This is a genomic window from Mesorhizobium sp. M1312, from assembly GCF_040318115.1.
Classification (GTDB): Bacteria; Pseudomonadota; Alphaproteobacteria; order Rhizobiales; family Rhizobiaceae; genus Mesorhizobium.
The window spans coordinates 1-54,805 of record NZ_JAMYLQ010000033.1; the positions used below are offsets into that span (position 1 = coordinate 1).

Sequence of the window (54,805 nt, forward strand, 5' to 3'; positions counted from 1 at the left end):
ATCCATTACACCCAAGGCTGCCTCCAAAAGCAGTCTTGAATCATGCTACGGTCAAAAAGGGAATCCTAAGAGTCCACACCACCTAGGGGTGTTGCCTGTCATCCTGTGGTTCTGGTCAGGCCGAATCGAGGCTTTCTACGCCTTGCGCTTCAGCACCGGGCCTTCCGTTTCGGCACCGGCTTTGCGGGCCGCCTGTTCGAGCATCGAGGCGTCTTCGCCGAAAGTGCGGGTGGCGCGCGCGGCTGCCTCGATCAGCGGATTTTTCATGCGCTGGAGAAAGGCCGCGTCGACGCGCGTGCTCGGGCCGGACAACGTCAACGCGCCGAGCAAGGTAGGCCCCGGCCCGAACACCGGTGCCGAGACGCCCGCAGTCTCGGGGTCGCGATCGCCGACCGACAAACAATAATAGGTTTTGCGGATCGTTTCGTAAGGCTCGCCCTGTTGAGCGGAAAACGCCGCAAGCACGCGGCCGCCCGAGCCGGCCAGCAAGGGCAGCACGTCGCCTTCCCGTATGGTGTAGCGGATGGGATGCTTGGACTCGACACGGTAGAGGCAGGTGCGCACGTCGCCCGAGCGGACATAGAAAGCGACGCTTTCCCAACTTCGCTCGGCCAGATCGCGCATGATCGGCAGCAGGATGTCGATCGCCACGACCGAACGCTGGTATAGGGCACCCAGCCGGAAGGTGGCAGGGCCGACACGGTAGCGGCCGTCGTCGAGACGCTCCAGCAACTGCCCGCGCAACAACGAGTTCGCCAGCCTCAGGATCGTGCTCTTGTAGAGGCCGGTCCGCGCCGCGATTTCGGCCAGGCTGAGCGACCGGTCGGAGGTAGCGAAAGCATCGAGGATGGCGATCGCACGGTCGAGCGCGGCAACGCCGTTGGTCGACGCAGGCTTGGATTGTGTTACGGTCATCTGCTTGACCACGTCGCTCCGTTCCCAGTTGGACAGAAGGGTCGATCGGAACAACTATGCCGCGTGCAGACAGTTCTGTCCAGTAGAATGCTGTTCCTGTTGACAGAACGAGACAAAGGCTGCATGAATTTTTATCGAGCGGGTCTGAATTCAGGCTACGTTGCTGGCAGGCACCGGAGGAGGTGTCGTGATTGGAGGAATCCCATGCTGAACAGACGCAGATTTTTAATGAGCACCGCCGCTGCCGGCGCCGCCGGTTTCGCAGCGTTGCATCTCTCGCCGGCTTTTGCGCAGGATGCGCCGCAGATCCAGATCTTCGTGCCGGCAGCGCCCGGCGGCGGCTGGGACCAGACGGCGCGCACGATGGACCAGGTGCTGCGCAGTGAGAAGCTGATCTCCGGGTCGCAGATCACCAATGTCGGCGGCGCTGGCGGCACAGTCGGCCTGCCGCAATTCATCAGCCAGTGGAACGGCAAGGGCAATTCGCTGATGGTTGCCGGCATGGTCATGGTTGGCGCCATTATCGCCAACAAATCGGCCAATAATCTCACCGAAGTCACGCCGATCGCCCGCCTCACCGGCGAATTCGAGGCGCTTGTGGTGCCGGCGGCCTCGCCGTTCAAGACCGCAGCGGATTTCGTCGCCGCCCTCAAAGCTGACCCGACCAAGGTTCCGGTGGCTGGCGGTTCGGCCGGCGGCTCGGACCACATATTGTTCGGCCTTATCGCGAAGACGGCCGGTGTTCCGGCAGCCAACCTCTCCTACGTGCCGTTCGCCGGTGGCGGCGAGGCGCTGTCGGCGCTTCTCGGCAACCAGGTCGCAGCCGGCATCTCCGGCTATGGCGAGTTCTCCGAACAGGTGAAGGCCGGTGCACTTCGGCTGCTCGCCATTTCCGCGGACAAGCGCCAGGAAGGCATCGACGCACCGACGCTGAAGGAAGCCGGCATCGATGTCGAACTGTTCAACTGGCGCGGCGTTTTCGCACCGCCGGGCGTTTCCGACGCCGACAAGACGGCGATGGTCACGCTGGTCGAGACCATGGCCAAAAGCGATGCCTGGGCCACCGAATGCAAAAACCGCAACTGGACGCAAATCCTGCTCACCGGCGACGACTATGCGAAATTTCTCGCCGAGGACACGGCCCGGATCGCAGCCATCCTCAAGGACCTCGGCCTTGCCTGATGTCCTCGGAGAGGGCGGTCTGCACTGCCTCTTTCCGATGTTCGCCAGTCGCATGGACATACGATCCAGCGCGAGTGAAACTGCGGTGAGGTCGGCTGTGGGAGACCGGCTATCCAGGGAGGACGATCATGAGCACCAGCGACCCGCAGGCGGCGCGGCCGCGCCTTGCCGTGCCCGAATTGCTGATCGGCATCGGGCTTCTCGCTTGCGCCGGCGCGGTAGCCTGGCAGACGTTGTCGATTCCGGTGTCGCCGCTCTACTCCAAGGTCGGCCCGACCGTCTTTCCCTACATCACCATGGTCGGCATGACGGTCCTGTCCCTGTTGCTGATCGTCGCCGCCCTGCGGGGCGGCTGGCAACCGGAAGAAGAAAAGGAAACGCCGACCGACTGGAAGGCGATGGGCATCGTCGCCGTCGGACTGGTCGCGAACCTTGTGCTGATCCAGCCGCTTGGCTTCACCGCAGCCTCGGTGATCATGTTCGTTCTCATCTGCCACGGGTTCGGCAGCAGACATCCGCTGCGAGACGTGCTGCTCGGCCTGATCCTGGCGCTTGCCGCCTATTTCGGCTTCGCCAGGGCGCTCGGCGTCAATATCGGCGCCGGCTTCATCGAGAACCAGCTGAACACGGGTCTCGATGCGATTATCCGTATGTTGAGAGGCTGAAGCCATGGAAACGCTCAGCCATCTCGCCCACGGATTTTCGGTCGCTTTTACGCCGGTCAATCTCATGTGGTGCCTGCTCGGCACGACACTGGGGACCGCGATCGGCGTGCTGCCCGGCCTCGGACCGGCGCTGACCATCGCCCTGCTTTTGCCGATCACCTATCAGGTGGCGCCGGAAGCATCCTTCATCCTGTTTGCCGGTATCTATTACGGCGCCATGTATGGCGGTTCGACGACATCGATCCTGCTAAACACGCCGGGCGAAAGTGCGACCATCGTCACTGCGCTGGAGGGCAACAGGATGGCCCGTTCCGGCCGCGGCGGCGCGGCACTTGCCACCTCGGCGATCGGCTCCTTCGTCGCCGGCACACTCGGCACGCTGGGCGTCGCTTTCCTGGCTCCGGTCGTGGTCAAATTCGCGCTGTCTTTCGGCCCGGCCGAATATTTTTCGCTGATGGTGCTGGCCTTCATTACGGTTTCGGCGGTGCTCGGCTCGTCGTCGGTGCGTGGCCTGACCAGCCTGTTCATCGGCTTCGTCATCGGCATGATCGGCGTCGACCTGCAGACCGGGCAGCCGCGCTTCACCTTCGGCATGAGCCAATTGCTCGACGGCGTCGACGTGATCGTCGTCGCCGTCGGCCTCTTTGCGGTCGGCGAGACGTTCTACATGGCCTCGCGCCGCTATGCCGGCAAGGACGAGATCGTGCCGCTGAAGGGCTCGCTGTACATGACGGCGGCCGAATGGGCACGCTCGTGGAAGGCTTGGCTGCGCGGCGCCCTGCTCGGCTTCCCGATCGGCGCCCTGCCGGCCGGCGGCGCCGAAATCCCGACCTTCCTGTCCTATGCGATCGAGAAGAAGCTCTCCAAACACAAGGAGGAGTTCGGCACGGTCGGCGCTATCGAAGGCGTTGCCGGACCGGAAGCCGCCAACAACGCATCGGCCGCCGGCGTGCTGGTGCCGATGCTGACGCTTGGCCTGCCGACCTCGGCGACGGCCGCGATCATGCTGTCGGCCTTCCAGAGCTATGGCATCAATCCCGGGCCGATGCTGTTCATGACGCAGGCCAATCTGGTCTGGGGGCTGATCGCCAGCCTGTTTATCGCCAATATCATCCTCGTTATCCTCAACCTGCCGCTGATCGGGTTGTGGGTGCGGCTGCTGAAAATCCCGGCGCCGCAGCTCTATGCCGGCATCCTGGTGTTCGCCACGGTCGGCACCTACGGTATTTCGCAATCGCCGACCGACCTCGTGATCCTCTATCTGCTCGGCGGGGGCGGATTCCTGATGCGGCGCTTCGATTTCCCGACGGCGCCGGTCATCATCGGCATGATCCTCTGGCCGCTTGCCGAAACGCAGTTCCGCCGGGCGATGACCATCTCGAACGGCGACTGGTCGGTGTTCTACAAGCATCCGCTGTCGCTGACGCTGCTGACGCTGGCGTTCATCGGGTTGATTGGGCCGCATATCTACGCTTTCATAGAACGCCGGCGCACGCGAGGACCGGAACACGTGCCGGGCGATGCCTGACCTTGTCTGGAACATCATGACCGATCTGCTGTCCGGTATCCGCATCCTCGACCTAACCAATGTCCTGGCTGGCCCTTATTGCGCCTATCAGCTGGCGCTGCTCGGGGCCGACGTGATCAAGGTCGAGGCGCCGCAGGGCGGCGATCTGGCGCGCCAGCTCGGCGGCTCGCCGGAACTCAACAGTGCCGGAATGGGCGCTTCGTTCCTGGCGCAGAACGCCGGCAAACGATCGGTGGTGCTCGATCTCAAGAAAGAGGCCGATCGCGAACGCTTCCTCGATCTGGTCGCCTCCGCCGACGCGCTGGTCGAGAATTTCCGCCCTGGCGTGATGGACCGGCTGGGGCTTGGCTATAAGAGGCTGAAAGAGGTCCGCCCCAGCCTCGTCTATTGCGCGATTTCTGGTTTTGGACAGACCGGGCCGATGCGCGACAATCCGGCCTACGACCAGATCATCCAGGGCCTGTCCGGCATCATGAGCATCACCGGCACGCCGGAGACGGCGCCGCTGCGTGTCGGCTATCCCGTCGCCGACACGCTGGGCGGGCTAGTCGGGGCGTTCGCGATCGCCGCCGCACTTGTGAAGCAGAAAACGACAGGCGAGGGCGCCTTCCTCGACGTGTCGATGCTCGAATGCACGCTTTCCGCGCTGGGCTGGCCGGTCTCCAACTATCTGACGGCTGACGTCGTGCCGCAGCCGATGGGCAATGAGAACATGACGGCTGCACCTTCCGGTACGTTTCGCACCGGCGACGGTCTGCTCAACATCGCCGCCAATAAGCAGGAGCAGTTCGTTACGCTCTGCCGGCTGATCGGACTGCCGGAGCTGGCGTCGGACCCGCGCTTTGCCGAGCGTGAGACGCGCAAGCGCAATCGCATCGCCTTGAAGGCACTGATCGAGGATGCCCTGGCGAACAGCTCGGCCGCGGCCTGGGAGGAGACGCTCAATCGCGCAGGCGTGCCGGCGGGCAGGGTGCTGACGATCCCGCAGGTGCTGGCCGAGCAGCAAGTGATCGAGCGCCACATGACCACCCGTTTCGATAGCATGCCGAACATCGACCGACCGCTGACCGTCGTGCGCGGCGGGTTCATAGTCGATGGTGCAGCGCCGTTGCCGACCAAGCCGCCGCCGGCGCTGGGCGAGCATATGGACGAGGTGTTTGCCAGTCTGACGCCGCGCGTCAAGAAAAAGGCGCAGGCATGAGCGACGCGAGAACATGAGCAACGTTGGGAAAAAAACCGGCCGCGAGCGCGGCGAGGAATGGTGGCAGACCGATGTCATCGAAATGCGCCCTGGCGTGATCCGGCTGCGCGGCTATGAGATCCAGGACCTGATCGGCCGCGTCAGCTTTCCGGCGATGATATGGCTGATGCTGCGCGGCGAACTGCCAGGTGAGGAGCAGGCGGCGCTGCTCGGCATCGCGCTCGGTGCCGCCGTCGACCACGGGCCGCAGGCGCCCTCGATCGCCATTGCCCGCATGGCGGCCACCTGCGGCGTCGGCATCAACAGCGCCATGGCTTCAGCCATCAATGTGCTCGGCGACGTGCATGGCGGCGCCGGCGAGCAGGCGCTTGCCTTCTACGGCGACATCGCCGCGGCACTGGACGCAGGCGTGACGCTTGCCGATGCCGTCGCGTCGCGCCTCGATCGCTTCTTCGCCGAGGAGAAATCCTATGTGCCGGGGCTCGGCCATCGCTTCCACCCCGTCGATCCGCGGGCGCCGCGCCTCATCGAGCTGACCCGCGATTTTGCCGCGCGCGGCATCGTCGGCGGACGTTTCGCCGACATCGCCGAGGCTGTTGAGGCCGAGATGGCGCGGCGTAAGGGCAAGAAGATCCCGCTCAACATCGACGGCGCCACCGCCGTCATCTATGGCGAGCTCGGCTTCCCGCCACCGCTGACACGCGGCCTTTTCGTGCTCTCGCGCTCGGTCGGCATATTGGCGCATGCGTGGGAGCAGTCGCAACAGAGCGACCGCAACAAGGGACCACTGCCGCGCGAATGGTTGTGGGCCTATACGGGCACGCCGGTGCGGCCTTTCCCTCAGGGAGACGGTGACTCCAAATGAGGACTTGGTTCAGGTTCGCCAGCGGGCGCTGGTTGGGGAACGGTTAAGTTCTTCAGCAGCGTTGAAAGATCGGGCTCGTCGATAAGCACTGCTGCGTCTGCCGGCGCCAGCCATGCCCGCTGCCGTCTTTTGGCTTCCTGCCAGTTGGCCAGCTCCTCCGTTACCGCCAGCAGGTAGACGGTAACGTCGACGCGGACGAAGCGGTTAGTCAGCCGCTTCCAGTAGGAATAGGTGCCGGCCGGCTGCTTCAGCGTCTTGCCGAGGACGCCGGCTTCCTCCTGCGCTTCGATGGTGGCTGCCTTGCGCCCACTCTTGCCCTTCATCGGCCAGCCCTTGGGCACGATAAAGCGCCTTGTCGATATCGAGGTGACCAGCATCACCTCGACGTCGCCGCGCTCACCCAGCCGAAAAGGAATCGCCGCGACCTGACGGATCCGCCCGCCCTTCCTCGCTTTGCGTACGGCCTTCTTGGTGGCTGCCATTCCCGACGATCCAATCAGGGCAGTGCCCAAGCACAAAGGCACGTTGCGAAATCAAAACCGCCTTGATGCTACTTCAAGCACATCTGCGTTCAAGCATATAGGTCGGCTAATAAATGAAAAGCGCCGGCTTTCTCAGCGGCAGGTGCTGATGAAGCGGCTGCCCGACCGCCGCAACTGGCAAGTAGGCCTCATCTGCTGCACATCAGGCCGTTGCGGCGCGACCTCGCGATCCTGGGCACGGAACTGCTGTTGCTGCTGCTGATACTGCTGCCGCCGCAATCTGTTCTCCAGCATCTGCAATTCGCCTTGAAGGACCAGCGCGTTGCGGTTGGCGGGAGTGACAATCTGCGCGGAGACAGCCGCGTCCGACAGCATCGCTGTTGCCAGCATTGCCGAGATGACGATCGTTAATAGGCGAAGCGGCGACATCCATTCATTCCCGCACGAAACAGAACCCTCCAATCAATATAGGGCGTTTGTCTGGTGACGCCATGATTAAAGCCTTGCCGATGCGGAATTGGCGGGTTGAGTTGCCGAACTCAAAGCCCGTCGACCCATGTGTGCTGGGCAAGGGGAAAAATCTCGAGATCAACGATAAGAAACTGGCGCGCATCCTGCAGTTCAGCATCTGCCAGGCCGTCGGTTGCCCGTGGCATTCAACGCGAAAATCACGCCGCTGCTCAAGGCCGCCACCATTTTGAAAATGCGGTTGCGATCGATACAGGCCAGCCGATCAGCTTTCCCATCTCATTGACCGGCTTCAGCGGCGCGCTCCTGAACCGCGGAACTCTCGGCCGATTGAGCGTTGTCCACCAGGATTATATTCAGTCCACTTCGCGCAGACGATATCCGACGCCGGTTTCGGTCGTGATGTAACGCGGCTGGTCGGGCGTTTTCTCGATCTTTTGCCTGAGCTGCCGCACATAGACCCTGAGATACTGCACGTCGGTCGAATCGCCCCAGACCTGCTTCAAAAGAAACCGGTGGGTGAGAACCTTGCCCGCGTGCTGCACGAGGATGCGCAGAATGTCGTACTCCTTCGGCGAGAGCTTTATCTCCCTGCCCTCGATCGTGACGATGCGCTTTACCAGATCGACCGCGAGATCGCCGGTGTGGAAGACCGGCTTCTCCCCTTGCTGCTGGAACTTGTGGCGGAGCGCCACGCGGATGCGCGCGACAAGCTCGTTCATGCCGAACGGCTTGGTGACATAGTCGTCGGCGCCGAGTTCAAGTGCCGAGACGATGCCGGCCTCGTCGGTGCGGCTGGAAAGGATGACCACGGGAACATCCAGGCCGTCGTCGCGCCATTTACGCAGCAAATCGTGGCCGCCCATGCCGGGCAGGCCGAGATCGAGCAGGATCAGGTCCGGCTTTTCCGTCTCCATCAATTCGATCGCCGTCTTGGCGTTCGGCGCCTCGCTGATCGCATAGCCCTGGCTGCCAAGGCCGACGCGGAGCAGCTTCCGGATCGGCGGTTCGTCATCGACTACCAATATCCTGACGTCCAGGTTCGTCATGGCAAGTCATCCATGTCGGGGTCGTCCACATGTTGGACTTCCGGCACCGGCATCTTGATCGTGAAAATCGCACCCGAGCGGTCGGTCCTGTTGGCCGCTGAAATCGTCCCGCCCATCGCCTCGATGAAGCCGCGGCAGATCGAGAGCCCGAGCCCGGTGCCGGCACGGACCTGGTCGCCCTTGCGCACCCGGTGGAACGTGTCGAAAATGCGCTCCAGATCCGCTGGCGGAATGCCCGGCCCCTCATCCATGATCTGCAGGATGACGGAACCATTGTCGGCCCAGCCCTGCAGGCGGATCGTCGAACCTGGCAGCGCATATTTAGCGGCATTGTCGAGGAGGTTGAACAGCGCTTGCTCGAACAGGACGGGGTCGAGCCTCAACATCGGCAGATCCGTGGGAATGTCCATTTCGGTCTTGTGTTCGCCGATGATTTTCCTGGCCCGATGCAAGGCGGTGCCGACAATGTCGCCGACATAGTGGAATGCGTAGTTCGGCTCCATCGCACCGGATTCGATCTTGGTCATGTCCAGCAGATTGGCGATGAAGCGGTTCAGTCGCTCCGATTCGTCAAGCACGGTCGACAGCAGCTCCGCCCGATCCGCTTCGGGAAGCGCTGGCGCAAATTCCCGCAAGGTGCCGGCGGCGCCCATTATGGCGGCAAGCGGCGTTTTCAGGTCATGGGAAATCGAGGTCAGCAGCGCCGAGCGCAGGCGGTCCGCCTCGGCCTCGAGCTTGGCCCGGTCGACGTCGGCAACAAGCTGGATGCGCTCGATGGCGACTGCCGCTTGATCGGCGAGCGCGTCGAGGAGGCGCTTCTGTTCGGGAGTCAGCAACGGGCCTTGCTTGTCGTTGTCGAGGCCGACGACGCCGACGGCGGTGCGCCCCGTCCGCAACGGCAGATACAGGCGTCTTGCTCCGGGCAGCGTGTCGGCGCCGCGGCCGCGGGGCGATCATGCTCCCAAGCCCAACGGGCGGCCGCGATGTCGGCCTCGGCCAGCGTGTCATCGGGTGGGTAGCCGGCCTTGACGGTGATCGAGCCGTTTTCCGGCAGCAGCAGCACCACGCGCAGCTTCAGCATCGAGGCAATCTGGAAGGCAGTCGCCCAGAGCACGTCGTCAAGCGTGCCAGCGCCGGCGAGCTTCTTCGAGAAGAGATAGATATCTTCCGTGGCGCGTGCCCGCGAGCGGGCAGCGACCGCCTGTCGCTGCACGCGCACTGTCAGATTGCTGGCAATGAACGCGACAACCAGGAAGACAGCCAGCGCAACGATGCTCTCCGGATCTTGGATCGTCAGCGTGTAACGTGGTTCCAGGAAGAAAAAGTTGAAGGCAATGGCGCTGATGAGACAGGCATACAAAGCCGGCCAGAGACCGCCGGTCACCGCCGAAGTAAGAACCCCGATGAGAAAGATGATCGCCAGATTGCGGACGTCGAGAAACTGGTGGAGAAGGACGGCGAAGGCGAGCGAGCCAACAACATAGGCCGTGGCCTTGAGATAGGGCCAGATCTCGAATTGCCACTGCTCGTCCGCCGCCTTGACGGTCCTCGACGTCGCCTCTGCGTTGCGTTCGTTTCCCGAAATGACATGGACGCTGATGTCGCCGGCATTGCGGATGAGATCATAAGTGAGCGAGCCTTCGATCAATTCCCGCCAGCGCGATCGGGTCGGCCTGCCGATCACGATATGGGTGAAGTTGTTTGCGGTCGCATGGCGAACGATGTCCTGCGCGACGTTCTGACCTGGAATGGTCGTCACCTCGGCGCCGAGCTGCTCGGCAAGGCGCAGCAGAGTCGCTAGCCGATCCTTGTCCTCCTCGGACATCCCGGCTGAACGAGGGGTATCGACATGAAGCGCCGTCCAGGGGGCGCGGAGCCGGTCGGCCAATCTCCGCGCGTAGCGGACACGGGCCGCCCCGCCCGGACGCGCATCGACGCAGACGAGAACCCTTTCCCCCGCCGCCCAGGGCCCGGGTATGGCGTGGGCCTGCATGTGGATCAGCAACTGCTCGTCGACGCGCTGGGCGGTGCGGCGGAGCGCCAGTTCCCTGAGCGCCGTCAGATTGCCCGGCGAGAAATAGTTCTCGATGGCGCGCTGGGCGGTGCTGGGGATATAGACCTTGCCTTCCTCGAGCCGCTTGATCAGGTCGTCGGGAGTGAGATCGATGATCTCGATGTCGTCGGCCTGGTCGATGATGGAGTCTGGAACCGTCTCGCGCACCCTGACGCGCGTGATCTGCGCCACGACATCGTTCAGGCTTTCGACATGCTGGATGTTGAGCGTCGTGTAGACGTCGATACCGTGCGTCAGGATTTCCTGAACGTCGAGATAGCGCTTGGGATGGCGGCTGCCCGGCGCGTTGGTATGGGCAAGCTCGTCGACGAGGACCAGCGCCGGACGCCGGGCAAGGATGGCATCGAGGTCCATTTCCTCGAGGATGCGCCCCTTGTAGTCGACCTGGCGGCGGGGGATCAGCTCATAGCCGTCGACCAGCACCTGGGTTTCCTTGCGGCCGTACGTCTCGACGACGCCGATCACCACGTCCACCCCGTCGGCCAATCTTGCACGGCCCGACATCAGCATTTCATAGGTCTTGCCGACACCGGGTGCCGCGCCCAGGAAAATCCGCAGACGACCGCGCGCCTCCCGCTCCGCATGATCAAGCAGCGCGTCGGGTGAGGGTCTGGTTTCGTTGCGGCTGTCGTCCGGCATCAGAATCGATCATGAATGGCGCCGGGGATGGTGTCGATCCCCGCCATTCATTGCTTGATGGCCTCGTCCATTGCCAGGTTGAGCGCCAGCACATTGACCACCGGCTCTCCCATGAAGCCAAGCTCGCGGTCCTCGACATGGCTGTCGACGAGGGATTTAACCCTGGCTTCATCAACGCCCCTGGCTCTGGCTACCCTGGCGACCTGGAAATAGGCAGCTTCGGGGCTGATATGCGGATCGAGGCCGCTGCCTGAAGTCGTGACCAGATCGATCGGCACCGGCTGGTCCGGATTTTCCGCTTTCAGCTTGTCGGCATCGCCCTTGATGCGGTCGATCAGCTTGGGGTTGGTCGGCCCGAGATTCGAACCGCTCGAAGCGGCGGCGTTGTAGCCGTCGCCGGCAGCCGAGGGGCGGCCATGGAAATAGCGCTCGCTAGCAAAAGCCTGGCCGATCAGTTCGGAGCCGACGATCTTGCCGTCCTTCTCGATCAGGCTGCCATTGGCCTGGTTGGGAAACAGGGCTTGGGCAATGCCGGTCATGCCGAGCGGATAGATCAGGCCGGTGAGGATGGTGAAGAATACGATCATAGTGATCGCGGGTCTGATTTGCTTGAGCATGGACTTAATTCCTTTATGCGAGGCCAAGCGCGGTGACGGCCATGTCGATCGCCTTGATGCCGACGAAGGGGGCAATGATGCCGCCGAGGCCGTAGACAAGAAGGTTGCGGCTGAGCAGCGCGCCCGCGCCGATCGCGCGATATTTGACGCCTCTCAGCGACAGCGGGATCAGCGCGATGATGATCAGCGCGTTGAAGATGATGGCCGAGAGAATGGCGCTCTGCGGCGTTGCCAGATGCATGATATTGAGCGCCTGCAGTGGACCTGATGTCTGCCCCGGCGCGATGTAGAAGACGGCGAATATGGCCGGGATGATGGCGAAGTACTTGGCCACGTCGTTGGCGATGGAGAAGGTCGTCAGCGAGCCGCGCGTCATCAGCAGCGCCTTGCCGATTTCTACGATCTCGATCAGCTTGGTCGGATCGCTGTCGAGGTCGACCATATTGCCGGCTTCGCGTGCGGCGACCGTGCCGGTATTCATGGCAACGCCGACATCGGCTTGCGCAAGGGCGGGCGCATCATTGGTGCCGTCGCCGCACATGGCGACGAGCTTGCCGTTGGCCTGTTCGTCGCGGATGAGCTTCAGCTTGTCCTCGGGCGTCGCCTGGGCAAGGAAATCGTCGACGCCGGCCTCCGCCGCGATCGCCGCCGCCGTCATCGGATTGTCGCCGGTGATCATCACCGTGCGGATTCCCATTTTGCGCAGTTCAGCGAAGCGTTCCCTGATGCCGCCTTTGACGATGTCCTTGAGTTGGACGACGCCGAGCAAGCGTCCGTCGCGCTCGACCGCCAGCGGCGTGCCGCCGGATTTGGCGACGTCGTCGGCGATCGCCTGCAGATCGCGGACGGTGTCGCTGCTGGGGCGCGTACCATGCGTGGCGACGGTCGAACGATTGACGTGCGCGAGCACCGAATCGACCGCGCCCTTGCGCACCGAAGAGCCATCGATGTCGACGCCGCTCATGCGGGTTTGCGCGGTGAAAGGCACGAAAGCGGCATGCAATGTTGCCATGTCGCGGGCACGGATGGCGTATTTCTCCTTCGCCAGCACGACGATCGAGCGGCCTTCCGGCGTTTCATCGGCAAGCGAGGCAAGCTGCGCCGCGTCGGCCAGCTCCTGCTCGGTGACGCCCTTGACCGGGCGGAATGCCGTCGCCTGGCGATTGCCGAGCGTGATCGTGCCGGTCTTGTCGAGCAGCAGCGTGTCGACGTCGCCAGCCGCCTCGACGGCGCGGCCCGACATCGCCAGCACGTTGAACCGCACCAGGCGATCCATGCCGGCGATGCCGATGGCCGAAAGCAACGCCCCGATCGTCGTCGGGATCAAGGTGACGAACAGGGCGACCAGGACGGTCACCGAGATGTAGCCGCCCGAATAGGCGGCGAAACTCGGGATCGTCGCCGTAGCCAGCACGAAGATCAGCGTCATGCCGACGAGCAGGATGTTGAGCGCGATCTCGTTGGGCGTCTTCTGGCGCTCGGCGCCTTCGACCAGCGAGATCATGCGGTCGAGGAACGTATGGCCGGAGGCCGCGGTGATGCGCACGCGGATCCAGTCGGACAAAACCTGCGTGCCGCCGGTCACCGCCGAACGGTCGCCGCCGGATTCACGGAGCACCGGAGCCGATTCGCCGGTGATCGCCGCCTCATTGACCGAAGCGACGCCTTCGATCACCTCGCCGTCCGAGGGAATGATGTCGCCAGCCTCGACGAGCACCACATCGCCGACCTTCAGGCTGGTGCCGGGCACCAGCCTGAACTTGGTGCGGTCGTCGCCGCTCAACAGCTTGGCCTCGGCCTCGGTGCGCGCCTTGCGCAGCGAATCGGCCTGCGCCTTGCCTCGGCCTTCGGCGACCGCTTCGGCGAAGTTGGCAAAAAGCACGGTGAACCACAGCCAAATGATGATCTGCAGCGAGAAGCCGAGATCGCCGCCAGCAGTGACAAGATCCTTGACGAACAGGACTGACGTGAGCGCCGAGACGACAGCGACGACGAACATCACCGGATTGCGCATCAAGGTGCGCGGGTTCAGTTTCCTGACGGCCCCGCCGATGGCGGGCAGCAGGATACGGGCATCCATGATAACAGCCGATTTGGACTGGCTCATTTAGTCGCTCCAGTGTCGATGTTGTTGGATGGCACCGATCGATCGGATGCCGAAAGAAGATGCGGAAGCCCGGAGGCCAGCAACCAGATCACGAACATGATTGCTGCAATGCCGAAGAACGTGGACATGGTCGGGAAAGGCGGCGGGATTGCCTCTCCCTCATGATGGGTGCGGGAACGCAGTCTGCGACGTATGGTTTCGAACCAGGACATGACATTGATCTAAGGTGGGGCGGTTTCAGAATGTCTGCCCGCGGATGCCAGCCAGGTGCTCGACGATCGGTCCGACCGCCAGCGCCGGGAAGAAGGTGAGGCCGCCAACGATCAGAATGACGCCGACCAGCAGCCCGACGAACAGCGGCCCGTTGGTCGGGAAGGTGCCGGCGGAGGCGGGCACCGTCTTCTTGGCGACCAGCGAACCGGCGATCGCCAGAGCCGGGATGATGACCAGGAAGCGGCCTATCAACATGCCGATGCCGAGCGTGATGTTGTACCAGGGCGTGTTGCCGGTCAGGCCACCAAAGGCCGAGCCGTTGTTGGCGGCAGCCGAGGTGTAGGCATAGAGAACCTCGGAGAAGCCGTGCGGGCCGGCATTGGCCATCGAAGCGACGCCTGTCGGCAGCACCACCGCGATGGCGGTGAAGATCAGCATCGCCAGCGGCAGGCAGAGAATGGCGAGCATTGCCATCTTGATCTCCTTGGCCTCGATCTTCTTGCCGAGATATTCGGGCGTGCGTCCGACCATCAGTCCGGCGACGAAGACGGCGATCACGATGTACATCAGGATGCCGTAGAGACCGGCGCCGACACCGCCGACAATGACCTCGCCGAGCTGCATGTTGATGATCGGGATCATGCCGCCAAGTGCGGTGAAGCTGTCATGCATGGCGTTGACGGCGCCGCAGGACGCGGCCGTGGTGATGACCGCAAACAGCGCCGACAAAGCGATGCCGAAGCGTGTTTCCTTGCCTTCCATGTTGCCGCCGTCGATGCCCAGCGCATGAACCAGCGGATTGCCTGATGCTTCCGCCCAATAGCAGACGGCGACGCCGGCGATGAACAGGACGCCCATCGCGGTCAAGATCGCCCAACCCTGGCGCTGGTTGCCGTTCATGCGGCCGAAGACGTTGGTCAGCGCCGCACCGATGGCGAAGATCGAAACCATCTGGATCAGGTTCGAGATCGCATCGGGATTTTCGAAAGGATGCGCGGCATTGGCGTTGAAGAAGCCGCCGCCATTGGTGCCGAGCATCTTGATGGCGATCTGCGAGGCTGCTGGCCCGACCGCGATCGTCTGCCGCGGGCCCTCCAATGTTGTGGCGTCGAGATAGGCGCTGAGCGTCTGCGGTATGCCGAGATAGACATAGACCAGCGTCAGCACGATGCAAAGCGGCAACAGCAGGTAAAGGGTGCACCGGGTCATATCGACCCAGAAATTGCCGATCGATTTGCCCGAGGCCTTGGTGAAGCCGCGGATCAGCGCGATTGCGATGGCGATGCCGGTCGCCGCGGACAGGAAGTTCTGCACGGTGAAGCCGGCCATCTGCACGAGATAGGACATCGTGCTTTCGCCGCCGTAGTTCTGCCAGTTGGTGTTGGTCATGAAGCTGGCGGCGGTGTTGAAGGCGAGACCGGGTTCGACGGCGCTCATACCGGCCGGATTGTAAGGCAGGCTGCCTTGCAGCCGCTGCAGGAAGTAAAGCACCAGGAAACCGGCCAGGTTGAAGAACAGCAGGGCCGCCGCATAGGTGGTCCAGTGCTGCTCCTCACGCTCGCTGGTTCCCGAGATGCGATAAAGGCGCCGCTCGACAGGACCCAAAATCGGCGAGAGGAATGTGCGGTCGCCGCTGAAAACGTGATACATGTAGCCGCCGAGCGGCTTCACGAGCAGAACAACGATCCCACAATAGACGAGGATCTGTATCCATCCGTTGAAAGTCATTGAAATAGCTTTCCGTGCCTTCGCCAGTTGCCGTTAGAAACGTTCTGGGCGAACGAGGGCGTACGTTAGGTAGGCGAGAAGGAACAAGGTCACAGCGCCACCAAGGATGTAATCGACAAGCATGTTGCGGTCCGCCTAAAGACTGTCGCAGGCTTTTATGAAGGCGAAGAACAGGGCGAAAGACAAAAACCCTATTCCGAGAACGATGATGTCCATCGGACTTGCTCCTTATTTTGCGTTTTGCACTGCCTTGCCTGCAGCCGGCTGGGTTGAAGGCATGTGGAGACACTCGGTCGCGACGGTAATGGCGACCGAGATGTGTCCTTCCCGACGGAATATGGATCAAAACCCCATAAAGGTTCGAGCCGGGGCAAAGAGGAAAGATATAAAAATCCTATAGGGATTTTGCCGTCGTGATCTCAGCGCACGGCGTTTAAAGACAAGTCGTGCATCGGCGCGAAAGCCACCGAAAATCAACGATCGCGCGTATAGATCACGGCGTAGTCGTCCGCATACGCCCGCTTCCAGCCCAGTTCATCGAAGAATGGAATGCGGCTGTCGTCCGGCGTCAGCAAGGCCCAGTCTATCGCATGCTCCTCGAGCTGCTTTTCGAGGACAGGCTTTCCGCCGCTGCGTCCTGTCTCAGCATCTGTCTTCATAAAGCCGTTGAGAAAGAGCTGATCTGTCCGGCCGTCGATGAATGTCTTGATTCCATGGAAAATCAAGCTGCCGCCGAAGTTGTAGGAATTCAGGACATTGCCTGACAGATGATGGCTTTCGACGAATGCGAGCGCATCCTTCGCCGAAGTCTTCTGGCTCGGCGCGACCGGATAGGCGCTCGTGAGCATTGCGGTTGTAACCACCAGCAAAACGCCTGCCACGCAGCAGATCTGGTAAAATCGCTCTGCGAAAAACCGTTCCAGCCCGTCGCGCCTATCGGACACCCATTTCGCCAGGGAAAGCGCGGGATATTGCTCCGCAATTTCGGCCGCAAGCACGATCGGGACCAGCAGAAAGAACAGGTACATGAAGCGCAGATGGGTGAGATAGATATGCAAGGCAAAGATGATGAACAGCGCCTTCGCCCAGCCGACGCGAAGTCTCGACACAAGCAGCGCGAAAAAGAACAGTAGGATACCCACTTCCTGGAATGGTTGATCCGAGGCGTCGAACGGTTTCCACTCGATAATCAAGGGGACCGCTTCATTGCCATAGGCTACCGTGAAGGTGGCAAGGATGGCCTTGATGCCATAGGGATTGATCAGGCTGACCACCGGGCAGAGCAGTCCGAAGGCAACCCATTTGCCAAGGAGTACGGGGTTGGCCAGGCGGGTTCGCACAAGAAGATCGAGGCCGGCGAAAGCCGCGATGACGAAGCCGATGGTAAAGGTCGCGTGGAGATTGGCCCACAGGACAAGCAGGGCAAGCAGCCACAGAGGCGGCCCCTGCTCATCACGCGCTGCGCGGAAAAGCACTGCGGTCCAGATCACGATGATGGGCAAGGTGAAGATGTGCGGACGCGCGGTGAAGATCGGGGAGATCAAGGCCACCGCGAACAAGGCCAGTCCCACTGCCGCCGTCGGTCTCAACCAGGTGCTGAGATACCATGACAGCAGCGCGCCCGTCAGGGCGATGATTGAGATGATCAGCACCGCCACGCCGTTCCAGCCACTTGCCGTGTAAGCGAGCGCAAGGAGAACCTGTCCAAGCCATTCCTTGGCGATCCACGGCTGGCCGGCGAAAGTATGAGAATAGCTGTCGACAACCGGGAACGTACGATTTGCCAAAAGATCGAGCCCCACCTTGACCTGCCACCAACAGTCGGGGTCCTGCAGGATGGCTTGGGCGTGGGCGGAAAGCGCGAATGCCACGAGAGGCGCGACGAGCAGGCAGAACATCACCCTGGCCCGCTGCGCGTCGTTGACCGACGACGCGGTCGCAACGGTCGCTACGGTCGCCTGAATCCCGTTCATATTATATCCTCCAAGCCGCTCAGCGGCAGATCGATTGGCGGTTTCAGCTTGTCGCTCATCCGAGGGCAGGGCGTCCGCTCAAACGGCAGGCTTGACCGCATGCACGAAATACTGGGCTCCGATAGGCATCCTGGTCAGGAAGCGCTCCAAGGGTCGCAATCTTGCGAGCCCGCGTGGGAAAAAGATCCGGTAGACGACATCGGGTTTGGAGAAGCCGGCCGCAGCCATTCGCTTGCGCACATCGCGGCTGTTGATCAGAATTGCGTTCTCGTCGAAAGCACAGTTTCGTACCGCGTGCGTCGTCAGCGGATTCCAGGGATTGTGCTCGAACAAAAAGAAGCTGCCACCACCGGTCAGCACTCTCTCGATCTCCTTGATCAGGCCGACATGGAGGTCTTCAGGGATGTGATGGAACACGCAGGCGGCGAAGGCGAGGTCGAAACTTGCGTCGTCGTAAGGGATCGTTTCGCCGTCGAAGTGCCTGAAATCGGCCTGATCGGGAAAGCGCTTGCGGGCGATGTCGAGCGACTGCGAGGAGGGGTCGAGCAAGGTGATTTCGCTGTCGGGAAATGCGGCGCGCATAGGCCCCAGCGAATTGCCGACGCCCGCGCCGAAGTCGAGTATCCGCCGCGGCTTCACGCCTGAGCGGGCGAGCCTTGCCGCGACATCGTCGATCTTGTACTGCGCGAAGAAATCCGGGGTTTCGCCGCTCAGCCGGATACTGGCGGCATGCTGCTGCTGATACTCCAGCGCGAACTGGTCAAACTCGGCCTGAAGCACGCGCGGCTCCCTTCACCAGTTCATCGGCCATTTCCTGAAGGCGATGGACGGGCAGTTTCCCGGTGGCAGGATCATGGGCAGCGATCTCGTTTATGAGATAGAGCGGCCGCCGCTTGGTCTCCATATACATGCGCCCGAGATATTCCCCGAAAATCCCAAGGACCAGAAGCTGGACGCTGCCGAGGATCAGGATGATTGCGGCCAGGCTGGTCCAGCCGGGCAATACGCTGCCGGCAAACCATGAGAAGAGCGTGTAGCCGAGCGCAGCAAGCCCGAGAAAGCCGAAGATCATGCCGAGATGTGAGGCGAACCGCAGGGGCACGATGGAGAAGCTCGTCATCGCATCCATTGCCAGAAGCACCATCTTCTTCAACGGGTAATGCGTGGTGCCTGCGAAGCGCTGGTGCCGCTCATAGGCAAAAGCCACCTGCTTCAGGCCGATCCAGCTCACCATGCCGCGAATGAAGCGGTAACGCTCGGGCATCGCATTGAGATGATCGAGCGCGCGGCGGCTCATCAGGCGAAAATCCCCGGAATCGAGCGCCATGTCGACGTCGACCATCTTGCGCAGCAGACGGTAGAACAATGCGGCGGTTGCGCGCTTGAACCAGCCTTCGCCCTGACGCTTCAGCCGCTGGCCATAGACGACGTCGAACCCCTCATCCATCTTTGCCATCATGGCTTTGAGCAATTCCGGCGGGTCCTGGAGGTCGGCATCGAGAATGAGAATGCGCTGGCCGCGGCAAAACTCCAGGCCGGCGCTGAGCGCAATCTGGTGGCCGTAATTTCGGGCGAGGTCTATGCCGACGACGTGGCTGTCCTGTTTGGCGAGTTCGAAAATGGCCTCGCGGGTGCCGTCGGTGGCTCCGTCGATGACCAGCACGATCTCGTAGGAATGCCCCGCTTGTTCACGGCAAACGGCTGTGACGCGCCGGTAAAGCTCGGCGACCCCACCGATTTCATTGTAGCACGGCACGACAACCGACAGCGCGACGGCGCGTCGCGCAGCGATTTTCTCTGTTTGCGCCAAAAGCCCAGCTCCCATGGTTAGAACGGGAATAGGCCGAATTTGTTAGAAAATCGATAAGCCGCTCATGATTACCGGCCCGCGACGCCAGATAAGCGAAGCGTGCGGATGGCCGGGCACGTGCGACGGTGATGCGGGGGATACGAGGGCGGACACTCCGCCACGTCGGCTCAGCCTTCTGCCTTGAAGTTCTTCGCTTCCTTCTCGACCTTGGGGCTGTCCTTGCCGTGCTTGCGCATCAGATCCTTCGCCTGGTTGGGCGAAACGTCGGTGGTCTCGGCCAGGCGCAGGGCCTCCTTGTCGTCCGGTTGGCGTTTCTTCCGATCCGCCATTGTGGTCCGCTTGTCAGCCATCACGACGCCTTTATGCTCGCGGCGATTTCGTGCAGCACCTTGCGATCGGTGCCGTGGCGCTTGATCAAGGTGCGTGCCTGTTCGGGAGTAATGCCGGCTTCCTCGGCGAGATGCCTCACCTCATAGTCTTCCTCGCCGGCAACTTGTGAGCGATCGCGGTTGTCGGTCTTGGTCTTGTCGTCGGGCATGGCAGTTCTCCTCGTTTCGACCTAGAGCATAACGATGGAGATTTCGTGAGGTTCCTTAGTGCATGTCGCCCAAAAGTGCGCAGCGGTTTTGGAACGACGACATGCAAAACAAGAACTAAAAGCGCGTCGCATCGAACCCTTCGGAAGTGATGCGCTTCAATGCCGGCCTTCGCGCACAAACACATGGGCTTCCTTGGCGGCGGCCGTGAACGCCCGCCGCGCACTGCCAACCGCCCGCCGCTGCTCCATCGCGTCCATCATGGCTTTCAAGGCCGCGCGATATTTCGGCCCGCGCTTTTCGTCTGGCCATTTGTCGACCAGAAGCGAGGCCGCCTGGACCGTCCTCGTCACAGAGAGAGGGCGGCCGACCCGTTCGCTCTCGATCGTCACCGGAACATCGAATTGTTCATCACGCATTACCGCCACTCCTTGACTCCAAGGACAGCAACGGCGCACCGGGACTATTCGTTCCGATGACGAATGGCGTGATCCATCCCGATCACAATTCATGGTTACTGAGTGGCTTACGTCGCCGCTCTAGTTCCGACAGTGCGCAAGCCAATTGGGCGCAGGGCGACATGGATTAGCGGGACCGATGGTCGAACACGACCCCCATGGTCCTACCAATTGCAGTCATCACGACAAGTTCGACCAGATGGTCGTCGCTGTCCTCACACGCCGGTGCTGCCCGGCGGATGGCATCTATTGCGGCTCTGGTGGATATGGTGTCGCCGGCGCGGAATTTTGAAAGCGCAGATGAAACAAGTTCCTGGGCCGTCAAGTCAACGACAGGCACTCTCGAAACGATGTTCATTGGCCTCCTCCGCCATGAACCCTGCCCCGCGAGAATGATACGCCGAATGGCGGTTTCCGCCAGCGAAATAGTGGCCCGACCAGACGCCAATCGGCCCACGGACAGTTGCCTTTTGCAGGGCTCAGCGCGACGCTGCCGACTTCGATTTCTCTCGGCTCCTCGCAGCTGGCTTGACCCTTATACGCATCGCTCCACCCTCGGGATGATCGATCTCAAAGGCGTTGGTCTTCCGCACGAGATCGCTCAGCTTGCGAAAGCCGAAGGTTCGGGGATCGAAGTCCGATGCCAGATTGGCGAGCTGATTGCCGACGATGCCGAGCGGCACCCAACCGTCCTCGGTTCCCATCTGTGAAATGACCTTGGTGATGATCGGCGTCGCGGCGCTGGGCGGCTGAGCGTTGGCTGGCGCAGTCGGAAGCAGATTCTCGGTGTATACGAACCGGCGGCACGCCTGCCGGAAACTCTCCGGCGTCTTCTGCTCGCCAAACCCATACACGTCGACCCCATGTTCCCTGATGCGAGCTGCAAGGCGGGTGAAATCGCTATCGGACGACACCAGGCAGAAGCCTTCGAACCGCCCGCTGTGCAGAAGGTCCATCGTGTCGATGACGAGCGTGATATCGGATGCGTTCTTGCCGGTGGTGTAGGCGAATTGGGATAATCGCATGCTTCGACAGCACATCGGCCCAAGCCTTCGAGCGGGTGCTGGAAAAATCGCCATAGATGCGACGAACGCTCGCCTCGCCGATCTTGGCGATTTCCTCGAACAACCCGTCGGCAATCTTGGCCGAGGCATTGTCTGCGTCGATCAGCACTGCAAGCCGTGGAGAACGTGTTTCAGTAGGCGTGAGCCCCTATTTTTTGGCTTCGCACCAAAAGACATATGGTGCAGCGGTAACGTTTTTGTCGAGATTCCACGAACGTCACTACTTCATGCGATACAAGATCATACCGGCGTGATGCAGCACGCCGTCAATGAACGTTCCGTCCGCGGTAAAGCCGGTGTCGTCCCGGTAGTAGATGTGATTTCCTCGGATTTCATAGCGTCCCTGATATGTGCTCGCACGGTTTCCGCGCGTTTCGTCATAGCGACCGTTTGGAAGCAAGTTGTGGCGGTGCGGATGTTGAGGCGGTGATAGCTATTCGAGCCCAAACGAAACCCCGGCCGCTAGGCCGGGGTTTTCCTTGCGTCCCCACCGATCAGAACTTGTAGCTGACGCCGACCCTCACCGCGTGCGTGGTTAGGTCAACCGGCATATCGACATCCGGGAATCCCGGAGCCAAGTTGCCTGAGGCTTCTCCGAAGTCCGTATACCGATACGCCAGTCGCGCGGTCCAATGTTCGTTGAAGGCCCATTCGCCGCCTGCGCCGATTGTCCAGCCGTTGAGCGTATCCGAATAATCCCCGCTGACAGGAAGCGGGAAGGGGCCGCCACCGAAGTTGAAATCGCCAATTGCCCAGCCTCCGGTAACGTAGAGAAGCGCATTGTCGTATGCGTAGCCGAGCCTTGCGCGGATCGAGCCCTGCCAGTTCAATTCGCTGGTTCCAACAGATGTCGCTCCGGTTGTATTTTCGAAGCTGCCATCCACGCTACCGCCTTCGAAATCGCCCTCGACACCGTAGACAAAAGAACCGGATTGCCAATTGTACCCGACATGGACGCCACCAATGAAGCCATCGGGATCGGAATCGTCACTTGGCGCACCGTTGGAGAAGCTGTGATCTGCCTGCCCCCAGAGATAGCCGCCCTGAACACCGATATAAAAGCCGCTCCAGTCGTAGGCAACAGCGACGGGTGCCGCAGCCGGCTCGTAAACAACTGCATCGGCCGCGAAGGCCGGAACCGCAAGCAAGGCCAAGGCCGTACCGCTGAAAAGTAAGGTAGTGGCAAACACGATCTTCTTCATGGAACGATGCCTGTGCTAAAGGAAGTGACCAGAACGGGACTACCATGAAAGTTGTGGTTGAACTGTAACTGCGGCGCAACACATCGAGGCAAATGCACCGTTCGGTTGTGGCGGTGATCCTGGTTCCTTTTTGCGCGCGTGACTCTTGCCGACTTACTGACCGCCGAGGAGTCGCTGTACGTGAGTTGCAGCAGCGCGTGTGCGAAATGCGGCGGGAAGAGGCAGGCGTTATCTGCACTCCAGGCGCGAGCAGTACGGTGACGGGTGCGCCGGGAGACCGGCAAGGAGTAGGTGGTGGAAGTCCACTGCGATGAAGGATTAGCAACCCGCATCGGCCCCGAGCCGTGCGTGTCGGTCGCGAGGCCGGGAACGAAGCGTCGGCAGGGGAACGTATAGGCCAGCCATTGAGCCGCGAAAGGTACAATCGGAGCGCCGACGCCGTCTGTCAGGCGGAAGGCGAGAGGTCGCACGCGCCACTGCGAGTGTGGGACCGGCTCCGCGCGGTCACAGACCTTGGCATGTACGGACGACCCTTGCCCGGGAACCGGGAGGTCTCTCGTTCGGCCCGGATGGCTTCGGCGGCCGGGTCCGCATCATTGTCTGCGTCGATCAGCACTGCAAGCCGTGGAGAACGCGGTTCAGTCGCCAAGGTGGTCCCTTATTTTTGGCTTCGCACCAAATGACAGATGGTGCAGCGGCACCATGCGAAACCTTTTTATCGAGATTCGACGAACGTCACTACTTCTTGCGATACAAGATCATACCTGCGTGATGCAGCACGCCGTCAATGAACGTTCCGTCAGCGGTAAAGCCGGTGTCATCCCAGTAGTCGATGTGGTTTCCTCGGATCTCATAGCGCCCCTGGTATGCGCTCTCACGGTTTCCGCGCGCTTCGTCATAGCGACCGTTTGGAAGCAAGTTGTGGCGGATATAACCATCGGCCGTGACCCACATCCCGACATAGGGGTGGCTTTCTGAAAATTGGGTAACCGTATTTGCTCGACATTCATCTGGGCGAGACCTTTCTGCAGGGGTAAGGCGCCGGCAAGAAGCACGGCAGCGGCAAGTATCGAAATCTGTTTCATGGACAGCTCCTCAGGGGTGTTTTCCGGGAGCGGCGCGCTGCTCGGCGAACAGCTCGGAGAGCGTTTGCGATGCTGCGATCGCGCGGGGGAATCCGGCCGGAACCGTCACCATGTAGATGACTTCCTTCAGCTCTTCCTCGGACACGCCGATATTGAGCGCATAACCAGCATGAATCCTCATGAAGGCAGTCTCGCCCATGGCTGCGAATACCGCGACGGCGGCGAGTTGGCGTGTGCGGTTGTCGAGCCCCGGACGGGACCAGACGTCGCCGAGCGCATAGCCCTGGGTTGCTCCGGCCAGAAACGGAAACTCCCGTCTCATGCGTTCCAGCGCAGGCTGCGGAGCGCCATTGTTCAGGCTCCTGACGACGGCATTGCCGCGTTGCAGTCGCTCTTCCATCGTCTGCGATTTGGCCGTTTGAGGAACCGCGCCGAGCAGCAACGCGACGGCAATCGCGATGTACAAGCCATGAAAACGAAAATCCATTGTTGCCTCCCTACTTGCTGGCTGTCGGTCGGATGACGATCTCGTTCACGTCGACATCGTCCGGCTGGTCGATGGCGAAGCGCACGGCACGGCCGATGGAGTCGGGCTGCAGCGCAATGGCGCGATAGGTCTTCATCGCTTCCGCCGCGACTGGATCGGTGATCGTGCCGGCGAGCTCGCTCTCGACCACGCCGGGATGGATGCACGTCACGCGGATGTTGTCGTGCTCCTGCCGCAAGCCATCGGAGATCGCGCGGACCGCATATTTGGTTGCGCAATAGACAGCGGCTGTCGGCGATACCGAAAGCGCGCCGATGGAGGCGATGTTGATGACATGGCCGGAGCCTCGGGCCGTCATCTCCGGAAGCACCGCTGCGATGCCGTAGAGCACGCCTTTGATGTTGACGTCGACCATCCGGTCCCATTCGTCGACTTTCATCGAGGCCATCAGCGACAACGGCATGACGCCGGCATTGTTGACGATCACGTCCACGCGTCCCCAGGCCTGGCGCGCCGCGTCGGCAAAGGCGGCGACATCGGCGCGGTCTGTCACGTCCAGGCGGCGTGTCATGGCCTCCCCGCCGTTTGCCCTGATCTCTTCTGCGAGTGTGTCCAGCCGATCGGTGCGGCGTGCACCGAGCATGACCTTCGCTCCGGTAGCGCCGAGCTCCCGGCCGAGGGCGGCGCCAATGCCGCTCGAAGCCCCCGTGATGAGCACGACTTTGTTGAGGGACATGTTTCGTCTCCGTCTGGTTGATCTTGCGAACCGCGATGCAGCGGTTGCCACGAAGATGGATCTGTTTCACTGTTGCGATAAGACGACCATTCCTTCCCAACGTGGAAAGCACAGCTAACCAATGCAGTTGGATCTCAACGCGCTCGCCGTCTTCGCCCTCGTCGCCGAGGAGCGGAGCTTTCGCGCGGCTGCGGACCGCATGGGCGTCACCCGCTCGGCGGTGAGTCAGACGATGAAGCGCCTGGAAGAGACGCTCGGTATCGCGCTTGTCCAGCGCACGACGCGAAGCGTCAGCCTGACCGAAGCCGGCGAACGCCTCTACGCCGAGACAGCGCCGGCCATTGCCGATATGCGTGCGGCAATGGAGACCACTGGGGACCTGCGCGGACGTCCGCGCGGGCAGTTGCGGCTTGCCGTCTCGTCGATCGCCGAGCGCTTTCTTTCAGGGCCGTTCCTGGCGACCTTTGCCGAAGCCAATCCGGAGGTTCAGATCGATATCACGGTAACGGATGAGGAATTCGATATCGTCGCCGAGGGATACGATGCCGGCGTCAGGCTCGGCGAGGTGATCGAGCAGGACATGATCGCGGTGTCTGTCGCCGGTGACGAGCGGCAGCTTGCCGTCTGCGCGCCGGCCTATCGCGATCGGTTCGGGGCGCCTTCGCATCCGAGGGAACTCGCCGGCCATCGCTGCATTGGCTGGCGCCGCGCACCGAAGGTCGCGCCCTTTCGTTGGGAATTCGCCGAGAACGGGAACGAGTTCAGCGTCGCCGTTGCGCCGGAGATTACGACCAACGACATGGCGCTGATGATAAAGCTCGCTATCGCCGGTGCCGGCATCACCTTCGGCATGGAGGAGAGCTTTCGTCCGTGGATCGATCGGGGCGAACTGGTGCCAGTTCTCGAGGACTATTGCCCGCGCTTCGCCGGCTTCTACCTCTACTATCCGAGCCGTCGCAACGTCGCGCCGAAGCTGCGCGCCCTTGTCGATCACCTACGGCGTCATGGCTAGCCTCTTTCGCAGTATAGCGACCATGTCGATGTTGCAATTACATTAGCGTGAGCGCATGTTTTTATCAGCCGGCGCAAGCCGGTTAGGCCCGGTGGCTGGCCGGTCACCCCCATAGGCTGCCGGGCCGCCGGCAACGGCTTGGAGGGCATGACACCCGCAATCTCGGAACTCTTTTTCAAGACAGCGATCGTCATTCTTATTTTGGGAATCGCAGCCGGCCTGCAGATGGCAATTTCAGGCAATCACGGTGCTACCTGCTCACGCACACGTCAATCTTCTGAGATGGGTCACAAGTGCATATTCGGGGGGTTCTACGCCCTGAACCCGGCAAAGGCCGCCCGCAGGATCGCGATGGTCCATTATGGCGTCTACAATCTTGGCCTGGTCGTGATGTTACCGGCTCTCTACCTGATACTGCATGGAAATCCGGCCCTTGAGCCGATCGTCGCCACGGAATCAATGATCGTCGCTGTCAGCGTGCTTATCTTTGCCTTCGTGGTTTTCTCCGCCGAAACGGCGCGCTCAGTCTCAGGAATACCTGCGGTTCCACGCTAGACGGCATCGGATGTGCTAAGCCACCAAAAGGCTCAGCGCCTCTGAGAATTTGGTCATCATTGTGCCGGCAATGCCTTCGCGGCGTCGGTCAGGGTTGCCCGATCGTTGCCGTGCTTGCGGGTCAGCTCGCGCACCTGCTTCGGCGTGATGTTATTCTGCAGAGCGAAAAAGTTCACTTCATAATCGTCGTCCGCCGATATCTTGCTACGGTCACGGAAGTCGCGTTTGATTTTGTCGTCTGCCATATCGCACGCCCTTTTTGAATTTCGTTATGTTAACTCTGGCTAATATATGTCGGTGACCTAGACTAGGTTCCATGCGCAGGCGGGCAGGGGCCGGCACCGGCCGACTAGAGTTCATCCCCCCGATGGAGCCCAAGCTGGTGGCCAGGCCGCCTGAGGGTGACAACTGGATCCATGAGATCAAGCTCGACGGCTATCGCGCCCAGATCATCATCAACGGCCCCGAGGATATCCGCGTCTATACCGAAACCGGCAAGGACTGGACGCGTAAATATCTGGGCATCATGGAAGCCGCGACGGAGCTTGAGGTCAAGAACGCCATCATCGACGGCGAGGCGGTCGTCACCGACAAGGCCGGTATGCCCGACTTCAACGCGCTCCGGAACGCCGTCCACAACAATCCCTATGGCATGTACCTCTGCGCATTCGACATTCTGCACCTGAACGGCCATGATCTGCGCGACATCGGCTGCAAGGCGCGCCGCGAAATCCTCCGCGATATCATCAAGCCGTACAGCCGGATTCGGTTCAGCGATGCCATGCCTGGTGACGCGCAGTCTCTCTTTTATCTCGTCGAGCAGGTGGAGCTTGAGGGAATTGTCTCGAAGCGCGCCGACAGCAAATATCGCAGCGGCCCGACCTCGAACTGGCTGAAGACCAAGAGCTTCACGGTCGATGAATTCGAACTGCTGGGCGTCGAACACGAGCCCGGCAAGGCAGCCTTCGCCCTTTTGGCACAGCCCGGCACCGGGAAATATGTCGGTTCCGCCTTCATCAGCCTGGGCCGCGACATGAAGGAGCGGCTGTTGAAGCGGGTTCGGGAGCACGCCGGGCCGCCGCCAGCGGCCATGAAGAAACGGCCGGGGACACAGTGGGTCAGGCCCGGGGTGAAGCTGCGCATCAAGCATCTTCGCGGCGACCACAGCCACATACGCAATGCGTCGCTGCTGGGTTTCGGTGACGACGACTAGAAAGGCCGGCCGGCGCGCAAGTTCGACCGCGACTTTGGCGTTCTCTTTTTGGCGCGAGTTTTTCATCTGTTCGGCCGATGCGCCGGTTCGTTGGAGGGTAGAGATTGAAAATCTGCCTTAGCTCTGGACCGTTCGTGCTGGCGGTCGCCTCTGCAGACTTCGGATGAAGGGCTGGCCTATATTGTTGCGCGCAGGTTCATATCCGATCGCAAGGATTGCTTTTCTTGCCGCGTTGGCCGGCGTTCTCCTGCTCGCCCTTTTTCCGGAGTGGCTCCTGCAGAATTTGGGCGTGACCTTCACGCATCATGGCAAGCTCATCCACGCTGCCGCATTCGCTGTTTTGGCGGCCTTGGGAAGTCTTGGCTGGACGGGACACAAGGCAAAGCTGATTGTTCTCCTCGCATTTTCGGGCCTGGCGATTGAAGTTGTTCAGGGCGCGCAGCTGATAGGGCGCGGTCCGGATGTATTCGACTGGATTGCCGACTGTGCCGGCATGGCCTGCGGGATCACGATCGCAAGCTGGACAAAGTGGCTCGCTGGAGGGCTGCCATAGGTCGCCCGTTAATTACAGGGACAGTGCACCATCTCCTTTCCCCGCCTGCCGCGTTTTCCCGATTTCACGGCTTTTCCGGTTTGCTTGGCAATCCGGTCCAGAAGTGCTTCGCTGCCCATCGGCCGCACAGATGCCGACATCGCGGCGCGGCAAGGCAAGTCGAGCCATGCGTTCAATTTACACACAGCGACGCCGAGAAAACATGGAGAAAAGTGCACTGTCACCGTAATTCCAAATTGGGTTGCTCGGGCCGTTCTGCGACAAAGAGAGTATCGGAGAGAAGCCCAAGCCGCTCGCGATCCGCGGAGGGTATACGATCTGAATTTATTTGGATGACGGTAAAACCCGCATACTCGATACGCTCCTTGATATCGGGTCCGTAGGCTCGCACGTGATCTGATCCGCCGAAGCGCTCGTCGCGCTCGCTCAGTGACATGGATGGCGTCGCTTCGATGGTTTGACGATAAATAAGCGGTACCTGGATCCAGACCTGTCCTCGGGGCTTAAGAGATGACCAAATTTCCCGAAATACATGCCGATCATCGGGTACGTGTTCCATGACGTGACACAAGACGACGATATCGAGATCGCTGGTGCGACTCATGTCCATCAGGTCAATCTTCACGGTATCTGGCCCGTACCGTCCTGGCTCGACATCGCCTTTGATTAGGTTGCCCGCTTGAGAGAGTCTCCTTGAAAGCCCCTTCTCGCTCGGCGCAATCTGGAGAATTCTAAGCTGTCCCGCCGGCAGCTTGATTAGTTTGCGGTCTAGAGCGTGAATCAAAAACCGCTCACGATCCACCGCATGACAAAGCGGGCAAATAAGCGTGTACCGCCCGAAACGGTAAAAAGCCGCTACATCGCGATCGCAGGCATTGCAGTGATGAGCCTTCCTTGTCGGGAGGAGCGTCAGGGTAAGGGCTCTCAGCCAATCTCCGTATGAGTCAAGTTTGCGTGTGACCCGCCGCGCTGTGATACGATCACCGTAGCTGCGAAAAAGAGATACGAGTCGGCTTTCTCGAACATTGTTCCATAATGGTTTCAGAATGTCGCCCTCCAAGGTTTTTTCACCCAAGGAGCGTTAATTTAGCGCCATATGATATGATGTCGAGTCAGCGGAGCAGCAGGTGCTCGCGATGGGTCGCTGGGAATGAAGGGCGCGAATTACGGTGACAGTGCACTTTTTTCTTGTCCCGCCTGCGCGGTTTCCCGATTTCACGGCTTTTCCGGTTTGCTCGGCAATCCGATCCAGAAGTGCTTCGCTGCCCATCGGCCGCGCAGATGCCGACATCGGCGGCGCGGCAAGACAAGTCGAGCCATGCGTTCAATTTACACACGGCGACAGCCGAGCAAACATGGCGAAAAGGCACTGTCACCGCAATTCCTTGGCGACGCATCCCGGTCCAATATGGATCATCATCGCTTGCTCAAACTGGTCTAAGGAGGAGTTCTCTTGCCAAATGGACCACGCGGTTCCGCTCGGGACCCTGGTCCAGCCTTGAGGATGACGCGTCTCGATGGCGAGCGCTCCGTCGGACGTGGCAGTTAGCCTGGTGTGGCCGTCGCGAAATCCAAGCGTCCGACTTTTGTAACCAAGGTCTTCCAGCAATAAAGCAATCGTTGCACCGCAATACCCGGAAGTTGCGAAGAGGATGACGCGGGGGCGAGAGATGCAATCTCCTCTTTCAATGCCTGTAAGTGAGGCTCCGCAATAGCTGGCCATCGATTCGCTGGCAGCGGCCTTGAACCGCCGACTTCGTCCATCTTGGAAATGTTCGTCCAAGCGATACGACGGCGAGACGGATCGATGAGGTCGATCATTTGGCAGAAGGCTGACTTATTTCTCTTTTCAACCATCCACTTGGTAGATGCGGCCCCGCTCGTAGTCTGGTTGGTGTTTGACCCTACGAGCGTGCCTAGTGGTCCCGCGCTCTTTCCGACGTAAAGCAATGCCAAATTGCTTGTCGGATCATATTCAGGGCCGACACCGGTCGCAAACACTCCGGGCGATGCCCAACCTTGCTTAACGGCCACACGGTTGCATTCAGTAAGCTGTTTCCAAGTCGCGTCACTGATAGGCAACTTCCTTGACATGAGAAATCCCCCAGCATTCCGCTATTAAGAGCGCTCCGCCTGAGAGGCAGTCAAGTAGCCGGAAGATTTGCTGCTCCCAGACGTTCTGTTTCAAAACTGGCGAGACGGCATTCGGGTAACCCCACTGTGAATTGACTGGCGGAGAGAGCGGGATTCGAACCCGCGTTACGGTTTCCCGTAAACACACTTTCCAGGCGTGCGCCTTCAACCACTCGGCCACCTCTCCGTCTTAGCATTTTCGCCGCGGCCGGTTTTGCCGCGCGGGTTGGGGAGATGCGTCTCCCTTGGGGGATTGCGGTCCGGAACTCCGCACCGTGGGCGCCGTCAACCAGCGGACACCCTTTCCCCGCACCTGAGCCGTCAAAGCAACAGGCGCGGGGCTCATCTAGTCGATCCGGTGCCGAATGCCAAGACATAACGGCACTCTATTCGCTTTGTCGGATAGGATGCTCTGTCCATGCCACCAGCGCTGCCTTGGTAGCCGATCGCCGCGATCGGCGGCGTCTTAGCCGACTGGCGCCTCAGCAGCGCAAACCGGTGGCGTGGGTTCAACTTCGCGTGTCGCGATTGCGGATAAAGCGCGCAGATCCTATTTATCAGGCCGATACAGACATCTGATAAGCTTCCGGGGAGGTAAGGTCTGGATGTTCCGCTTCGTCTTCCGTCTCGCGGCACTGGTTGCGCTTTCGGTTTCCGTCATCATGGCGGTGATCGACGCGACGCGCTCGGTGGCGGCCTCCGCGCTGGTCATGACCCCGCTCAACACGAGCTGGCTGGCCGTCTCGCCGGATACGCGAAGCGCCTTTGAAAGCTTCGTCCGCGACAAGCTTGGTCCGCTGCTGTGGGACGGCGCCATCGCCTGGGTGCTCAGCCAGCCCGGTTTCGCCGTGTTTGCGGTGATTGCCTTCATTCTCTACTTGATCGGCTACAGGCGGGAGCGGCCGACCGGGCGGTTCGCCTAGGCTTGACGATTTCCAGCGTCCCCAAGCCCAAACAAAGAGAAAGGGAGACCGCACATGTTTCTCAGCGACATGCTGAACAAGAAACTCAATCTGCCGAAGCCTGCCGAGGCGCTGCCGGGCCGCGCCAAGCCTATCCCGACGGCATCCCAGCACTTTGTCTCGAAGCGGCCGCTCAAGGGTCCCTATCCCGAAGGGCTGGAGACGGCGATGTTCGGGCTGGGCTGCTTCTGGGGCGCCGAGCGCCTGTTCTGGCAGCTTGAAGGTGTCTGGATCACGGCCGTCGGCTATGCCGGTGGCGTCACCCCCAACCCGACCTACCAGGAAACCTGCACCGGCCTTACCGGCCATGCCGAAGTCGTGCTCGTCGTTTACGACCCGAAGATCGTGTCCTATGCACAGCTTCTGAAGCCGTTCTGGGAAAGTCATGACCCGACGCAAGGCATGCGCCAGGGCAACGATGTCGGCACCACCTACCGTTCGGCGATCTACACGTTCGGCGATGCGCAGTACCAGGCGGCGATCGCCTCGCGCGACGCTTATGAGGCATCGTTGCGCGGCGCCGGCCGCGGCAAGATCACCACCGAGATCGCGCCGGCGCAGGAATTCTACTTCGCCGAGGAAGGCCACCAGCAATATCTGGCGAAGAATCCCTACGGCTATTGCAATCTGCAGGGCACCGGCGTCACCTGCGCCATCTCGGCTGCCGCCTCCGCTTGAGGCCTTTGGCGGGACGATGATCCGTGGCGCCGGGATGCGGCGCCACGCTTTTCCAAAAGGTCAAAATTCCGCGTGAATTTTGTTTCGGGCCGTGCCAGATTGGCCCAAAGCGGGAGGAAGACACTCCTGTCTGATGTCGCGTGCCTGCCGGAGAACCGGGCAGGCAGGCGGTGCACAACGGAAAAAATAACCGACAGGGTGTGGATCACATGAAACGTATTGTTCTCGGCCTCCTTGCCGCAACTGCGATGGTTCTTCCGGCCTTCGCCGCGGACATTCAGCCAGCACTTCTCTACGATCTCGGCGGCAAGTTCGACAAGTCGTTCAACGAAGCGTCCTATAACGGCGCCGAAAAGTTCAAGGCCGAAACCGGCATCGCCTATGTGGAATTCGAGGTCTCAAACGCGACCCAGCGCGAGCAGGCGCTGCGCCGTTTCGCCGAGGATGGCCGCAATCCGATCGCCATGGCGGGCTTCTCCTGGGCAGATGCGCTGGAGAAGATCGCCGTCGAGTTTCCCGAGACCAAATTCGCCATCATCGACATGGTCGTCGACAAGCCCAACGTCCGCTCCGTCGTTTATAAGGAGCAGGAAGGCTCCTATCTCGTCGGCGTGATGGCGGCGATGGCCTCGAAGACCAAAAAGGTCGGCTTCATCGGCGGCATGGACATTCCGCTGATCCGCCGATTCGGCTGCGGTTATGTCGGTGGCGCCAAGGCGGCCGGCGCGACCGATGTCATCCAGAACATGACCGGCGATACGCCGGCAGCCTGGAACGATCCGGCCAAAGGCGGCGAGATCGCCAAGACGCAGATCGACCAGGGCGCCGACGTGATCTACGCAGCGGCAGGCGGCACCGGTGTCGGCGTGCTGCAGGCAGCGGCCGACGCCAGCAAGCTCGGCATCGGCGTCGATTCCAACCAGAACGGCCTGCAGCCCGGCAAGGTGCTGACCTCCATGGTCAAGCGCGTCGACGTTGCCGTCTACAACACTTTCATGGACGCCAAGAACGACAAGTTCACCGGCGGCATCAACGATCTCGGCCTCAAGGAAGGCGGTGTCGACTACGCGATGGACGACAACAACAAGGCGCTTGTCGACGACGCGATGAAGGCGGCGGTCGAAAAGGCCAAGGCCGACATCATCACCGGTACCATCAAGGTGCACGACTATATGTCGGACAATTCCTGCCCCTATTGATCGCGAGATTGCCGATCTGATCGAAGCCGTCGGGTGAAAATCCGGCGGCTTTGCTTTCTCCGTAGGCTCACCAATGCGGTGGCTTGGTCACAGGTACGTCGGGTGCTGCCTGTTCCTCCAGCGCCAGGAATCGGTCGGTCAGCGCATCGAGCCTGCGCTGCATGCGCTCGATCACCTTCCACTGCTCGGCGATCTGGCCGGACAGTTCCTCGATGGTCTTCTCCTGCTCGGCGGCGCGGATTTCCAGCGTCGTCAGCCGGTCGGCGGGCATGGTCATTTGAAAAACCTCGGGTTCTTGCTGCGCAACTCCCAAGAGATGCGAATTTCGGGATTTCGCCACATTAGAGCGACGTGCGTTGGACGCCCAAACTACCCTCTAACACTATGATCTTCGCATCGCGCTTTCCGAAAATCGAATCCGATTTTCGGGCCGATGCGATGGCGAATGTAAAGGCCGCGGCCACGTTCGAAATTGACAAGCGCGCGGTGATTTGTCGAGAGTGAGCGCTGCTCCGGCCAATTGGCACAGACGGGGCGTCATGCTAGGCGTTTTGACCAAGCGATAAAAAAATAAGAGTGGGACTGGCTGCATGGCGCAAGCCGCAATCGAGCTGATCGGCATCAACAAGAGTTTTGGCGCCGTGCGCGCCAACCGCGACATCAATCTGGAAATCGTGCGCGGCACCATCCACGGCATTGTCGGCGAGAACGGCGCCGGCAAGTCGACGCTGATGTCGATCCTCTATGGCTTCTACCAGGCCGACAGCGGCGAAATCCGCGTCGGCGGCCAGCCGGCGTCGATCAAGTCGCCAAACGACGCCATCGCGCTCGGCATCGGCATGGTGCATCAGCATTTCATGCTGGTCGACAATTTCACGGTGCTGGAAAACGTCATTCTCGGCGCCGAAAGCGATGCGCTGCTGAAGAAGAGCATCGCCAAGGCGCGGTCCGAACTGGAACGGCTCGAGCGCGAATACGGGCTGGAGGTCGATCCCGATGCGATCATCGAAGAGTTGCCGGTCGGCCTGCAGCAGCGTGTCGAAATCCTCAAGGCGCTGTATCGCGGCGCTGAGATCCTGATCCTCGACGAGCCGACAGGCGTGCTGACGCCGGCTGAGGCCGACCATCTGTTCCGCATCCTCAAGCAGCTGAAGGAGCAGGGCAAAACGATAGTGCTGATCACCCACAAGCTGCGCGAGATCATGGCGATCACCGACACGGTCTCGGTCATGCGCCAGGGCACGATGGTGGCGACACGCGAAACCAGGAAGACGACGGTCGAGGAATTGGCCGAGCTGATGGTCGGGCGACGCGTGCTGCTCAGGGTCGAGAAGGGCGAGGCGGAAGCCGGCGGCGTCAAGCTCGCGGTCAAGAACCTGACGGTGAAGGATTCGCGCGGCGTCACCATGATCGACGACGTCTCCTTCGACGTGCGCGCCGGCGAGATCGTCGGCATCGCCGGCGTCGCCGGCAACGGGCAATCCGAAATGCTCGAGTCGATTTCCGGCATCAGGCGCGCCGTCTCGGGCTCCGTCATGCTCGACGGCAAGCCGATCGACCTCACCGGGGCCGCCGATCCCGGCGAGCTGCGCGACCGCGGCCTCGCCCATGTGCCGGAAGACCGTCATCATGTCGGGCTGGTGCTGGCCTTCGAGGAGAACGAGAATTGGATCCTCGGCTATCACGACGATCCCCGCTACCTCTGGGGGCCGTTCCTCAATATCGACGCCATCCGCGACGACGCCCGGGACAAGATCACCAAATACGACATCCGACCGACGGACTGCCGGCTCAAGACCGCGAATTTCTCCGGCGGCAACCAGCAGAAGATCGTGCTGGCGCGGGAAATGGAACAGGATCCTGGCGTGCTGATCGTCGGCCAGCCGACGCGCGGCGTCGATGTCGGCGCCATCGAATTCATCCACAAGCGCCTCATCGCCATGCGCGACCAGGGCAAGGCGGTGCTGGTGGTGTCGGTCGAGCTGGATGAGATCCGCTCGCTCTCCGACCGCATCCTGGTGATGTTTGCCGGCCGCATCGTCGGCGAGCGCGGACCGGAAGCGAGCGAAGGCGAGCTCGGCCTGCTGATGGCCGGTGTCGAGCACCGGGAGGCGGCGGAATGAGCACTCCCTACGCCAAGCTGCCGGCCTGGGCGGATTACGGGCTGATCCCGGTGATCAATCTCGCCGTTGCCTTCGTCGTCGCCGGCTTCGTCGTGCTTCTGGTTGGCGAAAATCCGTTCCGCGCTGCCGTGGTCCTGGTCGAGGGCGCCTTCGGCCGTGGGCAAGGCATTGCGTTCACGCTCTTCTACGCCACCACCTTCATCTTCAGCGGCCTGTCGGTGGCGGTTGCGGCGCATTGCGGCCTGTTCAACATTGGTGGCGAGGGCCAGGGCTATATCGCCGGTCTCGGCATCGGCATCGTCTGCCTGGCCTTCGACAGCGTGCTGCCATGGTGGCTCACCTTCCCGCTGGCGATCATCGCCGCCGCGGCGATGGGTGCGCTGTGGGCGCTGATCCCGGCCTATCTGCAGGCCAAGCGCGGTTCGCACATCGTCATCACCACCATCATGTTCAATTTCATCGCCGCCAGCGTCATGGTCTACGCATTGGTCGGATTCTTGAAGCCGGCCAATTCGATGGCGCCGCAGACACGCACCTTCCTCGACGGCGCGCAACTGCCGAAGCTCAACTGGATCATCGAATTGTTCGGCGCCAAGATCCGCTCGGCGCCGTTCAATATCAGCTTCCTGCTGGCGCTGGCCATGGCCTTTCTGGTGTGGATGCTGATCTGGCGCACCAGGCTCGGTTACGAGATGCGCACCTACGGCCACAGCCCGAAAGCGGCGCGCTATGCCGGCATTTCGGAGACCCGCATCATTATCGTCGCCATGATGATTTCGGGCGCGCTGGCCGGCATGATGGCGCTCAACCCGACGATGGGCGACCAGCACAATGTTGCGCTCGAATTCGTTTCTGGCGCCGGTTTCGTCGGCATCGCCGTGGCGCTGATGGGGCGCCTGCACCCGGTCGGCATCGTGCTGGCGGCAATCCTGTTCGGCATGCTTTACCAGGGCGGCGCCGAGCTCGCCTTCGAGATGCCGGCGATCAGCCGCGACATGATCGTCATCATCCAGGGCCTGGTCATCCTGTTCGCCGGCGCGCTCGAGCATATGTTCCGGCCGTATGTCCAGGCGCTGTTCGCCTCGCTCAGCCCGAGATCTGTCGGCATTGAAGCGATCAAGGGGAAGGGTGCCTGAGATGGATTTATTCAACGCCATCGTCCAGGTTCTGGACTCGACCATCCGCCTGTCGGTGCCCTTGCTGCTCGCTTGCCTCGCCGGCCTCTATTCGGAGCGGGCCGGCATTTTCGACATCGGGCTCGAGGGCAAGATGCTGGTCGGCGCCTTCGCCGGTGCCGCCGCGGCCTCCGTCTTCCATTCCGCCTATATCGGCCTCGGCATGGCCATCCTCATCTCGGTCGCTTTCGCGCTGGTCCACGGCTTTGCCTCGATCACCCATCGCGGCAATCAGATCGTCTCCGGCGTGGCGATCAATTTCATCGCCGCCGGATCGACGATCATGCTCGGTCAGGCCTGGTTCCAGCAAGGCGGGCGTACGCCGGCGCTTGCGCCCGGCGAGCGGTTCGGGGCGATCATCTGGCCCGGCGCGGACGCTGTCAGGGGCGTGCCCATCCTCGGTCCGATATATTCGGAACTCATCTCCGGCCATTCCGTGCTGGTCTATGTCGCGTTCCTCGCCGTGCCGTTCACCTGGTGGGTGCTGTTTCGCACCCGCTTCGGCTTGCGCATGCGCGCGGTCGGCGAGAACCCGGCCGCGGTCGACACCGCCGGCATCTCGGTCGCCTGGCTGCGCTACCGGGCGCTGATCTGCACCGGGGTGCTCACCGGTATTGCCGGCGCCTATCTGTCGATGGTGCAGAATGGCGGCTTCGTGAAGGATATGACCGCCGGCAAGGGTTATATCGCGCTTGCCGCGCTGATCTTCGCCAAGTGGAAGCCGGTCAACGCCATGTTCGCCTGCCTGTTGTTCGGCTTCCTCGACGCGCTGTCGATCCGCCTGCAGGGCACGCCGCTGCCGCTGATCGGCAAAGTGCCGGTGCAGCTCATGCAGGCGCTGCCCTATATCCTCACGGTCATCCTGCTCGCCGGCTTTATCGGCAAGGCGATCCCGCCGCGCGCCGGCGGCGTGCCCTATGTCAAGGAACGCTAAGCATGATCCCGAACCGCAGGTCAGCGTCAGCGAAAAGTGGAAGCCGGTTTTCGGACAAGATCATGCGAGGGAAAAATATGAGCATGATCCCGAAAAGTGGAAGCCGGTTTTCGGACAAGATCATGCGAGGGAAAAACAATGTCGCATGATCTGTTCGAAGCGGCCAAGGCCGCCATGGCCAAGGCCTATGCGCCCTATTCGAAATTCCCGGTCGGGGCGGCACTGCGCACCGAGGACGGCCGCGTCTTTGCCGGCGCCAACATTGAGGTCGCGTCCTACCCGGAAGGCTGGTGCGCCGAAACCACCGCGCTCGGCCACTACATCATGGGCGGCGGCGGCAGGATCACGGAGATCGCGGTGATCGCCGAGCGCATGGCGAAATGCTCGCCCTGTGGCGGCTGCCGGCAGCGGCTGGCCGAATTCTGCCGGCCGGAAACCAAACTCTATCTTTGCGACAATGGTGGCGTGGTCGAGACCGTGACCATGGGCGAGATGCTGCCCTACGGCTTCCAGGGCGACATGTTGAAATGAAGAGCTGGTTGAAATGAAGAGCTGGTTGAAATGAAGAGCTGGTTGAAATGAAGGAAGCGCTTGATCGTCTCGTCGAAAGGCTGGACGGGCTGGCGCCCGCCACCGCGCTGGTGCTGGGTTCGGGACTTGGCGGGCTTGTCGACCAGGTCGAGGATCCTGTCCGCGTTTCCTATGCCGAATTGCCGGGCTTTCCCCGAAGCGGCGTTACCGGCCATGCCGGCGAGGTGGTGGCGGGACATTTTGCCGGCACGCCAGTGCTGATGCTGTCCGGCCGCGCCCACTACTACGAGCACGGCAACGCCGCTGCGATGCGGCCGGCGCTGGAGGTGCTCGCCGGCCTCGGCATCTCGAAACTGATCCTCACCAATGCCGCCGGCTCGGTCGATCCGGACATGGGGCCGGGCTCGGTGATGCTGATCACCGACCACATCAATTTCTCCGGCTCCAACCCGCTGATCGGCGAGCCGAGCGACCGCCGCTTCGTCGGCCTGACCGAAGCCTACGATGCCGGCCTTCGCGCGGCGATCGAGACGGCGGCGAAGGCGACGGCTACCGCCCTGCACAAGGGGGTCTATATGTGGTTTTCCGGGCCGTGCTTCGAGACGCCCGCCGAGATCCGCATGGCGCGCATCATGGGTGCCAACGCGGTCGGTATGTCGACCGTGCCGGAGGTTATTCTCGCCCGTTTCCTCGGCCTGCGCGTCGCCGCCTGTTCGATCATCACCAATCTCGCCGCAGGGATGACCGGGGCGGAGCTTTCGCACCAGGAGACCAAGGACATGGCGCCGGTCGGCGGCGCGCGGCTGGCGACCATTCTCCAGCGTGTGTTCGAAGACGGGCTGCCGGAGCGTAAGGTCCCGGCCTGATGCTTCCCCAGGAAATCATCCGCAGCAAGCGCGACGGCCACAAGCTGTTGACGCAGGAGATCGCCAGCTTCATCGAAGGCGTGACTGCAGGCACCGTCTCGGACGGGCAGGTCGGGGCCTTCGCCATGGCAGTGTTCTTCAACGGCATGAGCCGCGACGAGGCGGTGGCGCTGACGCTGGCGATGCGCGATTCCGGCGACGTGCTCGACTGGTCGGACCTGCCGGGCCCGGTCACCGACAAACATTCGACAGGCGGCGTCGGCGACAATGTCTCGCTGATGGTGGCGCCGATCGTCGCCGCCTGCGGCGCCTATGTGCCGATGATTTCCGGCCGCAGCCTCGGCCATACCGGCGGCACGCTGGACAAGATGGATGCCATCCCCGGCTATATCAGCCAGCCGGATGTTGCGGGCTTCCGCAAGGCGGTGCTCGAAGCCGGCTGCGCCATCATCGGCCAGACCGCCGATCTCGCGCCTGCCGACCGCAGGCTCTATGCGATCCGCGACGTGACGGGAACCGTCGAATCGGTGCCGCTGATCACCGCCTCGATCCTGTCAAAGAAGCTGGCCGCTGGCCTGCAATCGCTGGTGCTCGACGTGAAGGTCGGCAACGGCGCCTTCATGGAAAAATCCCGTGACGCAACAACACTGGCGAACAGCCTGGTCGAAGTCGCCAATGGCGCCGGACTGAAGACCTCAGCACTCGTCACCGGCATGAACGAGCCGCTGGCGTCGGCAGCCGGCAACGCGGTCGAGGTGCGCAATGCCGTCGATTTTCTCACCGGCCGCTTCCGCGACCGGCGACTGGAGGATGTGACGCTGGCACTGGCCGCAGACATGCTGCAGTCGGCCGGGCTGGTCTCGTCCAACCAGGACGGCATGCGGCGCGCCGCCGAGACGCTAGCCGGCGGCGGTGCGGCCGCCGTCTTCGCGCGCATGGTGGCGGCGCTCGGCGGTCCGGCCGACTTCGTCGAGAATCCGGAAAAATACCTGCCGAAGGCGGCGACGGAGTTCGCGGTCAAGGCGACCGAAAACGGCTTCGTCACCGGCATCGCCACCCGGGACATCGGGCTCGCCGTCGTCGGGCTTGGCGGCGGGCGCACACGGCCGGACGACAGGATCGACCATGCGGTCGGCATCACCAGGCTGCTGCCGGTCGGCGCGGAGGTGCGCGCCGGCGAGGCGCTGGCGCTTGTCCATGCCCGCAATGCCGGGGATGCCGAAGCGGCCGCGGCCGCCGTGCTTTCGGCCTATGCGATCGGCGCTTCGAAGCCGCCCGCGGAAAAAACCGTCATCCGGCGGATCCTGCCGCGCGGGTGATCACTGGACGAGCAGCAGCGCGCCGTTTTCGACCTGGTATTTTTCAAGCCGCTGGAGAAAACTCAGGCCGATCAAATTGGTGCGCAGCGCCTTGTCGTCGAGCACTACCGCCTGGACGCCGTCGACCGTGATTTTGCCGATCTGCAGCCGATCGACGGTAACCAGGGCAGCCTTGATCGCCCCGTTCGCGGTGTTTACCTCGTGTTTGAAGTCCGACGCGTTCAGCGAAATGCCGATCCTGCGTGCCGTCGAACTGTTGATGGCGACGAGCGTCGCGCCGGTGTCGATCATGCCGTCGACCTGACGGCCGTTGAGCTTGAACGCCGACGTGAAATGCCCGCGCGCGTCCGCCGTGACCACGACCTTACGGCCGAGCGGCTGCGGTGTCGCCGGTCTGTCGCGAACCGTGGCAAGATTCAGGTCCGTTTGCGTTTCGACCGCCGGCCTGGCCCCGACCGCCGATTTCAGCAGGCCATCGAACATCTGCGGATTCGACTGATAGAGCATCGGGAACGACGCCGATGTTACGGCGAGCACGCCAAGGATGAGAAGATTGCGCAGCATGGACGGGCCTTCATGAAGGCCCATGCTTATAGCGACATGGTGTTTGCCGCTTTAATGGACGCGGAAAGCGGTCGTTTGCGTAAATGATCAGTAAACGAGTGGCACGGTCATTTGGTCCCGTACATACGATCGCCGGCGTCACCGAGGCCGGGCATGATGTAGCCCTTCTCGTTGAGCTGGCGGTCGATGGAAGCGGTGAAGACCGGGACATCGGGATGCGCCTTGGTGAACCGCTCGAGGCCCTCTGGCGAGGCCAGCAGACAGAGGAAGCGGATGTTGGTGGCGCCGCGCCCTTTCAGCTTGTCGATCGCCGCGATCGCCGAATTGGCGGTCGCCAGCATCGGGTCGACGACGATCACCAGCCGGTCGGCGAGATCGCTCGGCGCCTTGAAGAAATACTCGACCGCTTCCAGCGTTTCGTGGTCGCGGTAGAGACCGATATGGGCGACGCGCGCCGCCGGCACCAGGTCGAGCAGGCCTTCGAGCAAGCCGTTGCCGGCGCGCAGCACCGAGGCGAAGACCAGCTTCTTGCCCTCCAGCGTCGGCGCTTCCATCGTCTCGATCGGCGTTTCGATCGTCGTCGTCGTCAGTTCGAGGTTGCGGGTGACCTCGTAGCCGAGCAGCAGCGAAATCTCGCGCAGCAGCCGCCGGAAGCCGGCCGTCGAGGTTTCCTTCTTGCGCATGATGGTCAGCTTGTGCTGGACAAGCGGGTGGTCGACGACAGTGACGCCCTGCATGGTGTTCTCCTAGCTGCGCAGTTAGTGAATGGTGAATAGTGAATAGTGAATAGGTTTGCGAGTCCTTGGTTCAGCGGAAAAACTCGCGGTTGACGGACCGAAGCGCCGGGTGAACCATTCACCATTCACCATTCACCTGCTCTTGACGTCGAGCCGGCCCAGCAGCATTGCCTTGGTCTTCCTGTCAACGAAGGCGGCCTCGATGGCAGTTCTGGTGACGGCGGCGAGCGCCTTGTCGTTCATCGAAAAATGCTCTGCGGCATTGTCGTATTCGCGCTTCAGCGACGTCCAGAAATAGGGCGGATCGTCGGAGTTGAGCGTCACCTTGCAGCCCGCCGCCTGCAGCGCCGGAAAAGGATGATCGGCGAAACTGTCGAAGACCTTCAGCTCGATGTTTGAACTCGGACAGCACTCGAGCACGACGCCTTCGTCGGCGATGCGCCGGACAAGGTCGGGATTCTCGATGGCGCGCACGCCATGGCCGATGCGGGCGGGGCGGATGTGGTCGAGTGCGGCCTCGACGCTCTCCCAGCCCATCAGTTCGCCGGCATGGACGGTGATGCCGAGGCCGGCCTCGCGCGCGATTTCGAAGGCCCTGACATAATCCTCCAGATCGCCCATCCGCTCGTCGCCGGCGACGCCGAAGCCGGTGACCAGCGGATGCCCGCAGCGGGCCGCGAAGCGCGCCGCCTGCTCGATCGATTCGACGCCGGCGTTGCGCACGCCGGTGACGATCATGCGGCCCTCGATGCCGGTCTTGGCCTTGGCGCGCGCCATGCCTTCGCCGAGCGCGTCCGTATAGGCCTTGGGCGACAGGCCGGCCTTGCCGGCGTGGTCCGGCGAGGTGAAGATCTCGGAATAGATGGCGCCGTCGCGGGCGAGGCTGGTCAGGTAATGATCGGCCAGCCGCGCATAGTCTTCTTCCGTGCGGAACAGGTCGGAGGAGAAGTCATAGGCGGCGAGGAAGGAGGTGAAATCGTGCCAGACGAAAGAGCCGTTCTGAATGTAGGGCGAGGTGTCCTTGCCGTATTTCTGCGCCTGGCGGATGACGAGTTCGGGCGCCGCTGCCCCTTCGATATGGCAGTGCAGTTCCGCTTTCAAAGGCATGCAATCATCCCGTCAGGTCTGTCCAGCTCGTCGACATAAGTACGATTCACGACCGAGAAGCGCGGCCGAACACCGCGCCTTAAACAATAGCGTCGGCACCATCGATCGGCTATGGTCCCGCCGGTTTTATGGCGGATCAAAAATAATGTCGGTTGAGAGAACCACGGCCGTTGGCGGCATGGAGACCTCCTATGGTTTCAAGCGTGTAGGGGCGGGCGAGAAGCAGTCCCTGGTCAACGACGTTTTCCACAAGGTGGCGAACCGCTACGATCTGATGAACGACCTGATGTCGGCCGGCCTGCACCGGCTTTGGAAGGACGCCATGGTCACATGGCTCAATCCACCGAAACGACCGGGCTGGAGCGTTCTCGACGTTGCCGGCGGCACCGGCGACATCGCCTTCCGCATCGTCGAGGCGAGCGGCAGGAACGCCCATGCCACGGTTCTCGACATCAACGGCTCGATGCTCGCCGTCGGCCGCGACCGGGCCGAGAAAAAGGGCCTGACGGCAAATACCGATTTCGTCGAAGCCAATGCCGAGGAGCTGCCTTTCACTGGGGCCAGTTTCGACGCCTACACGATCGCTTTCGGCATTCGCAACGTGCCGCGCATCGATGTGGCGCTTGCGGAAGCCTATCGCGTGCTCAAGCCCGGCGGGCGCTTTCTCTGCCTCGAATTTTCGGAGGTCGACATGCCGTTGCTCGACAAGGTCTATGAGGCGTGGTCGTTCAACGCCATCCCCAGGATCGGCAAGGCGGTGACCGGTGACGACGAGCCCTATTCCTATCTGGTCGAATCGATCCGCAAATTTCCCAATCAGCAGAATTTTGCGGCGATGATTTCCCGCGCCGGTTTCGACCGCGCGTCTTTTCGCAATTATTCCGGCGGCATAGCTGCGCTTCATTCGGGCTGGAAGCTTTGAGGCGAGCGCAGTCATGAGCAGTGTCGGCGCTGGTTTCAGGCTCGTGCGGGCCGGCTGGGTTCTGGTCCGCGAAGGCGTCGTCGCGGCGCTGCCGGGCGACGAGCTCTTCGGCCTGCCGAAATTCGGCTGGCGGATGGCGCGGCTGTTCACCCGCCGCCGCGCGCTTGCTTATGAGCGTGGCGACCGGCTGGCCAAGGCCGTCGTCCGGCTCGGCCCATCCTATGTCAAGCTCGGCCAGTTCCTGGCGACCCGGCCCGATGTCGTCGGCAACGACATAGCGCTCGATCTCGCCATGCTGCAGGACAAGATGCAGACATTTCCGCAGGCCGAGGCCATTGCGGCGATAGAGGCCTCGCTCGGGCGCAAGGTCGGCGAACTCTACGCCAGTTTTGGCGAGGCCGTCGCCGCGGCCTCGATCGCCCAGGTCCATATCGCGGAAACCCTGGAGAACGGCGTCGGTTCGCGGGTGGCGGTGAAGGTCATCCGGCCAGGCGTGCGCCGCCGCTTCTTTCGCGATCTCGAAAGCTATTTCCTCGCCGCTCGTCTCCAGGAAAAATACATCCCGTCGTCGCGTCGGCTGCGGCCGGTCGAAGTGACCGAGACGCTGGCGCAGACCACCAAGATCGAAATGGATCTGAGGCTCGAGGCGGCAGCGCTTTCGGAGCTCGGCGAGAACACCAAGGACGATCCCGGCTTTCGCGTCCCGTCCGTCGATTGGGAACGCACCGGCCGCGACGTGCTGACCATGGAATGGGTCGACGGCATCAAGATGAACGATATTGCCGGCCTCGCTGCCGCCGGCCACGATCTGAAGGCGATCGCCGCCAATCTGGTCCAGTCGTTCCTGCGCCATACGCTGCGCGACGGTTTTTTCCATGCCGACATGCATCCCGGAAACCTGTTCGTCGAGCCCGACGGCACCATTGTCGCTGTCGATCTCGGCATTGCCGGCCGGCTCGGCAAGAAGGAGCGCCGTTTTCTCGCCGAAATCCTCTACGGCTTCATCACCCGTGACTATCTGCGCGTCGCCGAAGTGCATTTCGAGGCCGGCTACGTGCCGCGCCGGCATAATGTCGCGGCGTTCGCCCAGGCGATCCGCGCCATCGGCGAGCCGATCCACGGCCAGCCGGCCGAGACCATCTCGATGGCCAAGCTCTTGGCGCTTCTGTTCGAGGTGACCGATCTCTTCGATATGGCGACGCGCTCCGAACTGGTGCTGCTGCAGAAGACTATGGTGGTGGTCGAGGGCGTCGCCCGCACTCTCGACCCGGCCTTCAACATGTGGAAGACCTCCGAACCAGTGGTCGGAGGCTGGATATCAGCCAATCTCGGCCCGCGTGCCCTGCTGGCCGACGCACGCGACGGCGCCAGCGCGCTGCTGGCGCTGGTCCGCCAGGCGCCGGACCTCGCCGCCCGCACCGAGCGGCTGTCGCGCGAGATCGATCTGATGGCCGAACACGGGCTGCGCTTCGATGAAAGGACGGCGCACGCCATCGGCAAGGCCGAGGCGCGCCATACGCGCTCCGGCCGGCTGGCGCTGTGGGTGATGGCGCTGACGCTGGTCTATATCGCCTGGAAGCTGCTCTGAAATGCTAGCAGTGGCAGCAGTGCTGTCATTGCAGCCATGCTTCGAGATCGCTATATTAGGTCGCGGGAGCGCGATCATGGCCCGGATTACTGTCCGCAATGTGGATGAGAGTGTCATGCGGCGACTGCGTGAGCGTGGCGCTGCGCGTGGCGTTTCCATGGAGCAGGAGGCGCGGGACGTGCTCGCCGCATCCGTTGGGCTTCCGACCACCAAGGGTTTCGACTGGTCGGGCATTGCAGCCGAGGACGAAGCCAAGTTCAGACCGACGACACGGGGGCAAGGGTAGTTATGGGCACCCTGACCATTCGCAATCTCGACGACGATCTGAAGCAAAAGCTGCGCGAGCGGGCTGCCAGACATGGCGTGTCAATGGAGCAGGAGGCAAGAAATCTGTTGCTGAAGGACGTGGCAGTCGCCAAAGAACGTGATGGGGATTTTGTTACGGCGGAGGAAATCCTCGAATACGGCCGACGACTGCAACGAGTAGATTTTGATCAGAAGAAATTCACGGATGACCTCTGGTCCTTCATAGAGGAAGAATGACTGTGGTGGTCGACACCTCAGCGATCGTGGCCATCCTGAAGCAGGAGCCCGATGCTCCGGCAATCGCCCAGCGCCTCGCAGGAAATCAACGGATATTGATGAGCGCCGCGACTCTGATGGAATGCGGCACAGTAATTGTCCGACGCTATGGCGCGGCCGGCACGGCCGAGTTGACGGGTCTTCTTGCTAGGCTCAAAGTTACGATCGTCGCGCTCTCCGCCGAACATGCGCAAGCCGGAATTGAAGCCTATGCACTGTATGGCCGAGGTGCTGGCCATCGTGCCAACCTCAACATGGGCGACTGCTTCGCCTACGCTCTGGCCAAAACCCGAAACCTGCCGCTGCTTTTCAAGGGCGACGATTTCATCCATACCGATATCGAACCGGCGCTGAAGCCGGCATGACATCGGACAAGCACTGGTCTTTGGCATGATCCTTTCCGGCAAGCGCATCCTGCTGATCATCGGCGGTGGTATCGCCGCCTATAAGGCGCTCGACCTGATCCGTCGGCTGCGCGAGCGGGGCGCCGCCGTGCGTGTCGTCATGACCGCCGCGGCGCAGGAATTCGTGACCACGCTATCGGTTGGAGCGCTGTCGGCCGACCACGTCTTCACCGATTTGTTCGATCGCAATGACGAGCACGATGTCGGCCATATCCGCCTGTCGCGCGAGGCCGACCTTGCGGTCGTGGCGCCGGCCACCGCCGATCTGATGGCGAAGCTTGCCAACGGCCACGCCAACGACCTCGCCTCCACTGTGCTTCTCGCCACCGACAAGCGGGTTTTGATGGCACCGGCCATGAACCCAAAAATGTGGTCGCATCCGGCGACCCGGCGCAACCGCGCGACGTTGCAGAAGGACGGCATCGCATTCATTGGCCCGGCGAAGGGCGAGATGGCCGAGAACAACGAGGCGGGCGAAGGCCGCATGGCCGAGCCGCTGGAAATCGTCGCCGCTATCGAGGCGCTGCTCGATATCAGGCCGAAGCCGCTGGCAGGCAGAAAGATCATCGTCACCTCAGGGCCGACGCATGAGCCGATCGACCCGGTGCGATACATCGCCAACCGTTCGTCCGGCAAGCAGGGCCATGCCATCGCGGCGGCGCTGGCCAGGCTGGGCGCCGATGTGCGCCTCGTCTCCGGTCCGGTCGGCATTGCTGATCCGGCCGGCGTGACCACGCTGCATGTCGAAACCGCAAACGAGATGAAGGACGCGGTCGAACAGCTGCTGCCGGCGGACGCGGCCGTGTTCGTCGCGGCGGTCGCCGACTGGCGCAGCGAAACTTCGGCCGGCGAGAAGATCAAGAAGGTGGCGGGCGAGGGGCCGCCGGCGCTGCAGATGATCGAAAACCCTGATATTCTTGCCGGTGTCGGTCACCACAAGAAGCGGCCCAGCCTGGTCGTCGGCTTTGCCGCCGAGACGCAGGATCTCGTCCGGAACGCCGAGGCCAAGCTTGCGAAGAAGGGCGCCGATTTCATCGTCGCCAACGACGTGTCCCAGGAGGGTGGGGTGATGGGCGGTGACCGCAACCGGGTGCGGATCGTCTCGAAGACCGGTGTCGACGAATGGCCCGAGATGAGCAAGGACGAGGTGGCGACGCGGCTTGCAACACTGATCGCCGAGCAGCTTAAGACGATTACTGTCTAGCCCGTCGCTTCCTGTGGCCGGGCTGCCGGTCCCGAGATCCTGAGGGCGGCGAGGCATCCCAGAATCCCCAGTGGCACGAAGGCGAGGAACAGCCAGGTGGCGACGTTCGCCGCCGCCTCACGGTTCAGGCCTTCGGAAAAACCGCTGGCGTTGGCGACGATGCCGGTCAGTGCTGCACCGACCGCATAGCCGATGCGCTGCATCGTCGGCACAGCGGCAGAGGCGATCGTCTGCTCGCCCTCCCTGGCCGATGCCACGATCACGCGGGTGACGAAGGGCCAGGCAATGCCGAAGCCGCCGCCCTGCAGCAGGGCGCAGAACAGGATCAGCGGAATCGAACCCGCCGGCACGGCATAGGCGAAACCGGCGATGCCGGTCGCGATCATCAGTGCGCCGCCGGTGATGATCAGCCTCTCGCGCTCCGGCGGCGCATTGGCGACGAGAATCGACAGGATCGACCAGGCGATCGATTCGGCGGCGATGATGTAGCCGGTGGTCAGGATCGGAATGCCGTGCAGGCTGGTCAGAAGCAGCGGTCCATAGACGGCGAAGGAACAGGTCGCCACGGAAAAGGCGGCGACCATGGTCATGCCTGCGCCGACCGGCGAGCGCCATGAGAACAGCCGCGACGGGAACAGCCGCGAGTCCGGCTTCAGCGCATCTATGCGGATGAACATCGCAAGCCCGATCAGGCCGAGGGTAAGCAGCAGGGACGAGCGCAGCAGGGCAATGTCGACACCGGCCGTGGCGATCAGCACGACGCTGACGGCCAGGCAGCCGAGCGCGGCAAAGGGGAAGGGCGGGGCCGTTCCAGTGATCGCCTGCGGCCTGGTTGCCTCAGGCGTGTCGAGCACGATGAAGCTCGCCAGCGCCATGACCGCGCCGCCGACCGTGAAGACGCCGAAAGCCCAACGCCAGGAGAGCAACTCGGTCATCAACGCACCGAGCAGCGGCCCGCTGAAGGCGGCGACGCCCCAGATCGCCGACATGACGCCGAAAAGCTGCGGCCAGATGGCGCGTGGAAACAGCCGCTCGACCGAGACGAAGGCCAGCGACACCAGCGCGCCGCCGCCAAAACCCTCGATCAGGCGCCCGGTCAGGAACAGCGGCATGGAGGGCGCGATGGCACAGACCAGGGCACCGGCGGCATAGAGCAGGGCAGCGACCACCATGTTGGAGCGCAGCGCGACATAACTAACCAGCCGTCCGGCTGCGGCGCCGGCGACGATGGCGCCGAGCTCGTAGATCGCCAGCGACCAGCCGACCAGCTGAACGCCGGCGAGGTCGCCGACCATGGCCGGCATCACCGTTGCCACCATGGTTTCGTTGGTGGCGTGCAGCAGGATGCCGAGGCTGATGAAGCAGAAGCGCGCCAGATCGCCGCTCGCCCACAGCGCGCGCCAATCGACCCTGTTTGTGCTGGTTTCGGTCACCCGGCCCTCCCAAACTTTCTTATACGCCGATTCAAAAAATGGTGGAGCGCTCTTCGTCTCCAACGGGCACGCGGCGCTTCGAGGACGGGTTGTAGAACCTCAACCGCAGTTGAGCTCAAGCGGTTTTTTGGCGGGTGCGCTGAGATACTGGCGGGAAGTCAGGGTGATCGAAGATTGGCGATCATGGTCTCAGCGAAGAACGTCTTAGCACGGGCCCACAAAATCATGCGGCGCGGAACAGTCTAATCCTGTTCCGCGCCGCAGCTATGGCGCTTATTTGAAAGAGTGGACCAGCTCCAGTGAGGTGACGGCGACTGCCAGGTTGACGCCGGTCTGCGCCTGTACGTTGAGAGGCTGCAGCGAGAAGGCGCTGTTCAGTCCGCCGACCAGAAGGTTGGCGCCGCCGCCAGTCACCAGGCTGGCCTCGGCGTTGACGCCATAATAGCTGCCGGCAAGATCGCCGGAATTACGATCACGGGTGGCCGCCAGAACCGCCCAAATCAATTCGCCCTGGTGCGTCCTGCCGACGTCGACGCCAAGTTTGGAAATGACCCCGGTATAGGCTTCGGGCGGACCGCCATGATGAGGGCGAAAGGTGCAGGCCACGCCTTTGTTGGATGTGACGATGTAGCCGGTGCCGCCGTCGATGGTGCAGTCGAGCACGCCGAGCTCCAGCCTGCCCGCGCTGGCAGGGGCAGCGAGCACCGTGGCGGCGAGGGCGGCGGCACAGGCGAGTTTCTTGATCATGAGAGGGGTCCTTTCGCGAATTGCCTTGAACAAAGGCTAGGCGTCCCGAGCGTTCCGCCGAAAACTTGGCGCGATCAAGGCGGGCGTCAATGCGCAGTCATTGAAGGTTTCGAAGCGATGCCAAACGGCAGGCCTGCCATATCAGGCCGAAACGCCGCCGTCGGTCAGCCGGTGCTGGTGCGGGCCAGGCCGTCCTTGGCCGGCTGGTAGGTGGGGTTGAGGCGCACTGCCTCGCGGTAGGATTTTGCCGCCTTGGCCTTGTCGCCGCGCCGCTCGTAGATCAGCGCCTGGTTGGACCAGGCCTCGGCATTCTTGCCGTCGAGCTTGATCGCCATGTTGATGTCGGCGAAGGCATTGTCCTCGTCGTTCATGGCGAGGTAGGAGAGGCCGCGGCCATTGTAGGGTTCGGCGGCGTCCGGCGCCAGCGAGATGGCGGTCGAGAAATCCTCGATGGCGAAAGCGTGCTGGCCCTGGCTCTGATAGATCAGGCCGCGATTGTGATAGGCACGCGCATCTGTCGTGTCGAGCTGGATCGCCTTCTGGAAATCGTTGAACGCTTCCTGGATGCGGCCGGCTTTGCGGTAGAGATTGCCGCGGCCGATATAGGCGGCGTCATAGTCGGGATTGATCTGGATCGAGCGGTTGTAGTCGGCAAGCGCGGCCGCCTGGTCGCCGAGGAAGCGCTGGATGAGAGCGCGGTTCGAATAGGCCTGGTAGAAATTCGGATTGAGCTGGATGGCGGTGTCGAAATCCTTGAGCGCCGCCTGATACTGGCCGCCCCGGCCATAGGCCGAGCCGCGCACATTGTAGCCTTCGGGATCCTGGGGACTGCGCTGGATAACGGCCGACAGCGAGGAGATGTTCTCGGCCGACCCTTGTGCCTTGTCGATGTTGGTGAATTCGCCGGTCGGGGCTGTCTGGCAGCCGGCGAGCGCCAAGCCGGAAAGCAGGGCTGCCGTCAGGGCGAAGCCGCGCATTGGGGTTCTGCGCTCCACGCTTGTTGCATTCATGTCTGCTCTGTCCTCACTGCCCGCCGCGCCGTCAGGTCTGTTCCGTCTCCGAACCGGCCCTCTCCGAACTGGTCGAATTCAACAAAAAGGTGGCGGCGATTACGCATCGCGCCACCCTGGGTATCCTTCGAAAAGGACGAAAAATTGGCGTCAGAACCGCGGCGGACGCGGAGCACCGGCACCAGCAGTACCAGCCGCCACCGGGCGCGGCGTCATCGGCAGCAGACCCTCGCGCTGAGCGCGCTTGCGGGCCAGCTTGCGGGCGCGGCGAACGGCTTCCGCCTTTTCGCGGGCGCGCTTCTCGGAAGGCTTCTCATAATGTCCGCGCATCTTCATTTCGCGGAAGATGCCTTCGCGCTGCATCTTTTTCTTGAGCGCGCGAAGCGCCTGATCAACATTGTTGTCGCGGACGAGTACCTGCACGGGCAATCCTGTCTTTCGGGTTTGTTAATAACAGGCAAGTGGCCATAGTCGCTTGCCTCCGCGGCGGTCTACACCACGAATTGTGGCGGCTGATAGCAGAATCATGCCGCTCTGTCCACTGCCGAAACGAAAAACCCGCCTCGGCGGCGGGTCGTCGGCGCAATCAGCACCATGCGCAAATCAATAGCATAACTGCCGTCAAAAAGCAAGGAATTACGACTCCTGGTAGTAGATTTACCTTCTCGGGCGGGCTCTCCGCGCCGATGAGAGCGATCGCGGCGTTTTCTCCGCCACCGATAAATTCTTGCTGCCTTAATCCGGCAAAACGGTCCGCCCGGCTTTATCGACGAAGGAACAAACCTCGTTCCCCATGGTTGTTTCGCATACGCAAGCACAGGAGAAAACCGATGTCAGAGACCCGTGAATGGCTCGTCCAGTGGCTCAGGGACGCGCATGCGATGGAGGAGCAGGCCGAAACCATGCTGAACGGCCAGCTGAGCCGGCTGGAGAGTTATCCCGAACTCCGTGAGCGCATCAGCCTGCACCTCAACGAGACGAGAGGGCAAGCCGCGCGCCTCAGAACCTGCCTCGAAAGAATGGGCGAGGATACATCCACGCTGAAGGACGCCGGCGGCAAGCTGCTGGCGATGGCGCAGTCGCTAAGCGGCGTCTTCGCCGGCGACGAGGTGATGAAAGGCTCACTGGCGAGCTACACCTTCGAGCATATGGAGATCGCCTCCTACACGATCCTCATTGCAGCCGCAGAATCCCTAGGCGAAACAGAAGTCGCCCGGGCCTGCGAGGAAAATCTGCGTGAGGAGGAGGCGATGGCCGAGTGGCTGAAAAACAAGCTGCCCGCGACTACGGAGCAGTTCCTGGCTCGCTCGGGGTCGGACAGCGACAATGCCAAACGATGAGGACAACAGGCCGGCGGGCAACGTGAAACGACCTTCGGTGTGGCGGGCTTACAGCTATGCCTGGATTACCCTCGGCTTCTTCATCATTTCGATCGTCGGCCACTGGGTTTTCGGCTGGTTCGCCTTTCTCGACGAGCAGCAAGCGCTCGGCCAGCCGCCCGAGTTTGGCGGCTATCTGATCGAGATGAGCCGCGACACGCTCGAGAACTGGCAGTCGGAATTCCTGCAGCTGCTCTGGCAGGTGGGTGGCTTGGCGTTCCTGCTCTTCGTCGGATCGCCGCAATCGAAGGAGAGCACCGACCGGATGGAGGCCAAGATCGACGCGCTTCTCAGGCGTGTCGATCCGAAGAAAGGCAAGGAGGCGATTCGCGAGCTGGACCTGCAGTATGACGGCCGCCACACCGACGAGCCGCACGCCCACCGGAACTAATCTGGGAATGGAAATGTGGCCCGGAGCCGATCGCCGCTCCGGGCTGTGCGATGCTCCTCCACAGACGCAAACCGGACCGCTATGATGCTGTGGCCAAATGAAGCCGCTCGAAATCCTCGAAGAACTCGCCGTAGTCGCAGGTTATTTCCTCGCCCGCGGCTATGTCGCGGATCGCGGTCGCCCCGCCATACTGCGAAAAATCCGTATTCGGCCTTTCGGAATGGTTCATAAAGCGGCCATTGTCGACTTCATAGACCATGAATCCGGGCCGGTCGGGGCTTGGATAGGCATATCTGTCGAGCAATTCTCTGAGGTGCGGCGGCGCCGCCTCATATTTTTCCATCGGGATCAGCCGGTCGAAATCCGGATCGAGCTGCCAGATCGACGCTCCCTTGCTGATCGGCTCGGCGGCGAACACGCCGACGCCCTCGATTGCGCTAGCAGCGATGTAGGTCCTGATCAGCAGCATGTTTTAGGCCCGTGTTCGAACAGAAGTGTCCGAAGAAATCGCCAAATCGCGCTGGAAAGCAAGACCGCTTTTTGCGACATTGCCGCTTGCTCGCCCACGCGGGAAACGCCTCACGTCCGGCTGATCGAGACGCCGCCATCGGCAAACAGCGCGGATCCGGTGGTGAAGCTCGATGCATCCGACGCCAGATAGAGCGCTGAGCGGGCGATCTCCTCAGGCTCGGCGACCCGCTTCAAGGCATGCAGGTTTTCGACGAAGGCTCGCGATTCAGGGGTCTTGAACGTTGCCGAAGGCGTGTCGGTGCCGCCCGGCAAAAGTGCGTTGACCCGCACGCCTTTGGCGCCATATTCGGCGGCAAGCACCTGCGTCAATCCGATCAGCCCGGCCTTGCTTGCGGCATAGCTGGTCATGCCGGGCAAGCCGACCGTGTGGCCGACGAAGGTAGAGGTGAAGATCAGCGATCCGCCGCCGCGTTCGACCATCGCCGGCACCTGATATTTTGCACCAAGGAATGCGCTGGTCAGGTTGGTGTCGAGCGTCTCTCGCCATCCCTCCAGCGACAACTCCGAAATCGAACCCGTCTTGCCGACGGAGCCGGCGTTGTTGAAGGCGATGTCCAACCCGCCGAACCGGCCGACCGCAAGGTCGACAAGGGCCTTGGCGTAGGCCTCGTCGCGGACGTCGCCGGCAAGAGCAATGGCGGTGCCGTCGGCCTCCTCGATTTCCGTGACGAGCGCGTCCAGCTCTGCCTGGCGACGGGCAGCGACGACCACCTTGGCGCCTTCCTCGGCAAAGAGTTTTGCCGTAGCGCGGCCGATGCCGGAATTGCCGCCGGTGACGATGGCGACCTTGTTGGCGAGAGCGAGCATTTTTTTGCATCCTTTTTTCGCGCCAGCTTTCGCCGGCATTCGGATGCTTGGTCGCAGATCGAGGTGGCGCGAGCCACCCGATACCTGCGAAGGCGTTCCGGATGCAGCGTCGGCCCGGCCGGATCGCGCGGGTCTTTTTTGTCGCGGCGCAAAACGGCAAGCGCCGTCGCAAACAGCGCAAGGGTGGCAGCGCTGTTTCGCTAGTGATACACCTCGCGCGCCGGGCTCGATTGGATGCCAGGCCGCTATCTGCGAGGCCAGAACGTTGAAAAAATACTCTGTATTCGCCATCGCCCGCGAGGCCATGCGCGGCCACAAGGGCTGGGAGGAGCAGTGGTCTTCACCCGAGCCGAAGAAGGAGTACGACGTCATCATCGTCGGCGCCGGCGGCCATGGCCTGGCCACCGCCTATTATCTCGCCACGGTGCACGGCATCACCAATGTCGCGGTGCTGGAAAAGGGCTGGCTCGGCGGCGGCAATACCGGCCGCAACACCACCATCATCCGCTCCAACTATCTTTATGACGAGAGCGCCGGCATCTACGACCATGCGCTAAAACTGTGGGATGGGCTCAGCCAGGAGCTCAACTACAACGTCATGTATTCGCCGCGCGGCGTGATGATGCTGGCGCACAATGTGCACGACATCCAGGTGCTGAAACGCCACGTCCATGCCAATCGGCTGAACGGCATCGACAACGAATGGCTGACGCCGGAAGCCGCCAAGGAATTCTGCCCGCCGCTCAACATTTCGCGCGATGCCCGCTATCCGGTGATGGGCGCGACCCTGCAGCGTCGCGGCGGCACGGCGCGCCACGATGCCGTCGCCTGGGGCTATGCGCGCGGCGCTTCGGCGCGCGGCGTCCACATCATCCAGAATTGCGAGGTCACCGGCGTCAAGCGGGCGCCGAACGGCGCGGTCACCGGCGTCGAGACGACGCGCGGCTTCATCGGCGCCAAGAAAGTCGGTGTCGTTGCGGCCGGCCATTCGTCCGTCATCATGAACATGGCCGGCGTGCGCATGCCGCTGGAAAGCTATCCGCTGCAGGCGCTGGTGTCGGA

At 62.1% G+C, this 54,805-nt stretch carries 59 protein-coding genes, 1 tRNA gene and 5 pseudogenes (1 of these 65 cut by a window edge); 27 read left to right on the plus strand and 38 right to left on the minus strand.

The features are described from left to right. Positions 1 to 135 precede the first annotated feature (135 nt). A complete protein-coding gene (locus NKH36_RS28505; protein WP_352965363.1) occupies positions 136 to 915 on the minus strand; it encodes an IclR family transcriptional regulator in 780 nt (259 codons plus the stop codon). Positions 916 to 1,119: 204 nt separating this feature from the next. On the opposite strand from NKH36_RS28505, the gene NKH36_RS28510 reads away from it, so the two are divergent. The 5 genes from NKH36_RS28510 (at position 1,120) to NKH36_RS28530 (ending at position 6,356) form a co-directional block, all read left to right on the plus strand. Beyond that, complete coding sequence (locus NKH36_RS28510; protein ID WP_352965365.1) at positions 1,120 to 2,097, plus strand: Bug family tripartite tricarboxylate transporter substrate binding protein; 978 nt, start codon at positions 1,120 to 1,122, stop codon at positions 2,095 to 2,097. Between the two features lie 128 nt (positions 2,098 to 2,225). After that, positions 2,226 to 2,762: a tripartite tricarboxylate transporter TctB family protein gene (locus NKH36_RS28515; protein WP_352965366.1), complete on the plus strand. Its 537-nt coding sequence runs from the start codon at positions 2,226 to 2,228 to the stop codon at positions 2,760 to 2,762. A 4-nt stretch (positions 2,763 to 2,766) separates the two neighbouring features. After that, positions 2,767 to 4,290 carry a tripartite tricarboxylate transporter permease gene (locus tag NKH36_RS28520; RefSeq protein ID WP_352965368.1) on the plus strand — a complete coding sequence of 508 codons (1,524 nt, stop codon included), beginning with the start codon at positions 2,767 to 2,769 and terminating at the stop codon, positions 4,288 to 4,290. Positions 4,291 to 4,306: 16 nt separating this feature from the next. Beyond that, complete coding sequence (locus NKH36_RS28525) at positions 4,307 to 5,491, plus strand: CaiB/BaiF CoA transferase family protein (RefSeq protein ID WP_352965433.1); 1,185 nt, start codon at positions 4,307 to 4,309, stop codon at positions 5,489 to 5,491. 13 nt (positions 5,492 to 5,504) lie between these two features. Then, positions 5,505 to 6,356 carry a citryl-CoA lyase gene (locus NKH36_RS28530; RefSeq protein WP_352965370.1) on the plus strand — a complete coding sequence of 284 codons (852 nt, stop codon included), beginning with the start codon at positions 5,505 to 5,507 and terminating at the stop codon, positions 6,354 to 6,356. Here the strand turns inward: NKH36_RS28530 and NKH36_RS28535 are convergent. The 23 genes and pseudogenes from NKH36_RS28535 to NKH36_RS28645 all read right to left on the minus strand — a co-directional run bounded on the left by NKH36_RS28535 (position 6,332) and on the right by NKH36_RS28645 (position 25,084). Then, positions 6,332 to 6,838, minus strand: coding sequence for an NUDIX hydrolase (locus tag NKH36_RS28535; protein ID WP_352965371.1), 507 nt, complete (start codon positions 6,836 to 6,838; stop codon positions 6,332 to 6,334). The two genes, NKH36_RS28530 and NKH36_RS28535, sit on opposite strands and share 25 nt — an antisense overlap. A gap of 132 nt (positions 6,839 to 6,970) precedes the next feature. Further along, a complete protein-coding gene (locus NKH36_RS28540) occupies positions 6,971 to 7,267 on the minus strand; it encodes a hypothetical protein (RefSeq protein WP_352965373.1) in 297 nt (98 codons plus the stop codon). Positions 7,268 to 7,662: 395 nt separating this feature from the next. Beyond that, positions 7,663 to 8,355, minus strand: a complete 693-nt coding sequence (locus tag NKH36_RS28545) for a response regulator transcription factor (protein WP_352965375.1) — start codon at positions 8,353 to 8,355, stop codon at positions 7,663 to 7,665. Continuing rightward, positions 8,352 to 11,068, minus strand: a pseudogene (locus NKH36_RS28550) (DUF4118 domain-containing protein). Before NKH36_RS28550 ends, NKH36_RS28545 begins: the two are co-directional and overlap by 4 nt. Before the next feature lie 47 nt (positions 11,069 to 11,115). Next, positions 11,116 to 11,685 carry a potassium-transporting ATPase subunit KdpC gene (gene kdpC, locus NKH36_RS28555; RefSeq protein ID WP_352965377.1) on the minus strand — a complete coding sequence of 190 codons (570 nt, stop codon included), beginning with the start codon at positions 11,683 to 11,685 and terminating at the stop codon, positions 11,116 to 11,118. 13 nt (positions 11,686 to 11,698) lie between these two features. Further along, entirely contained in the window at positions 11,699 to 13,792 is a 2,094-nt protein-coding gene (gene kdpB / locus NKH36_RS28560; RefSeq protein WP_352965379.1) for a potassium-transporting ATPase subunit KdpB, read from the minus strand. Then, the gene (locus tag NKH36_RS28565) at positions 13,789 to 14,004 is read right to left on the minus strand and encodes a hypothetical protein (protein ID WP_352965381.1); all 216 of its coding nucleotides are present in this window, start codon (positions 14,002 to 14,004) and stop codon (positions 13,789 to 13,791) included. The genes kdpB and NKH36_RS28565 overlap by 4 nt, the downstream gene beginning before the upstream one ends. A gap of 25 nt (positions 14,005 to 14,029) precedes the next feature. Then, on the minus strand, positions 14,030 to 15,733 hold the full coding sequence (kdpA, locus tag NKH36_RS28570; RefSeq protein WP_352965383.1) for a potassium-transporting ATPase subunit KdpA: 1,704 nt from the start codon (positions 15,731 to 15,733) through the stop codon (positions 14,030 to 14,032). A gap of 33 nt (positions 15,734 to 15,766) precedes the next feature. Further along, complete coding sequence (locus tag NKH36_RS28575) at positions 15,767 to 15,856, minus strand: K(+)-transporting ATPase subunit F (protein ID WP_036266998.1); 90 nt, start codon at positions 15,854 to 15,856, stop codon at positions 15,767 to 15,769. Positions 15,857 to 16,206: 350 nt separating this feature from the next. Beyond that, positions 16,207 to 17,706, minus strand: a complete 1,500-nt coding sequence (locus NKH36_RS28580) for a hypothetical protein (protein ID WP_352965384.1) — start codon at positions 17,704 to 17,706, stop codon at positions 16,207 to 16,209. Positions 17,707 to 17,784: 78 nt separating this feature from the next. After that, entirely contained in the window at positions 17,785 to 18,486 is a 702-nt protein-coding gene (locus tag NKH36_RS28585) for a class I SAM-dependent methyltransferase (RefSeq protein ID WP_352965386.1), read from the minus strand. Then, on the minus strand, positions 18,467 to 19,516 hold the full coding sequence (locus NKH36_RS28590) for a glycosyltransferase family 2 protein (protein WP_352965387.1): 1,050 nt from the start codon (positions 19,514 to 19,516) through the stop codon (positions 18,467 to 18,469). Before NKH36_RS28590 ends, NKH36_RS28585 begins: the two co-directional genes overlap by 20 nt. A gap of 167 nt (positions 19,517 to 19,683) precedes the next feature. Beyond that, positions 19,684 to 19,866, minus strand: a complete 183-nt coding sequence (locus NKH36_RS28595; RefSeq protein ID WP_352965389.1) for a hypothetical protein — start codon at positions 19,864 to 19,866, stop codon at positions 19,684 to 19,686. Beyond that, the gene (locus NKH36_RS28600) at positions 19,866 to 20,054 is read right to left on the minus strand and encodes a DUF3606 domain-containing protein (RefSeq protein ID WP_352965391.1); all 189 of its coding nucleotides are present in this window, start codon (positions 20,052 to 20,054) and stop codon (positions 19,866 to 19,868) included. The genes NKH36_RS28595 and NKH36_RS28600 overlap by 1 nt, the downstream gene beginning before the upstream one ends. A gap of 156 nt (positions 20,055 to 20,210) precedes the next feature. Next, a complete protein-coding gene (locus NKH36_RS28605; RefSeq protein ID WP_352965393.1) occupies positions 20,211 to 20,471 on the minus strand; it encodes a DUF982 domain-containing protein in 261 nt (86 codons plus the stop codon). Positions 20,472 to 20,637: 166 nt separating this feature from the next. After that, entirely contained in the window at positions 20,638 to 20,868 is a 231-nt protein-coding gene (locus NKH36_RS28610; RefSeq protein ID WP_292519047.1) for a hypothetical protein, read from the minus strand. A 121-nt stretch (positions 20,869 to 20,989) separates the two neighbouring features. Then, positions 20,990 to 21,214 (minus strand): OST-HTH/LOTUS domain-containing protein, encoded by a 225-nt coding sequence (locus NKH36_RS28615; protein WP_352965435.1) that lies wholly within the window; start codon positions 21,212 to 21,214, stop codon positions 20,990 to 20,992. Between the two features lie 141 nt (positions 21,215 to 21,355). Next, a pseudogene (locus tag NKH36_RS28620) lies at positions 21,356 to 21,683 on the minus strand (NYN domain-containing protein); the annotation flags it as partial. 111 nt (positions 21,684 to 21,794) lie between these two features. Beyond that, positions 21,795 to 21,983, minus strand: a pseudogene (locus NKH36_RS28625) (Atu4866 domain-containing protein); the annotation flags it as partial. 85 nt (positions 21,984 to 22,068) lie between these two features. After that, on the minus strand, positions 22,069 to 22,776 hold the full coding sequence (locus NKH36_RS28630) for an outer membrane protein (protein ID WP_352965395.1): 708 nt from the start codon (positions 22,774 to 22,776) through the stop codon (positions 22,069 to 22,071). Positions 22,777 to 23,514: 738 nt separating this feature from the next. Continuing rightward, positions 23,515 to 23,786: pseudogene (locus NKH36_RS28635) on the minus strand (Atu4866 domain-containing protein). Between the two features lie 85 nt (positions 23,787 to 23,871). Next, positions 23,872 to 24,261: a carboxymuconolactone decarboxylase family protein gene (locus NKH36_RS28640; protein ID WP_502912133.1), complete on the minus strand. Its 390-nt coding sequence runs from the start codon at positions 24,259 to 24,261 to the stop codon at positions 23,872 to 23,874. A 97-nt stretch (positions 24,262 to 24,358) separates the two neighbouring features. Then, positions 24,359 to 25,084, minus strand: coding sequence for an SDR family oxidoreductase (locus tag NKH36_RS28645; RefSeq protein ID WP_352965401.1), 726 nt, complete (start codon positions 25,082 to 25,084; stop codon positions 24,359 to 24,361). A 121-nt stretch (positions 25,085 to 25,205) separates the two neighbouring features. Here NKH36_RS28645 and NKH36_RS28650 point away from each other — a divergent pair, with 121 nt between their 5' ends. Together NKH36_RS28650 and NKH36_RS28655 are read left to right on the plus strand one after the other, a co-directional pair. After that, a complete protein-coding gene (locus tag NKH36_RS28650) occupies positions 25,206 to 26,096 on the plus strand; it encodes a LysR family transcriptional regulator (RefSeq protein ID WP_352965403.1) in 891 nt (296 codons plus the stop codon). 147 nt (positions 26,097 to 26,243) lie between these two features. Continuing rightward, positions 26,244 to 26,651 (plus strand): annotated as a pseudogene (locus tag NKH36_RS28655) (hypothetical protein). 56 nt (positions 26,652 to 26,707) lie between these two features. On the opposite strand, the gene NKH36_RS28660 reads toward NKH36_RS28655, so the two are convergent. Then, on the minus strand, positions 26,708 to 26,896 hold the full coding sequence (locus NKH36_RS28660; RefSeq protein ID WP_352965405.1) for a DUF3606 domain-containing protein: 189 nt from the start codon (positions 26,894 to 26,896) through the stop codon (positions 26,708 to 26,710). Positions 26,897 to 27,033: 137 nt separating this feature from the next. Between NKH36_RS28660 and NKH36_RS28665 the strand changes: the two genes are divergently transcribed. Next, on the plus strand, positions 27,034 to 27,864 hold the full coding sequence (locus NKH36_RS28665; RefSeq protein ID WP_352965406.1) for an ATP-dependent DNA ligase: 831 nt from the start codon (positions 27,034 to 27,036) through the stop codon (positions 27,862 to 27,864). A gap of 163 nt (positions 27,865 to 28,027) precedes the next feature. Continuing rightward, positions 28,028 to 28,417: a VanZ family protein gene (locus NKH36_RS28670; RefSeq protein ID WP_352965408.1), complete on the plus strand. Its 390-nt coding sequence runs from the start codon at positions 28,028 to 28,030 to the stop codon at positions 28,415 to 28,417. 220 nt (positions 28,418 to 28,637) lie between these two features. Here NKH36_RS28670 and NKH36_RS28675 read toward each other — a convergent pair whose 3' ends face one another. From NKH36_RS28675 to NKH36_RS28685, 3 genes are all read right to left on the minus strand, one after another. Then, positions 28,638 to 29,492, minus strand: coding sequence for a methyltransferase domain-containing protein (locus NKH36_RS28675; protein WP_352965410.1), 855 nt, complete (start codon positions 29,490 to 29,492; stop codon positions 28,638 to 28,640). A gap of 470 nt (positions 29,493 to 29,962) precedes the next feature. Then, a complete protein-coding gene (locus NKH36_RS28680; RefSeq protein ID WP_352965411.1) occupies positions 29,963 to 30,511 on the minus strand; it encodes a hypothetical protein in 549 nt (182 codons plus the stop codon). 136 nt (positions 30,512 to 30,647) lie between these two features. After that, positions 30,648 to 30,737: transfer RNA gene (locus tag NKH36_RS28685), tRNA-Ser, on the minus strand. A 418-nt stretch (positions 30,738 to 31,155) separates the two neighbouring features. On the opposite strand from NKH36_RS28685, the gene NKH36_RS28690 reads away from it, so the two are divergent. The 3 genes from NKH36_RS28690 (at position 31,156) to NKH36_RS28700 (ending at position 33,389) form a co-directional block, all read left to right on the plus strand. After that, positions 31,156 to 31,473, plus strand: coding sequence for a hypothetical protein (locus tag NKH36_RS28690; RefSeq protein ID WP_352965412.1), 318 nt, complete (start codon positions 31,156 to 31,158; stop codon positions 31,471 to 31,473). 54 nt (positions 31,474 to 31,527) lie between these two features. After that, positions 31,528 to 32,190, plus strand: a complete 663-nt coding sequence (msrA, locus tag NKH36_RS28695) for a peptide-methionine (S)-S-oxide reductase MsrA (protein WP_352965414.1) — start codon at positions 31,528 to 31,530, stop codon at positions 32,188 to 32,190. Between the two features lie 209 nt (positions 32,191 to 32,399). After that, positions 32,400 to 33,389, plus strand: coding sequence for a BMP family lipoprotein (locus NKH36_RS28700; RefSeq protein WP_352965416.1), 990 nt, complete (start codon positions 32,400 to 32,402; stop codon positions 33,387 to 33,389). Positions 33,390 to 33,456: 67 nt separating this feature from the next. Here NKH36_RS28700 and NKH36_RS28705 read toward each other — a convergent pair whose 3' ends face one another. After that, positions 33,457 to 33,666 carry a SlyX family protein gene (locus NKH36_RS28705; protein WP_352965417.1) on the minus strand — a complete coding sequence of 70 codons (210 nt, stop codon included), beginning with the start codon at positions 33,664 to 33,666 and terminating at the stop codon, positions 33,457 to 33,459. A gap of 313 nt (positions 33,667 to 33,979) precedes the next feature. Between NKH36_RS28705 and NKH36_RS28710 the strand changes: the two genes are divergently transcribed. From NKH36_RS28710 to deoA, 6 genes are all read left to right on the plus strand, one after another. Further along, complete coding sequence (locus NKH36_RS28710) at positions 33,980 to 35,512, plus strand: ABC transporter ATP-binding protein (RefSeq protein WP_352965419.1); 1,533 nt, start codon at positions 33,980 to 33,982, stop codon at positions 35,510 to 35,512. Further along, positions 35,509 to 36,648: an ABC transporter permease gene (locus tag NKH36_RS28715; protein WP_352965421.1), complete on the plus strand. Its 1,140-nt coding sequence runs from the start codon at positions 35,509 to 35,511 to the stop codon at positions 36,646 to 36,648. The genes NKH36_RS28710 and NKH36_RS28715 overlap by 4 nt, the downstream gene beginning before the upstream one ends. Position 36,649: 1 nt before the next feature. Beyond that, entirely contained in the window at positions 36,650 to 37,621 is a 972-nt protein-coding gene (locus NKH36_RS28720) for an ABC transporter permease (RefSeq protein ID WP_352965423.1), read from the plus strand. A 138-nt stretch (positions 37,622 to 37,759) separates the two neighbouring features. Further along, complete coding sequence (gene cdd / locus NKH36_RS28725; protein ID WP_352965424.1) at positions 37,760 to 38,152, plus strand: cytidine deaminase; 393 nt, start codon at positions 37,760 to 37,762, stop codon at positions 38,150 to 38,152. A 47-nt stretch (positions 38,153 to 38,199) separates the two neighbouring features. After that, a complete protein-coding gene (locus NKH36_RS28730; RefSeq protein ID WP_352965426.1) occupies positions 38,200 to 39,018 on the plus strand; it encodes a purine-nucleoside phosphorylase in 819 nt (272 codons plus the stop codon). Then, positions 39,018 to 40,337 (plus strand): thymidine phosphorylase, encoded by a 1,320-nt coding sequence (deoA, locus tag NKH36_RS28735; RefSeq protein ID WP_352965428.1) that lies wholly within the window; start codon positions 39,018 to 39,020, stop codon positions 40,335 to 40,337. Before NKH36_RS28730 ends, deoA begins: the two co-directional genes overlap by 1 nt. On the opposite strand, the gene NKH36_RS28740 is transcribed toward deoA, so the two are convergent. The 3 genes from NKH36_RS28740 to NKH36_RS28750 form a co-directional block, all read right to left on the minus strand. Further along, positions 40,338 to 40,901 carry a TIGR02281 family clan AA aspartic protease gene (locus NKH36_RS28740; protein WP_352964448.1) on the minus strand — a complete coding sequence of 188 codons (564 nt, stop codon included), beginning with the start codon at positions 40,899 to 40,901 and terminating at the stop codon, positions 40,338 to 40,340. Between the two features lie 107 nt (positions 40,902 to 41,008). Next, complete coding sequence (upp, locus tag NKH36_RS28745) at positions 41,009 to 41,638, minus strand: uracil phosphoribosyltransferase (protein WP_352954522.1); 630 nt, start codon at positions 41,636 to 41,638, stop codon at positions 41,009 to 41,011. A 132-nt stretch (positions 41,639 to 41,770) separates the two neighbouring features. Next, positions 41,771 to 42,745, minus strand: coding sequence for an adenosine deaminase (locus NKH36_RS28750; protein ID WP_352964451.1), 975 nt, complete (start codon positions 42,743 to 42,745; stop codon positions 41,771 to 41,773). A 145-nt stretch (positions 42,746 to 42,890) separates the two neighbouring features. On the opposite strand from NKH36_RS28750, the gene ubiE reads away from it, so the two are divergent. From ubiE to coaBC, 6 genes are all read left to right on the plus strand, one after another. Next, the gene (gene ubiE, locus NKH36_RS28755; protein ID WP_352964454.1) at positions 42,891 to 43,667 is read left to right on the plus strand and encodes a bifunctional demethylmenaquinone methyltransferase/2-methoxy-6-polyprenyl-1,4-benzoquinol methylase UbiE; all 777 of its coding nucleotides are present in this window, start codon (positions 42,891 to 42,893) and stop codon (positions 43,665 to 43,667) included. Between the two features lie 13 nt (positions 43,668 to 43,680). Continuing rightward, on the plus strand, positions 43,681 to 45,255 hold the full coding sequence (ubiB, locus tag NKH36_RS28760; RefSeq protein WP_352964456.1) for a 2-polyprenylphenol 6-hydroxylase: 1,575 nt from the start codon (positions 43,681 to 43,683) through the stop codon (positions 45,253 to 45,255). Between the two features lie 76 nt (positions 45,256 to 45,331). Further along, complete coding sequence (locus NKH36_RS28765; protein WP_352954518.1) at positions 45,332 to 45,541, plus strand: FitA-like ribbon-helix-helix domain-containing protein; 210 nt, start codon at positions 45,332 to 45,334, stop codon at positions 45,539 to 45,541. A 2-nt stretch (positions 45,542 to 45,543) separates the two neighbouring features. Continuing rightward, entirely contained in the window at positions 45,544 to 45,798 is a 255-nt protein-coding gene (locus NKH36_RS28770; protein WP_352954517.1) for a FitA-like ribbon-helix-helix domain-containing protein, read from the plus strand. Beyond that, on the plus strand, positions 45,795 to 46,202 hold the full coding sequence (locus tag NKH36_RS28775; protein ID WP_352954516.1) for a type II toxin-antitoxin system VapC family toxin: 408 nt from the start codon (positions 45,795 to 45,797) through the stop codon (positions 46,200 to 46,202). The genes NKH36_RS28770 and NKH36_RS28775 overlap by 4 nt, the downstream gene beginning before the upstream one ends. Positions 46,203 to 46,227: 25 nt before the next feature. Further along, positions 46,228 to 47,445, plus strand: a complete 1,218-nt coding sequence (coaBC, locus tag NKH36_RS28780) for a bifunctional phosphopantothenoylcysteine decarboxylase/phosphopantothenate--cysteine ligase CoaBC (protein ID WP_352954534.1) — start codon at positions 46,228 to 46,230, stop codon at positions 47,443 to 47,445. On the opposite strand, the gene NKH36_RS28785 is transcribed toward coaBC, so the two are convergent. The 4 genes from NKH36_RS28785 to rpsU all read right to left on the minus strand — a co-directional run bounded on the left by NKH36_RS28785 (position 47,442) and on the right by rpsU (position 51,058). Further along, positions 47,442 to 48,878, minus strand: coding sequence for an MFS transporter (locus NKH36_RS28785; protein ID WP_352964461.1), 1,437 nt, complete (start codon positions 48,876 to 48,878; stop codon positions 47,442 to 47,444). The genes coaBC and NKH36_RS28785 overlap by 4 nt on opposite strands. Positions 48,879 to 49,151: 273 nt before the next feature. Continuing rightward, on the minus strand, positions 49,152 to 49,625 hold the full coding sequence (locus NKH36_RS28790; protein WP_352954514.1) for a DUF992 domain-containing protein: 474 nt from the start codon (positions 49,623 to 49,625) through the stop codon (positions 49,152 to 49,154). Positions 49,626 to 49,789: 164 nt separating this feature from the next. Beyond that, entirely contained in the window at positions 49,790 to 50,635 is an 846-nt protein-coding gene (locus NKH36_RS28795) for a tetratricopeptide repeat protein (protein WP_352954513.1), read from the minus strand. Positions 50,636 to 50,785: 150 nt separating this feature from the next. Beyond that, a complete protein-coding gene (rpsU, locus tag NKH36_RS28800) occupies positions 50,786 to 51,058 on the minus strand; it encodes a 30S ribosomal protein S21 (RefSeq protein WP_065011082.1) in 273 nt (90 codons plus the stop codon). A 407-nt stretch (positions 51,059 to 51,465) separates the two neighbouring features. On the opposite strand from rpsU, the gene NKH36_RS28805 reads away from it, so the two are divergent. Further along, on the plus strand, positions 51,466 to 51,975 hold the full coding sequence (locus NKH36_RS28805) for a ferritin-like domain-containing protein (protein WP_352954512.1): 510 nt from the start codon (positions 51,466 to 51,468) through the stop codon (positions 51,973 to 51,975). After that, complete coding sequence (locus NKH36_RS28810) at positions 51,962 to 52,405, plus strand: DUF6766 family protein (RefSeq protein ID WP_352964465.1); 444 nt, start codon at positions 51,962 to 51,964, stop codon at positions 52,403 to 52,405. The genes NKH36_RS28805 and NKH36_RS28810 overlap by 14 nt, the downstream gene beginning before the upstream one ends. Before the next feature lie 79 nt (positions 52,406 to 52,484). On the opposite strand, the gene NKH36_RS28815 is transcribed toward NKH36_RS28810, so the two are convergent. Next, on the minus strand, positions 52,485 to 52,874 hold the full coding sequence (locus tag NKH36_RS28815; RefSeq protein ID WP_352964468.1) for an SET domain-containing protein: 390 nt from the start codon (positions 52,872 to 52,874) through the stop codon (positions 52,485 to 52,487). A 110-nt stretch (positions 52,875 to 52,984) separates the two neighbouring features. Continuing rightward, a complete protein-coding gene (locus NKH36_RS28820) occupies positions 52,985 to 53,743 on the minus strand; it encodes an SDR family oxidoreductase (protein ID WP_352964471.1) in 759 nt (252 codons plus the stop codon). 265 nt (positions 53,744 to 54,008) lie between these two features. On the opposite strand from NKH36_RS28820, the gene NKH36_RS28825 reads away from it, so the two are divergent. After that, positions 54,009 to 54,805, plus strand: partial view of a sarcosine oxidase subunit beta gene (locus NKH36_RS28825; RefSeq protein ID WP_352954507.1) — the 5' portion only. 457 nt of this gene lie beyond the right edge of the window; 797 of the gene's 1,254 nt are visible here — the first part of the coding sequence; its start codon is at positions 54,009 to 54,011; its stop codon lies off the right edge, out of view.

Coding starts and splice junctions, on each gene's coding strand:
- NKH36_RS28505 (WP_352965363.1), bottom strand. CDS start 915: ATGACCGTAACACAATCCAAGCCTGCGTCGACCAACGGCGTTGCCGCG.
- NKH36_RS28510 (WP_352965365.1), top strand. CDS start 1,120: ATGCTGAACAGACGCAGATTTTTAATGAGCACCGCCGCTGCCGGCGCC.
- NKH36_RS28515 (WP_352965366.1), top strand. CDS start 2,226: ATGAGCACCAGCGACCCGCAGGCGGCGCGGCCGCGCCTTGCCGTGCCC.
- NKH36_RS28520 (WP_352965368.1), top strand. CDS start 2,767: ATGGAAACGCTCAGCCATCTCGCCCACGGATTTTCGGTCGCTTTTACG.
- NKH36_RS28525 (WP_352965433.1), top strand. CDS start 4,307: ATGACCGATCTGCTGTCCGGTATCCGCATCCTCGACCTAACCAATGTC.
- NKH36_RS28530 (WP_352965370.1), top strand. CDS start 5,505: ATGAGCAACGTTGGGAAAAAAACCGGCCGCGAGCGCGGCGAGGAATGG.
- NKH36_RS28535 (WP_352965371.1), bottom strand. CDS start 6,838: ATGGCAGCCACCAAGAAGGCCGTACGCAAAGCGAGGAAGGGCGGGCGG.
- NKH36_RS28540 (WP_352965373.1), bottom strand. CDS start 7,267: ATGTCGCCGCTTCGCCTATTAACGATCGTCATCTCGGCAATGCTGGCA.
- NKH36_RS28545 (WP_352965375.1), bottom strand. CDS start 8,355: ATGACGAACCTGGACGTCAGGATATTGGTAGTCGATGACGAACCGCCG.
- kdpC (WP_352965377.1), bottom strand. CDS start 11,685: ATGCTCAAGCAAATCAGACCCGCGATCACTATGATCGTATTCTTCACC.
- kdpB (WP_352965379.1), bottom strand. CDS start 13,792: ATGAGCCAGTCCAAATCGGCTGTTATCATGGATGCCCGTATCCTGCTG.
- NKH36_RS28565 (WP_352965381.1), bottom strand. CDS start 14,004: ATGTCCTGGTTCGAAACCATACGTCGCAGACTGCGTTCCCGCACCCAT.
- kdpA (WP_352965383.1), bottom strand. CDS start 15,733: ATGACTTTCAACGGATGGATACAGATCCTCGTCTATTGTGGGATCGTT.
- NKH36_RS28575 (WP_036266998.1), bottom strand. CDS start 15,856: ATGCTTGTCGATTACATCCTTGGTGGCGCTGTGACCTTGTTCCTTCTC.
- NKH36_RS28580 (WP_352965384.1), bottom strand. CDS start 17,706: ATGAACGGGATTCAGGCGACCGTAGCGACCGTTGCGACCGCGTCGTCG.
- NKH36_RS28595 (WP_352965389.1), bottom strand. CDS start 19,866: ATGGCTGACAAGCGGACCACAATGGCGGATCGGAAGAAACGCCAACCG.
- NKH36_RS28600 (WP_352965391.1), bottom strand. CDS start 20,054: ATGCCCGACGACAAGACCAAGACCGACAACCGCGATCGCTCACAAGTT.
- NKH36_RS28605 (WP_352965393.1), bottom strand. CDS start 20,471: ATGCGTGATGAACAATTCGATGTTCCGGTGACGATCGAGAGCGAACGG.
- NKH36_RS28610 (WP_292519047.1), bottom strand. CDS start 20,868: ATGAACATCGTTTCGAGAGTGCCTGTCGTTGACTTGACGGCCCAGGAA.
- NKH36_RS28615 (WP_352965435.1), bottom strand. CDS start 21,214: ATGGGAACCGAGGACGGTTGGGTGCCGCTCGGCATCGTCGGCAATCAG.
- NKH36_RS28630 (WP_352965395.1), bottom strand. CDS start 22,776: ATGAAGAAGATCGTGTTTGCCACTACCTTACTTTTCAGCGGTACGGCC.
- NKH36_RS28640 (WP_502912133.1), bottom strand. CDS start 24,261: ATGGAAGAGCGACTGCAACGCGGCAATGCCGTCGTCAGGAGCCTGAAC.
- NKH36_RS28645 (WP_352965401.1), bottom strand. CDS start 25,084: ATGTCCCTCAACAAAGTCGTGCTCATCACGGGGGCTTCGAGCGGCATT.
- NKH36_RS28650 (WP_352965403.1), top strand. CDS start 25,206: ATGCAGTTGGATCTCAACGCGCTCGCCGTCTTCGCCCTCGTCGCCGAG.
- NKH36_RS28660 (WP_352965405.1), bottom strand. CDS start 26,896: ATGGCAGACGACAAAATCAAACGCGACTTCCGTGACCGTAGCAAGATA.
- NKH36_RS28670 (WP_352965408.1), top strand. CDS start 28,028: ATGAAGGGCTGGCCTATATTGTTGCGCGCAGGTTCATATCCGATCGCA.
- NKH36_RS28680 (WP_352965411.1), bottom strand. CDS start 30,511: ATGTCAAGGAAGTTGCCTATCAGTGACGCGACTTGGAAACAGCTTACT.
- NKH36_RS28690 (WP_352965412.1), top strand. CDS start 31,156: ATGTTCCGCTTCGTCTTCCGTCTCGCGGCACTGGTTGCGCTTTCGGTT.
- msrA (WP_352965414.1), top strand. CDS start 31,528: ATGTTTCTCAGCGACATGCTGAACAAGAAACTCAATCTGCCGAAGCCT.
- NKH36_RS28700 (WP_352965416.1), top strand. CDS start 32,400: ATGAAACGTATTGTTCTCGGCCTCCTTGCCGCAACTGCGATGGTTCTT.
- NKH36_RS28705 (WP_352965417.1), bottom strand. CDS start 33,666: ATGACCATGCCCGCCGACCGGCTGACGACGCTGGAAATCCGCGCCGCC.
- NKH36_RS28710 (WP_352965419.1), top strand. CDS start 33,980: ATGGCGCAAGCCGCAATCGAGCTGATCGGCATCAACAAGAGTTTTGGC.
- NKH36_RS28715 (WP_352965421.1), top strand. CDS start 35,509: ATGAGCACTCCCTACGCCAAGCTGCCGGCCTGGGCGGATTACGGGCTG.
- NKH36_RS28720 (WP_352965423.1), top strand. CDS start 36,650: ATGGATTTATTCAACGCCATCGTCCAGGTTCTGGACTCGACCATCCGC.
- cdd (WP_352965424.1), top strand. CDS start 37,760: ATGTCGCATGATCTGTTCGAAGCGGCCAAGGCCGCCATGGCCAAGGCC.
- NKH36_RS28730 (WP_352965426.1), top strand. CDS start 38,200: ATGAAGGAAGCGCTTGATCGTCTCGTCGAAAGGCTGGACGGGCTGGCG.
- deoA (WP_352965428.1), top strand. CDS start 39,018: ATGCTTCCCCAGGAAATCATCCGCAGCAAGCGCGACGGCCACAAGCTG.
- NKH36_RS28740 (WP_352964448.1), bottom strand. CDS start 40,901: ATGCTGCGCAATCTTCTCATCCTTGGCGTGCTCGCCGTAACATCGGCG.
- upp (WP_352954522.1), bottom strand. CDS start 41,638: ATGCAGGGCGTCACTGTCGTCGACCACCCGCTTGTCCAGCACAAGCTG.
- NKH36_RS28750 (WP_352964451.1), bottom strand. CDS start 42,745: ATGCCTTTGAAAGCGGAACTGCACTGCCATATCGAAGGGGCAGCGGCG.
- ubiE (WP_352964454.1), top strand. CDS start 42,891: ATGTCGGTTGAGAGAACCACGGCCGTTGGCGGCATGGAGACCTCCTAT.
- ubiB (WP_352964456.1), top strand. CDS start 43,681: ATGAGCAGTGTCGGCGCTGGTTTCAGGCTCGTGCGGGCCGGCTGGGTT.
- NKH36_RS28765 (WP_352954518.1), top strand. CDS start 45,332: ATGGCCCGGATTACTGTCCGCAATGTGGATGAGAGTGTCATGCGGCGA.
- NKH36_RS28770 (WP_352954517.1), top strand. CDS start 45,544: ATGGGCACCCTGACCATTCGCAATCTCGACGACGATCTGAAGCAAAAG.
- NKH36_RS28775 (WP_352954516.1), top strand. CDS start 45,795: ATGACTGTGGTGGTCGACACCTCAGCGATCGTGGCCATCCTGAAGCAG.
- coaBC (WP_352954534.1), top strand. CDS start 46,228: ATGATCCTTTCCGGCAAGCGCATCCTGCTGATCATCGGCGGTGGTATC.
- NKH36_RS28790 (WP_352954514.1), bottom strand. CDS start 49,625: ATGATCAAGAAACTCGCCTGTGCCGCCGCCCTCGCCGCCACGGTGCTC.
- NKH36_RS28795 (WP_352954513.1), bottom strand. CDS start 50,635: ATGAATGCAACAAGCGTGGAGCGCAGAACCCCAATGCGCGGCTTCGCC.
- NKH36_RS28805 (WP_352954512.1), top strand. CDS start 51,466: ATGTCAGAGACCCGTGAATGGCTCGTCCAGTGGCTCAGGGACGCGCAT.
- NKH36_RS28810 (WP_352964465.1), top strand. CDS start 51,962: ATGCCAAACGATGAGGACAACAGGCCGGCGGGCAACGTGAAACGACCT.
- NKH36_RS28815 (WP_352964468.1), bottom strand. CDS start 52,874: ATGCTGCTGATCAGGACCTACATCGCTGCTAGCGCAATCGAGGGCGTC.
- NKH36_RS28820 (WP_352964471.1), bottom strand. CDS start 53,743: ATGCTCGCTCTCGCCAACAAGGTCGCCATCGTCACCGGCGGCAATTCC.